The organism is Streptomyces sp. NPDC002144 (genome assembly GCF_053593695.1).
On record NZ_JBSFDB010000005.1, the window covers coordinates 57672 to 114630 of the forward strand.

The window sequence follows — 56959 nt, forward strand, 5'->3', positions numbered from 1 at the left end:
CAGTTTCCGTCAACATTTGCGGGCGATCGCCCGCGGCGCGATTCTGGTGTACGTGAAGTCCGACCGCCTGCTGTCGATCCTGCTGCTCCTGCAGACCCGCGGCCGCGTCCCCGCGCACGAACTGGCCGAGCGGCTGGAGGTGTCGGTGCGCACCATCTACCGGGACGTGGAGGCGCTGTCGGCCTCCGGGGTGCCGGTCTACGCCGAGCGCGGGCGGCACGGCGGGATCGAGCTGCTCGCCGGGTTCCGCACGGACGTCACGGGACTGACCGCCGACGAGTCGCGGGCGCTGTTCATCCTGGCCGCCCAGGGCGCGCACGCGGCGCTCGGGCTGGACGCGGCCCTCGGCTCGGCGCTGCGCAAGGTCATGGCCGCGCTCCCGGCGCCGCACCGCCCGGCCGCCGAGGTGACCTCCCGCCGCATCCTGGTCGACGCCACCCGCTGGAAGGGCGGCCCGCAGGGACCCGTCGACCTCGACGTCCTCCAGGACGCCGTCTTCGCCGACCGGCGGCTGCGGCTGCGCTACCGGCACAGCGGGGAGCGGGAGCCGCGGACGTACACCGTCGACCCCTACGGGCTCGTCTCCAAGGCGGGCGTCTGGTACCTCGTCGCCGACCGCCGTGCGAAGCCGCGGCTCTTCCGCGCCGACCGGGTGCGCTCGGCCGCGGTCCTGGAGGACCCCGTGAAGCGCCGTCCGGGCGTCGAACTCGCCGATGTCTGGCAGGCGTTGCGCCGTCAGGTGGAGGAGCGGCCGGGCGGGCTCGACGTCACGGTGCGCGTCCGGCACAGCCGGCTCGACATGTTCCTGCGCCTGAACGCCGCCCATCTCGCCGAACTCCCGGACACCGACGGCGAGGGGGAGTGGGTGACCGTACGGTTGTCGTACGGGGTCGTGCCCGAGGCGCGTCAACTGCTCCAGTTCGCCGACCACGTGGAGGTGCTCGAGCCGCCGGAGGTGCGCGCGGAGGTCGCGGCGGCGGCCGCCTCTGTCACGGAGCTGTACCAGCGAGCGGTCCGGGCCGGTCGGTGAAGTCGCAGGTCGTCGCGGTGCCTTGAGATCCCCTTGACCTGAGTCACAGGCCGGGGACAGACCGCCCCCAAGGAAGCCCAATGCGCCGTTGGTTGAGTGCCGGTCTCAAGGCACCCTCATCTTCCTTGGAGCTGTTTCTCATGAAGCGTGTGCGTCTCGTCCCCGCGGTGGCCCTGCTGGCGCTCTCGCCCCTGGTCCTGGCGGCCTGCGGCTCGAGCGACTCCTCGTCGTCCTCGGGCACCGGCAACTCCGGGCAGCGGCAGGCGTGTTCGGCGCCCTCCGGCATGCCCACGGGCAACGCCTCGGGCCGGCCGAGCGGTGCCCCCTCGGGCGCGCCGACGGGTAACGCGACGGCCCGGCCGACCGGCACTCCCACCGGGATGCCGAGCGGCGCGCCCGGCGGCGGTCAGGGTGGCGGACAGGGCGGCCCGGGTGGCGGCGGGGCGGGCGGTTGCGGGGGCGGCCAGGGCGGTCCCGGCGGCGGTGCCGCGCCGAGCGCCGCCCCGAGCGGGGGGCCGACGGCGGCGGCGACCAAGAGCTGACCCGTCACGCCGTACGACAGGGGCGGCACTCCCCGTGAACGGGGGGTGCCGCCCCAGTGCGTTGTCCGGTCCGCAGCGGCTCAATCCAGCCAGTGATGGCGCCCGATGCTGATGAGCCGCATCTGCCGGGTGGCGACCTGCTCGACGCGCTCGCGGTCCTCCTCGGTGCCCTCCATCGCCTCCAGGAACAGAGAGGCGGTGATCAGCATCTGGTCCACGTAGAGATGGGCCAGCATCAGCAGGTCGTCGTCGCTCCAGCCCGCGGACTCCGGGTCCTTGGCCAGTTCGGCCCGCACCTCCTCGGCGAACCGGGCGAGTTGGTCCCGTATCGCCTCGCGCACCGACTGAACTCCGCCATGTCGCTCGCGGGCGATGAAACGGACATGGGCGGGGTACTCGCTCACATGACCGGCGATCAACTCGATGGCGCGTTGGATCCGTTGGTCACTGTCGTCGGTGGTGGCCACCGTCGTCCTGATCATCGGGTGCAGGCTGCCGAGCGCCTCCTCGACCAGGGCCACGCCGAGATCCGCGATGGAGCGGAAGTGCCGGTAGAAGGCGGTCGGGGCGACGCCGACCGCGCGGGTGACCTCGCGCAGGCCCAGGCTGCTCAGGCTCTGCTCCTCCAGCAGGCCGAGGGCCGCGTCGAGGAGCGCCTGCCGGGTCTTCTGCTTCTGTGCCTGCCGGATGCCGAGGGTGTGACTCATGTCATCCAGTTAACAACTGTTCTCTGGATTTGGAAAGCCGTGAGACGCGCTAGACTCTAGAGTCAGTGAACAACTGTAACTACAACTGTTCACCGAAATGTAACGAGAGGCGTCCCCCGAGGCGTCTCGGAGGGGGTTCCATCCCATGCTGTTCCTCGTTGCCGCCCTGCTGCTGTTCGGCGCCGTACTGGGCACCGTGGCCCACGCGCCGTTCGCCTTCACCCTCGTCGCCGCCGCCGTCATCGCCGCCTGGCTCGGCATCTTCGCGCTCCGCGAGCGTCACGGCCGTCGCCGCCACACCACCACCAGCCACTGACCCACCACCGCCTCGACTGCCGGGAGCTGACCCGTCATGCAACTCACCGCCCGCGCCACCGACCGTCCCGATGCCGCCCCGACCCGCCGCGACGCCGACGGCATGGCCGTGGCCTCCTTCATCCTGGGCCTCGTCGGCCTGCTCGTCCTGAACGTCTTCCTCGGCCCGATCGCGATCATCCTGGCCACGGCCGCCCTCTGGCGCGGCACCACCCGCCGGGGCCGCGCCTTCCTCGGCCTGGGCCTGGGCGTCGCGGACCTCATCGTCCTGGTCGCCTTCATGCAGGCGGACAGCACGATCTCCTGGAGCTTCTGACGCGTACCGCCGTGGGCAGGCGTTCCGCAGGGCGATGGGGGTCCCCCCGCTCGAGCGGAGTCGAGAGTGGGGGAGGGTGGGCACGGCCTGCAGCGCCGGGTGCCGCGCGACCGACCCCAGCCGCAGCTCCGGGAGGCAGTACGCGGCCAAAGCCAAGCGCCGCGGCCCCGTAGAATCGTGCGCACCATGGCATACCTCGACCACGCCGCGACCACCCCGATGCTCCCGGAGGCAGTCGAGGCACTCACCGCGCACCTGAGCGTCACCGGCAACGCCTCCTCCCTGCACGCGTCCGGCCGCCGCGCGAGGCGCACCGTCGAGGAAGCCCGCGAGACGCTCGCGGACGCGCTCGGCGCCCGCCCCAGCGAGGTCGTCCTCACCTCCGGCGGCACCGAGGCCGACAACCTCGCGGTGAAGGGCCTGTACTGGTCCCGCCGCGACGCCGACCCCCGCCGCACCCGGGTCCTCGCCAGCCCCGTCGAGCACCACGCCGTCCTCGACGCCGTCCACTGGCTCGGCGAGCACGAGGGCGTCACCGTCGAGTACCTCCCGGTCGACAGCTACGGACGCGTCCACCCGGACGTCCTGCGCGAGGCCCTCGCCAAGAACCCCGACGACGTCGCCCTGGCCACCGTGATGTGGGCCAACAACGAGATCGGCACCGTCTTCCCGGTCCGTGAACTCGCCGATGTCGCCCAGGAGTTCGGCGTCCCGCTGCACGCCGACGCCGTCCAGGCCTTCGGCCAGGTCCCCGTCGACTTCGGCGCCTCGGGCCTCGCCGCGATGACCGTGTCCGGACACAAGATCGGCGGCCCCTACGGCATCGGCGCCCTGCTCCTCGGCCGCGAGTACACCCCCGTACCGGTCCTGCACGGCGGCGGCCAGGAGCGGCACGTCCGCTCCGGCACCCTGGACGTCCCCGCGATCGCCTCCTTCGCGGTCGCCGGCCGTCTCGCCGCCGAGCAGCGCGAGTGGTTCGCCACCGAGATCGGCGCCCTGCGCGACAGTCTGATCGAGGCGGTCCGTTCGGCCGTCCCGGACGCGATCCTCGGCGGCGACCCGGTCGACCGGCTCCCCGCCAACGCCCACTTCACCTTCCCCGGCTGCGAGGGCGACTCCCTGCTGCTGCTCCTGGACGCCCAGGGCATCGAGTGCTCCACCGGCTCCGCCTGCACCGCCGGCGTCGCCCAGCCGAGCCATGTCCTGCTCGCCACCGGCACCGACCCGGACCTGGCCCGCGGCACCCTCCGCTTCTCCCTCGGCCACACCTCCACGGAGGCCGACGTCGAGGCGGTCGCCAAGGCGATCGGCCCGGCGGTCGAGCGCGCTCGAGCCGCCGGGCTCACCTAGTTCGCCGGAGGGCTCTTCCCTAACTCTCCGTCACCATCAGGGACGCCATCATGCCCTCGTCCTCGTGCTGCAGCAGATGGCAGTGGAGCATGTACATGTAGGTGTCGTCGGTGAAGTCCGTGAACTCCATCGCGATCTCGATGGATCCGCCGCCGACCACCTCGTAGGTGTCGAACCAGCCGAGGTCCACGCCGGTCGGGTCCTCGCCGTTGATGGAGATCAACTGGTAGGGCACGTCGTGCAGATGGAACGAGTGCTCCAGCTGGGTGCTGTTCTTGATCGTCCAGATCTCCTTGGCGCCCAGCGTGGTGCTGATCATCGCCATGGAGGACATGCTGGTACCGGCGGACCCGTTGATCAGCATCGTCGCGCCGCTCTGGCCGAGGGTGATGGTCCGGGCGGTGAAGTCGCTGGTGTCGTACCGGGTGATCGTGTTGAGCGAACTCGGCAGGTCGTCCGGGGTGTCCGTGCCCGACGCGGTGATCGCGAGCACGTCGTACGTGCCGCTGCCGCCGCGCACCCAGCCGGTGGTGACGACGGCCTGGAGCGTGACCGCGTCCGACAGGTCCAGCACGAACTCCGCGCGGGCGCCCGCCACCAGGCGGATGCTGGTCACCTCGGTGGCCGCGGTGAGATAACCCTGGTCGGTGGCGATCTGGTTGAGCGTACCGCCGTCGCTGCGCTGGATGGTGATGATGTCCGACGGCGAGGCGTTCAGGCACCGGAACCGGGTGCGGGTCTTGGTCGCGGTGAAGGTGAGCGTGGTGTCGTCGACGTTGGTGCCGTTCAGCAGCAGCGGGAAGCTCAGCCCGCTGCTGAGGTAACCGGTGAGGTTGTACTTGATGTCACCGCTGCTGTCGGCGGCCAGGCTCTGGAAGATCAGCGGGATGTCGTCGGTGCCATAGGTGCTGGGGAGGTCGGAGGACGCGGTGGAGTCGTCCTCGACGATGATCATGCCGGCCAGGCCGTGCACCGCCTGCTTCGCCGTGGTGCCCAGGGCGTGCGGGTGGTACCAGAGCGTCTTGGCCTCGTCCTTGACCGTGAAGGTGGGGGACCAGGTGGTGCCGTCCGAGAAGGCGACCTGCGGGCCGCCGTCCATCTTGGCCGGGACATGGGCGCCGTGGAAGTGGACGGTGGTGTCCTCGCCCAGGCTGTTGGTGATGTTGAGCAGGACCGTGTCACCGCTGGTCCACTTCATGGTGGGGCCGAGGAAGGACTGGTTGTAGCCCATCGTGCTGCTGGTGACCCCGGAGACGACCTCGGCGGTGCCGGTCTTCGCCTCCAGCGTGAAGGTCGTGGTGCTGCCCGAGGTGGTGCCCTCCAGGAGGTCGGGGACGGTCAGGGTGGCGGTGTTGGTGGCGGCGCTCGCCTTGTTCCTGCCCGCCTCGGTCAGCAGGGAGAAGGCGCCACCGGCGCCCGCGACCGCCCCGAGTGCGACCCCGGCCATGCCGCCGAGGAACCTGCGCCGGTGCACTCCCTTGCCGCCGGAGGTGCGGGCGGTCTTGGTGTGCCTGGACTTGTTGCTGCTGCCCGTGGCGCTGGTGCGCCCATCGGGCTCGGTGATGTCAGCCATGGACCGGGATGGTCGACGTGAGTTCTGTGTGAGGACTGGGCCGAGATTAGGAGCCGGCCGGGTGCGCTGTGCGGCCGCCGTGAAGGGAGCGCTCGCTCAACTCCGTTGAACAGGAGCCACGTTGGCGTGCCGCAGGTCACCTCCGCCACGGGGGACGCAACGGACACACGAAGAACGGGGCTACGCACAGGGTCACGATTGCGTCACCGAGGCCGGGCCTGTCCGGCCCGTCGGACAAGCCCCATGTACCGCTCCCAGTCCCAGTACGGCCCCGGGTCCGTGTGGTCCGTCCCCGGCACCTCCACATGCCCGATGACATGGTCCCGGTCGACGGGTATGCCGTACCGCCCGCATATCCCCGCGGTCAGTCGCGCCGAGGAGGCGTACATCGCGTCCGTGAACGACGACCGCCGCTCCACGAAGCCTCGTGCTCGATGCCGACGCTGCGTTCGTTGTACTTCCGGTTGCCCGCGTGGAAGGCCACGTCCAGCTCGCGGATCATCTGGGTGACCTGCCCGTCCTCGCGGACGATGTAGTGGGCCGCGGCCTGATGACGGGGGTCCTCGAAGGCCTTGACCGCGCTCGCGTAACCGCCCTGGGTGACATGGACCACCACGCGGTCGATCGCGTAGTCGTCCGGCCGGTCCGCCCGCCGGTAGTTCGCCGGGGAGGCCGCGATCCACCGCGCGCCCCGGAAGTCCACCGCCCCAGCCACCCGCGGCTTCTCCACCCCCGGCAGCCGCCACCACAGACGGGACAGCTCCTCGCGGGCCAGCGCTGCCGTGCCCACGGCGGCCACCGCCCCGCCGACGATCAGCGCACGGCGCCCGAGCCGCCGGTCGGCGTCGACGTCCCTCGTCCCGTCCCCCATGTGATCGCCCTCTCCGTCCCCCTGTGATCGTCAACGGATACTCGTGGGCTCCGGTTCCCGACGGCCCGTACTCTTGAAGGGTTATGACTGACACCCCGCAGCGCCCCCTCCGTGTCCTCGCCGCCATGTCCGGCGGGGTGGACTCCGCCGTCGCCGCCGCCCGCGCCGCCGAGGCCGGCCATGACGTGACCGGAGTCCATCTCGCGCTCTCCGCGAACCCGCAGTCCTTCCGCACGGGGGCGCGCGGATGTTGCACCATCGAGGACTCGCGCGACGCCCGCCGCGCCGCCGACGTCATCGGCATCCCGTTCTACGTCTGGGACCTCGCCGACCGCTTCCGCGAGGACGTCGTCGAGGACTTCGTCGCCGAGTACGAGGCCGGCCGCACCCCGAACCCGTGCCTGCGCTGCAACGAGAAGATCAAGTTCGCCGCCCTGCTCGACAAGGCGCTCGCCCTCGGCTTCGACGCCGTCTGCACCGGCCACTACGCCAAGGTGATCGTCAACCCGGACGGCTCCCGCGAGCTGCACCGCGCCTCCGACATGGCCAAGGACCAGTCGTACGTCCTCGGCGTGCTGGACGAGAAGCAGCTCGCGCACGCCCTCTTCCCGCTCGGCGACACCGTCACGACCAAGGACGAGATCCGCGCCGAGGCCGAGCGCCGGGGACTCGCGGTCGCCAAGAAGCCCGACTCGCACGACATCTGCTTCATCGCCGACGGCGACACCCAGGGCTTCCTCGCCTCCCGTCTGGGCAGGGCGGAGGGCGACATCGTCGACGAGTCCGGCACCAAGGTGGGCACGCACGAGGGCGCGTACGGCTTCACCATCGGCCAGCGCAAGGGCCTGCGCATCGGCACCCCGGCACCGGACGGCAAGCCGCGCTACGTCCTCGACATCTCCCCGGTGAACAACACCGTGACGGTCGGCCCCGCCGCCTCCCTCGACGTCAGCGGCCTCACCGCGATCAAGCCCCGCTGGTGCGGCACGGCACCCTCCGGCCCCGGCACCTACACCGCCCAGCTGCGCGCCCACGGCGGCGAGACCGAGGTCCGCGCCGAACTCGTCGACGGCACCCTGGAGGTGACCTTCACCGAGCCGGTCCGCGGGGTCGCCCCCGGCCAGGCGATCGTCCTGTACGACGGCACGCGCGTGGTGGGCTCGGCGACGATCGCGACGACCACGCGCGCGTCCACGGCCGTCGCCTAACCCGCCGACGAGAAGAACTCCGCCAGCGCCGGCGCCAGCACCAGCGGATCCACCATGTGCGTCTGGCCCTCCAGCGCCCGGTACGTGCCCCTGGGCGCCGCCTCGGCCACCGCCCGGGCGGCCTCGCGCATCCAGGCGGGACTCGCGCCGCCCCCGAGGGACAGCACGGGCACCGTGATCGAGGCCAGCCGGTCCTGCGGCACCAGCCCGTCGCCCATCACGGCGTTGTCGTACGCCAGGCTCGGCGCGAGCGCCTCCATCCCGGGCCACATCGGGGACTGGCGGGCACCCTGGATCATCTCCTCGGCCAGTCCCGTCAGCCGCAGGAACAGCTCGACCGCGTCCCCGCGCCGGCCCTGCTCCAGCGCCTCGGTGAGGTGGTCGGTGTACTCGGCCCGCTCCTTCGCGCCGCCCTCGTAGACGGCGTACGGCACCTCGTACACGGCGACCTGACGCAGCGGCAGCCCGCTCGCCGCCGCCTCCAGGACCAGCGCGCCGCCCGACGAGTGGCCGTACAGCGACGCCTCGCCGCCCACCGCCTCGATCAGCGCGGCCAGGTCCTCGACCTCGCGGGCGACCGCGTACGGCCGGGTGTCACCGCTTCCGCCCCGGCCCCTGCGGTCGTAGGAGACGACGGTGAAGCGGTCCGCGAGGGGCACGGCGAACGGAGCCACCGTGGCCCCCGTCGACATCGCCCCGCTCACCAGGATCACCGCGGGGCCGTCACCGGTGCGTTGGTACGCGATGGGGGTCCCGTCGCGCGAAATGGTCTTCTTGTCCATGCCTCAGCAGACTGCCCCAAGGCGCGGAACTAATCGCTCACGACACCTCGACTTCGTAGAAGCAGAGGTGATCCTTGATCTGCGCCACGTCCGGCTTGGGGTCCGGGTACGCCCAGACGAGGTCCGCCGCGTCCGGCAGCGACCAGTAGGACGCCGTTCCCTTGAACGGGCAGTAGGTGTGCGTGTCGGAGGGCCGCAGCAGGTCGAGCCGTACGTCCTCCGGTGGGATGTAGTACCGGACCGGACAGCCCGTCTCGCGCAGCACGAGGGCCTGGTCGCTCTCCGCCAGTACCTGGTCGCCGTGCACCACGCGCACGTGCTTCTCGCCCTGCTCAATGGTGATCTTGTGTCCTTCGGTCATGGAAGGAAGAGCGCTCGCGGGCCGCCGGTTCTTCCCGCGTACGGTGGCCCCATGCGAATCTGCGTCTTCCTCTCCGCCGCCGACCTCGACGACCGCTACACGCGCCCCGCGCGCGAGTTCGCGAAACTGCTGGGGGAAGGCGGGCACACCCTGGTGTGGGGCGGTTCGGACGTCGGTCTGATGAAGGTGGTCGCCGACGGTGTGCAGGAGGCGGGCGGACGGCTGTGCGGGGTCTCCGTGGACTTCCTGTCGGCCAAGGTGCGGCCGGGCGTCGAGGAGATGGTGATCGCCAAGGACCTCGCCGAGCGGAAGAAGCTCCTGCTGGAGAAGGCCGACGCCGTGGTGATCATGGTGGGTGGTACCGGCACGCTCGACGAGGCGACGGAGATCCTGGAGCTGAAGAAGCACGGTCACACCGAGAAGCCGGTCGTGCTGCTCAACACCGCGGGCTTCTACGACGGCCTCAAGGAGCAGTTCCGGCGCATGGAGGACGAGGGCTTCCTGCCTCGTCCGCTGGCCGAGCTGGTGTTCTTCGCCGAGGAACCGGTCGGTGCGCTGGCCTACCTCGAGGCTGTGACATCAGCGGCTACCGCCGCGGGGCAGGGCATCGCGTAGCCACCGGCGGGTGCGAGCATGGCGGGCATGGCTACACATGTGATCACCGGAGCGGGTTCCGGCATCGGCGCGGCCGTCGCCCGCCGCCTCCACGCGCGCGGGGACGACCTCGTCCTGCACGCGCGCGACGCCGGCCGCGCGAAGGAGCTGGCGGCAGCGTTCCCCGGGGCGAAGACGCTGGTGGGCGACCTGGCCGACCCGGACAAGCTGTCCTGGGCCTTCTCCCACCAGTCGCTCCCGGACCGCGTGGACTGTCTGCTGCACATCGCCGGTGTGGTCGACCTCGGCCCGGTCGGCGAACTCACCCCCAAGTCCTGGCGCCATCAGCTCAACGTCAACCTGATCGCCCCCGCCGAGCTGACCCGCCACTTCCTGCCGCAGCTGCGGGCCGCGCGCGGGCACGTCCTCTTCGTCAACTCGGGCGCCGGGCTCAACGCCAGCCCCGACTGGTCCGCCTACGCCGCCTCCAAGCACGGTCTGAAGGCCCTCGCCGACTCCCTGCGGGGCGAGGAACACGCCAACGGCGTCCGCGTGACCTCCGTCTACCCCGGCCGCACGGCCGGCCCCATGCAGGCCAAGGTCCACCAGCAGGAGGGCAAGGAGTACGACGCCTCGCAGTGGATCGACCCGGAGTCGGTCGCGACGACGATCCTCATGGCCCTCGACCTGCCCCGGGACGCCGAGGTCAACGACCTGACGGTGAGGCCGGGACGGTGACCGGGTTCCAGTTCGGCGCCGCCACCGGCGTCGGTTCGATGCCCGGCGGCGACGCCCGGGAGGCCGCCAGGACCGTCACCGGCACCTTCGAGGACTTCCCCTTCCTGGCCGAGCTGCCCGCGCGCGGACCCGGCGCCGACATGATCGGCCGCACCGCCGGGATGCTGGTCGAGCTCTACGCGCGCGTGGAGCCCAGCGGCTGGCGGCTCGGGGACCGGCCGGGCCGGGACACCAAGCGCGCCCGGTCCTGGCTCGGCGAGGACCTCGACGCGCTGGAGGAGTTCACCCAGGGCTACGAGGGCCCGCTGAAGGTGCAGGCCGTCGGGCCCTGGACGCTCGCCGCCGCCCTGGAGCTGCGCAACGGGGAGTCCGCCCTCTCCGACGCCGGCGCCTGCCGCGACCTCGCCGGCTCCCTCGCCGAGGGCCTGCGGCTGCACCTGGCGGAGGTCAGGCGCCGGGTGCCCGGCGCGCAGGTCGTCCTGCAGCTCGACGAACCGTCCCTCACCGCCGTCCTGCGCGGCCAGGTCAGGACCGCCAGCGGCTACCGCACCCACCGGGCCGTGGACCGGCAGATCGCCGAGTCCGCACTCCGCGACGTCCTCGGGGTTCACAGCGACGGGCCCACCATGGTCCACTCCTGCGCACCGGACGTCCCGTTCGCCCTGCTGCGCCGGGCGGGCGTGGCGGCGGTCTCGTTCGACTTCGCCCTCCTCACCGAACGTGACGACGACACGATCGGTGAGGCGGTGGAAGGGGGTACCCGGCTCTTCGCCGGTGTCGTGCCGGGCACGGACGCGGCATTGTCAGACCCGGCAGGTAGCGTCATGGGTGTCAGGACGCTGTGGCGCAGGCTGGGGCTGCAACCGGGGCTTCTCGCGGAGGCGGTCACCATCACGCCGTCGTGCGGACTCGCGGGGGCCTCCCCGGACTACGCGCGCCGGGCTCTCGCCCACTGCGCCCGGGCGGCGAGATCCCTCGCGGACAACCCAGAGTAACGGGAGGACAACACGGTGGCCGGCGACAAGCAAGCGGAGACGACGGTGCCCGCCGAGGCGCGGGAGAAGCACGCGAAGCTCGCTGAGCAGATCGAGGAGCACCGCTTCCGGTACTACGTGAAGGACGCTCCGGTCATCAGCGACGCGGAGTTCGACAAGCTCCTGAAGACTCTGGAGGCGCTGGAGGAGGAGCACCCGGAGCTGCGGACACCGGACTCGCCGACGCAGAAGGTCTCCGGCTCGTACGAGACGGAGTTCACGGCGGTCGAGCACCGCTCACGCATGCTGTCGCTGGACAACACCTTCAACGACGACGAACTCGCTGCCTGGGCCGACCGCATCCACCGGGAGCTCGGCGAGCAGGACTACCACTTCCTGTGCGAGCTCAAGGTCGACGGCCTCGCGGTCAACCTCACCTACGAGCGCGGCCGCCTGGTGCGCGCGGCGACCCGCGGCGACGGCCGCACCGGCGAGGACATCACGCCCAACGTCCGCACGATCACGGAGATCCCGGACCGGCTGAAGGGCGACAAGGTCCCCGACGTCGTGGAGATCCGCGGCGAGGTCTACTTCCCGATGGAGAAGTTCGAGGAGCTCAACGCCCGCCTGGTCGAGGCCGGTGACAAGCCCTTCGCCAACCCGCGCAACGCGGCGGCCGGTTCGCTGCGCCAGAAGGACCCGCGGGTCACCGCCACCCGCCCCCTCCACATGGTCGTCCACGGCATCGGTGTCCTGGAGGGCTTCCAGGGCCTCACCCGGCTCTCCCAGGCCTACGACCTCCTCAAGACCTGGGGCCTGCCCACCTCCCCGCACAACCGGGTGGTCGACGACCTCGACGGCGTACGGGAGTTCATCTCCTACTACGGCGAGAACCGCCACTCCGTGGAGCACGAGATCGACGGCGTCGTCGTCAAGCTCGACGAGATCCCGCTGCAGGGCCGGCTCGGTTCGACCTCCCGCGCGCCGCGCTGGGCGATCGCGTACAAGTACGCGCCGGAGGAGGTCAACACCAAGCTCATCAACATCCGCGTCGGTGTGGGCCGTACCGGCCGGATCACGCCGTACGCGCAGGTCGAGCCGGTGACGGTGGCCGGTTCCGAGGTCGAGTTCGCGACCCTGCACAACCAGGACGTCGTCAAGGCCAAGGGCGTCCTCATCGGCGACACCGTGGTGCTGCGCAAGGCCGGTGACGTCATCCCGGAGATCCTCGGCCCGGTCGTCGACCTGCGCGACGGCAGCGAGCGGGAGTTCGTGATGCCGTCCGAGTGCCCCGAGTGCGGCACGGCGCTGAGGCCCATGAAGGAGGGCGACGTCGACCTGCGCTGCCCCAACGCCCGCACCTGCCCGGCCCAGTTGCGCGAGCGGCTGTTCTACCTCGCGGGCCGCAAGGCACTGGACATCGAGCACTTCGGGTACGTCGCCGCCGCTGCCCTCACCAAGCCGCTGGAGCCCGCGGAGCCGCCGCTGAAGGACGAGGGCGACCTGTTCGACCTCACCATCGAGCAGTTGCTGCCCATCAAGGCGTACGTCCTGGACCAGGACAGCGGCCTGCCCAAGCGGGACCCGAAGACGGGCGAGGAGAAGGTCGTCACGGTCTTCGCCAACCAGCAGGGCGAGCCGAAGAAGAACGCGGTCTCCATGCTGGAGAACATCGCCGCCGCCAAGGAGCGCCCGCTGGCCCGGGTGCTGACCGGCCTGTCGATCCGTCATGTCGGCCCGGTCGCCGCCGAGGCGCTGGCCCGTGAGTTCCGCTCGATCGAGCGCATCGAGCAGGCCACCGAGGAGGAGCTGGCGAACACCGACGGCGTCGGCGGGATCATCGCCGCCTCCCTCAAGGAGTGGTTCGCCGAGGAGTGGCACCAGGAGATCCTGCGCAAGTGGCGGGCCGCGGGCGTCCGTATGGAGGAGGAGAGCAGCGGTGAGGACGAGGGTCCGCGCCCGCTCGAGGGCATGACCGTGGTGGTCACCGGCACCCTCGAGCGCTTGACCCGCGACGGGGCGAAGGAGGCGCTGCAGAGCCGCGGAGCCAAGGTGACCGGTTCCGTCTCCAAGAAGACGTCCTTCGTCGTTGTGGGTGACAATCCTGGTTCCAAGTACGACAAGGCGATGCAGCTCAAGGTGCCCGTCCTGAACGAGGAGGGATTCGACGTCCTGCTGGAACAGGGACCGGACGCCGCCGCCGAAGTTGCGCTTCCCACAGAGGAGTAGCGGTTGAAGGCCACCCGATCGGCGCATACCAGATGCATACGGGTGGCCGGGGCGCATTCGGGCAACCGTCCACGACCGCTGCCCGCGGAAGCCTTCTGCGGCCTACTGTTGAGATGTGCGCCTGCCGTGCCCAGCTGCGGTTGGGGCATCCCCGTTGTTCCTGAAGGGCTTTTCGGGAGCGGAGGGGAAGGGTTTTCCAACGCGGCGCCGTGGATGGATGTCGGACATCGGGCCGCCTGGCGTGGGCACCGCCGGCTGTGAGAGGGACGGGAATGGAACCGACCGAGAGCGCCGCCCCGGACTCACGGCTGCGCGGGCGCCGGGGCACCGGCGCCTGGCGGCCGAGTCGTTGGGCCGGGCGGCCCCCCGGGCATCCGGGCGGGGAGGGGCGCGTCACCGGACAGTACACCGCCACACAGGTGCGTGGTGTGCCCCAGCTCACCACCGGGCACCAGCCCGCGCTCCCGGACGAGGACCAGGAACGGCACCCGTCCTGGCCCACGCTGCCCGTGGCCGTCGTCGCGGCGGCAGCCCTCGTGCTCGGCGCCGGGTTCTACCGGGCGTTCACCGGCACCCACGCCCTCTTCCCGTCCGGCACCGTCGGCTGGTCCCTGGCCGTGCTGACCGGCATCATCGTCGGCCATCTGGTGATGCTCGGCCGCTCCCGCTGGTGGGGCGGGACGGGTTCCGGCGCCGCCCTCACCCTCGCCGTCCTGCTGCTGTACGGCTGGGTGCCGGCCGGCATGGTCAGCCTCACCGTCGTCGTGCTGGTCGGCATAGCCCGGCGCAACCGCTGGCGGCAGGGCGTGCTGCACGGCGCGGTGGACATCCTCGGCATCGGCGCGGGCGCCCTGGTGCTCGCCGCCTTCGGCCGTTTCCCGTCCGTCGAGAAGCCGTGGAACCCCGCGAGCTGGACGGTCTGCACCGCCCCCGAGGTGGTGCTGGTCGCCGCCGCCTATCTCCTGGTCACCCGGACGCTGCTCTGGTACCTGCACGCCCCGCGGAACCGCGGACTGCCCACCGTCGCCCGTACCGCCCTGGTCAGACAGGGCCTGGTCGCGGTCGCGCTGCTCGGCATCGCCCCGCTGGTGTGCGTGGTGGCCGTCGCCCGGCCGGTGCTGCTGCCGCTGTTCGCCATCCCGCTGATCGCCCTCGACTCCACCCTGTGGATAGCCCGGGCCCGGGCCGAGGAACAGTTGCGCGACCCGCTGACCGGACTGCCCAACCGGCAGTGGCTGCTGGAGCGCATCTGGACCGCGCTGGACGACGCCGAGCGGATCGGCGCCCGGTCCGCGCTGATGCTGATCGACCTGGACCGCTTCCGGTCCGTCAACGACACACTCGGGCATCTCGCCGGGGACCGGCTGCTGCTGCAGATAGCCGACCGGCTGCGGCTCGCCCTGCCGCGCGGGGCGGAGGCCGCGCGGCTGGGCGGCGACGAGTTCGCCGTTTTACTGCCGGTCGCCGACTCGACCACGTCCGCGACCCGGGTGGCGCGCGGGCTGGTGTCCGCGCTCAGCTCCCCGCTCGACCTCGACGGGCTCACCCTCGTCCTGGAGGCCAGTGCGGGCGTAGCCGTCTTCCCCGACCACGCGCTGGACGCCGAGGGGCTGTTGCGCCGGGCCGATGTGGCGATGTACCAGGCGAAGCGGGACCGGACGGGCGTCGAGGTCTACGAGTCGAAACGGGACTCCAACACACCGGACCGGCTCGGGCTGCTCGGTGATCTGCGCCGGGCGCTGGACGCGCACGAGGTGCAGCTGCACTACCAGCCCAAGGTCCGCTTCGACGGACAGGTGGCCGGGCTCGAGGCGCTGGTGCGCTGGGTGCATCCCGAGCGCGGGAAGGTGCCGCCGGACGAGTTCATAGCGATCGCCGAGTCGTCGGGGCTGATGCCCCACCTCACCGAGTACGTGCTGGAGACGGCGCTCGGACAGGTGGCGGCATGGCGGGCGCAGGGCCTGCACGTGCCGGTCGCCGTCAACGTGTCCCCGCGGGACGTCCACACACCCGGGTTCGCCGGCTCGGTGGCGGCACGTCTGGCCCGGCACGGAGTTCCCGCGGGAGCGCTCCAACTGGAGATAACGGAACACGTCCTCCTGGAGGACCCGCAGCGCGCCGCCGACACCCTCGCCGCGCTCACCGGGCACGGCGTGAAGATGTCGCTGGACGACTTCGGCACCGGCTATTCGTCGCTGGTGCATCTTCGGCGGCTGCCGGTCAGCGAGCTGAAGATCGACCGCTCCTTCGTGGCCCGGCTGGCCGTCGACCCCGAGGACGCCGAGATCGTCCGCTGCACCGTCGACCTCGCCCATTCGCTGGGCCTGCTGGTCGTCGCCGAGGGCGTCGAGGACGACGAGACCTGGGAACGGCTGCGCGACCTCGGTTGTGACGCCGTACAGGGCTGGCTGGTAGCGGCCGCGATGCCGCCGGAGGAGACGACGGCGTGGCTGCGGGCCCGGGGCTCCCGGGGCTGGCAGCGGCCGCGGGCCGCTCTCCCCGCCGCCGAGTAGTCCTCCCGGCCGCCCGGCCGTACCCCGAGACGGTTCGGCGTTTCCTCAGAGCGCTGCCGTGAAGTGTCCGATCAGCAGGGCCAGTCGCTGCTCATGGGCCGGCTCCGGCAGCCGTCCGCTGCGCATCAGCGTGACCAGCCCGTGCAGTCCGGCCCAGTACGTCTCCGCCAGCAGGCCCGTGTCCTCGCCCTCGGCCGCGATCGGCTCGACCACCGTGGCCAGTTCCCGGAACGCCTCCCACAGCGGCTCCGGAGCCTCGGGGGTGGCGAACGGCAGGTCCACGGCGAGGGTGAACATCGCGTCGTAGAGAGCCGGGCGCCGCCGCCCGAACGACGTGTACGCCTCGGCCACCGCCGCCAGTGCCTCGCGCGGGTCCTTCGCCGCCGTACGTGCCGCGCGCAGCTCCACCGCCAGGTCCGCGCAGCCCTGCACCGCGACCGCCGCCATGATCGCGTCCTTGCCCTTGAAGTGGCTGTAGAGGACCGGCTGGCTGTACTCGATCTCGGCGGCCAGCCGGCGCGTCGTCACCGCGTCCCAGCCCTCCGTCTCGGCCAGTTCCCGGGCGGCCGTGACGATCAGCCGCTCGCGTTCCGCTCGTTCGCGCTCCCGGCGCGTCTGAATCGACATGCCTTGAATTCTAGCAGTGCTAGCCAATCTGTCGACGCTCTGCTAGCTTCGCTCTTGTCGCTAGCGTTGCTAGAAAAACGACGAAGGAGAGAGACATGACCGTCACCGCCTACACCCTGGCCGTCCTGCTCAACGTGTTCTGCCTGTTCCTCGGCTACCGGTTCCTGTTCCAGCCGGGCCCGGCCGCCGCCGGTTACGGCGTCCCGGCCGACCCCGCGGGCGACGCCGGGGCCTACCTCTCGATCAAGGGGCTGCGGGACGGCACGCTCGGCGTGGTCGGCCTCGCCGTGCTGGCCGGCGCCGGCGCGCACGCCGAGGCCTGGCTCATGCTGAGCGTGGCGATCATCCCGTTCGGCGACTGCCTGATAGTCCTGCGCAACGGCGGCGCCAAGGCCGTGGCGTTCGGGGTTCACTTCGCCACGGCGATCATTGTCCTGATCAGCGCCGGACTGCTCTTCGCGGTCTGACGGCATCCGAGACGAAGACGAGACCATCCGCGGATGAGACCATCCGCAGACGAGACAGGGGGAACGAGAGATGTCGCTGTTCGTACCGAAGTTCGACGAGACCGTCCTGGTCCGTGACGCCGAGGCCGAGGTCGTCGGGGGCGACCCCGTGGCCGTACGGCTGCTGGCCGACAGCAGTGCCAGCGGCGGTGCGCTGTCCACCGTGCGCGTCACCCTCGCCGAGGGCGCCGACGGCGCCCGCCCGCACACGCACCACAACTCCGCCGAGATGTTCTACCTGCTCGAGGGCACCGCCGAGGTCCTCTCCGGCGACGACGTCGTCACCGCCGAGCGCGGCGACCTGATCATCGTCCCGCCGGACCGCCCGCACGCCTTCGCCGCCGCCCCGGGCGCCCCGGCGGACCTGCTCATCGTCATCACCCCGGGCGTCGAGCGGTTCGAGTACTTCCGCCACCTGCAGCGCATCCGCCTGGGCGAGCTCACCGCGGAGAGCCTGCTGGAGGTCCAGGACCTGTACGACAACCACTTCCTGCACAGCCCGGCCTGGGCCGCCCGCCACTGAGCCGGGAAACCGTTTAACGGCGGAAGGCCCCCGCCCCCTAGGATTGGGGCTTGTCGGCACATTCCCGTCTGCCGCGCGACGCCTGGCACGCTCGCTCGCAGCGTTGCCGAATCGTCCACGTGGCTCCGCCACGAGGACGCTCCGGCGCCTTGCGATCGCACGCACCGGACGCCGCGCGGCCCGCCCTCCGGGCGGACGACGGGAATGTGCCGACAAGCCCCAGCCCCGAACCACACACACTCACCCCAGAGGAACGCTGCATGCCTGGCATCACGCGCGAGGAGGTCGCCCACCTCGCCCGGCTGGCGCGTCTGGAGCTGAAGCCCGAAGAGCTCGAACACTTCGCGGGACAGCTGGACGACATCATCGGCGCGGTGGCCCGCGTCAGTGAGGTCGCCGACCAAGACGTACCGCCGACCTCGCACCCGCTCCCGCTGACGAACGTCATGCGGGCGGACGAGGTCCGTCCGTCGCTCACCCCCGAGCAGGCGCTCTCCGGCGCCCCGGCCCAGGAGCAGCAGCGTTTCAAGGTGCCGCAGATCCTGGGGGAGGACTGACCGACATGACGGACCACATCATCAAGCTGACCGCTGCCGAGACCGCCGCGAAGATCGCCTCCGGCGAGCTCACGGCCGTCGAGGTCACCGAGGCCCACCTCGCCCGGATCGAGGCCGTCGACGAGAAGGTGCACGCCTTCCTGCACGTCGACCGCGAGGGCGCCCTGGCCCAGGCCCGGGCCGTGGACGACAAGCGCGAGCGGGGCGAGAAGCTCGGCCCGCTGGCCGGCGTCCCGCTGGCGCTGAAGGACATCTTCACCACCGAGGGCATCCCGACGACCGTCGGCTCGAAGATCCTCGAGGGATGGATCCCGCCGTACGACGCCACCCTCACCAAGCGTCTCAAGGCGGCCGACGTCGTCATCCTCGGCAAGACCAACATGGACGAGTTCGCCATGGGGTCCTCCACGGAGAACAGCGCGTACGGGCCGACCGGCAACCCCTGGGACCTCACCAGGATCCCCGGTGGCTCCGGCGGCGGCTCCTCCGCGGCCCTCGCCTCCTTCCAGGCGCCGCTCGCCATCGGTACCGACACCGGCGGCTCCATCCGCCAGCCGGCCGCCGTCACCGGCACGGTCGGCGTGAAGCCGACGTACGGCGCGGTGTCCCGCTACGGCATGGTGGCGTTCTCCAGCTCCCTCGACCAGGGCGGCCCCTGCGCCCGTACGGTCCTGGACGCGGCCCTGCTGCACGAGGTCATCGCCGGGCACGACCCGCTGGACTCCACCTCCATCGACGCCCCGGTTCCGCCGGTCGTCGAGGCCGCCCGCAACGGCAGCGTCGAGGGCATGCGCGTCGGCGTCGTCAAGCAGTTCCGCGGCGAGGGCTACCAGGCCGGTGTCATCCAGCGGTTCGACGAGTCGGTCGCGCTGCTGAAGGAGCTGGGCGCCGAGATCGTCGAGCTGGACTGCCCGTCCTTCGACCTCGCGCTCTCCGCGTACTACCTGATCGCGCCCTCCGAGTGCTCCTCCAACCTCGCCCGCTTCGACGGCCTGCGCTACGGCCTGCGGGCCGGCGACGACGGCAGCCACTCGGCCGAGGAGGTCACGTCGATCACCCGTGAGGCGGGCTTCGGCCCCGAGGTCAAGCGCCGCATCATGCTGGGCACCTACGCTCTGTCGAGCGGCTACTACGACGCCTACTACGGCTCCGCCCAGAAGGTCCGCACGCTCATCACGCGCGACTTCGAGAAGGCCTTCGAGCAGGTCGACGTGATCGTCTCCCCGACCACGCCGACCACCGCCTTCGCGATCGGCGAGCGCGCCGACGACCCGATGGCGATGTACCTGGCCGATCTGTGCACCATCCCGACCAACCTGGCCGGCAACGCGGCCATGTCGCTGCCCTGCGGGCTCGCCCCGGAGGACAACCTCCCGGTCGGTCTGCAGATCATCGCCCCGGCGCTGAAGGACGACCGTCTTTACAAGGTCGGCGCCGCCGTCGAGGCCGCCTTCGTGGAAAAGTGGGGGCACCCGCTGCTCGAGGAGGCTCCGTCGCTGTGACCAAGACAGGCAAGACGCTGACCAAGGCGCAGGACTTCAAGAAGTCCAAGTCCGGTATGTACGTGTCCATCGCCACCACCGCCTTCGGCGCGCTCGGTGTCGCCAAGCGGATCAGGAAGGCGCGGTCCGAGCAGGACACGCTGCGCCTGATCGACGCGACCGTGGCCGCCGTCGGCATCGTCACCGGCCTCGCCGTCCTCTACCGCGAGCTGAAGCGGCTGGGCGACGACGACGTCCTGCTGGGCTGAGAGGGAAGTTTCACCGTGACCACCACGACCGACCTGGTGTCGTACGAGGACGCGCTGGCGTCGTACGACCCCGTCATGGGCCTCGAGGTCCATGTCGAACTCGGCACCAGGACCAAGATGTTCTGCGGCTGTTCGACCGAGCTGGGCGCCGAGCCCAACTCGCAGACCTGCCCGACCTGCCTCGGCCTGCCCGGCTCCCTGCCGGTCGTCAACGCGACCGGCGTCGAGTCCGCGATCAAGATCGGTCTCGCGCTGAACTGCGAGATCGCCGAGTGGTGCCGCTTCGCCCGGAAGAACTACTTCTATCCGGACATGCCGAAGAACTTCCAGACCTCCCAGTACGACGAGCCGATCGCCTTCAACGGCTACCTCGACGTCCAGCTGGAGGACGGCGAGACCTTCCGTGTGGAGATCGAGCGCGCCCACATGGAGGAGGACACCGGCAAGTCCACCCACGTGGGCGGTGCGACGGGCCGTATCCACGGCGCCTCGCACTCGCTGCTGGACTACAACCGAGCCGGCATCCCGCTGATCGAGATCGTCACCAAGCCGATCGTCGGAGCGGGCGACCGTGCCCCGGAGGTGGCGAAGGCGTACGTCCGTGAGCTGCGCGAGCTCATCAAGGCGCTCGGTGTGTCGGAGGCCCGCATGGAGATGGGCCAGATGCGCTGCGACGTGAACCTCTCGCTGATGCCCAAGGGCAGCGAGAAGTTCGGCACCCGCTCCGAGACGAAGAACGTCAACTCGCTGCGATCCGTGGAGCGCGCGGCCCGCTTCGAGATCCAGCGGCACGCGGCCGTGCTGTCCTCGGGCGGCACGATCGTGCAGGAGACCCGGCACTTCCACGAGGACACGGGGTCCACGACCTCGGGCCGTGTGAAGGAGGAGGCCGAGGACTACCGGTACTTCCCGGAGCCGGACCTGGTGCCGGTCGCCCCGTCCCGTGAGTGGGTCGAGGAGATCCGGGCGGGGCTGCCGGAGCTGCCGCTGGCCCGCCGCAACCGGCTGCTCGCCGAGTGGGACATCTCCTCCACCGACATGCAGGCCATCCTCAACGCCGGTGCGCTGGACCTGATCGTCGCCACGATCGACGCCGGGGCCGACGCGGCCTCCGCCCGCAAGTGGTGGATGGGCGAACTGGCGCGCAGCGCCAACGAGTCGGGGGTCTCCCTCGACGAACTCGCCATCACCCCGGCGCAGGTGGCCCGGGTCACCGAGCTGGTCGCGAAGGGTGATCTGAACGACAAGCTGGCCCGCCAGGTCATCGAGGGCGTCCTCGCGGGCGAGGGCACCCCGGACGAGGTCGTCGACAAGCGCGGCCTGAAGGTCGTCTCCGACGAGGGCGCCCTGACCGCCGCCGTCGACGAGGCCATCGCAGGCAACCCGGGCGTCGCCGACAAGATCCGCGGCGGCAAGGTGGCCGCGGCCGGCGCCCTGGTCGGCGCCGTCATGAAGGCGACCCGCGGCCAGGCGGACGCGGCCCGCGTCAAGGAGCTGATCCTTGAGAAGCTGGGCGTCAGCGAGGGCTGAGGTTCGTGCGGTACGGCCCCGGAGGGGTGAACCTCCGGGGCCGTACGCCTACTTGCGGCGTCCCACGACCCGTACGAAGCCCAGGGTGCGGCCCTCGTCGGCCCGTACCATCTCGGCGACCCGGCGGGCCATCGTGCGGTGGAACTCCTCCGGGCTCTCCTCGGCGACCACCTCGCACCACTTGAGCCAGTCGCGCCAGCCGTCCTGAAGCCAGTCGGCCGTCTCGACCTCGACGGCACCGCTGCGGGTCCAGTGGCGGCGCCACCAGTCGGCGGAGTGCCAGCACCAGAAGTCGGGCTCCCACCAGGCCCGCAGATGCTCGGGCGGCTCGGCTCCCTCCGGTTCCTCGCGCAGGGCCGGTACGACGATCCCGATCCGCCCGCCGGGCTTCAACAGCCTGGTGAGCGTGGGCAGATAGAGATCGTCGGTGCCGAAGTACTGGTACGCGTCGATCGACACGATCGTGTCGAAACCGCCCTCCGCGAAGGGCAGGTCGTGCGCCTCGGCGTGCACGGGCAGCACCCGGTCGGCGAATCCGGCCTCGGTGACGCGCCGGGCGTTGTCGTCGGGCGCGACCCACAGGTCGGCCGCGGTGACCTGGGCGTGGAACTCCCGGGCCAGGAAGACCGACGTCATCGCCCGGCCGCAGCCCAGGTCGAGGACGCGCGCGCAGGGGCGCAGGGCGTCCAGGCCGAGGGCGGGGGCCAGCCATTCCAGCAGCCACAGGGCGTTGGGGCCCATCTGGTTGTCGACGGTCCAGCGTGCGTCGTACTGGCTGCTGAGGGGATAGCGCGGGTGGGTCACACGGTCAGTGAGACGGTCGTCCGTGGTCCTGTTGTCGGACATCGGTGAACGGGCTCCTCATGATCCTCGTAGTGAAAGGCGATGCGCAGGAGCTCGGTCGGACCTTCAAACAACGCACCCGCTTCGGTCGTCGGCGAGGAGCCGGTGACGGCTGACCAGCGGAAGCTAGCAGCTGTCCGCGCCGTCCCGCAGCCGGATTCCGCCGAGGACGCGCACCGGGCCCGCTGGACGGCGGCCACCACCGGTGTGCTGCTGGCCCTCGCCGGAGTGGCCGCCGCGGTGGTGCGGGCCCTGAACGCCGCACCGGCGCTGGTGCCGGCCGCCTACGGCCTCGGTGCCGCGGTGTGCGCGCTGGCGGGAGTGCTGGGCTCCCGGGGACGCACCCGGCGGGCGCTGTGGCTGCTGGTCGCCGGGGCGATGGTGATGGCGCTGGGGGACCAGTTCGACTGAGGTGACAGATGAGATGACAGAGTGTTCGTTACTGTCCTGTGATCTGCCTCCCACTCTTGTGAATAACCCCACGAATGGCGTAAACGATCACTTCTGCCTGCAAGAGTGGTCCTCGCATTGCTCATGCGTTCTTTGCGGGCTGTTCATGTTGTGAACGACTTCTTCCCGGTCAAAGATCCACATATCGTCCCCTGGGAGCTCGTTCGTGGCAGCCCTTGCACGTTGGTGTGTCCGGCACCGCCTGGTCGCGGTCGTGGTGTGGCTCCTCGCCTTCGGCGGGGTCACCGCCGCCGCAGCGGTCACCGGCTCCGCGTACTCGAACGACTACGAGGCCCCCGGCACCGAGTCGGGCGCCGCCACCAAGCTGCTGCAGCGGGGCTTCCCGGGACTCGGCGGGGACAGCGACACCGTCGTCTGGCACGTGACGTCGGGCAGCGTGCGCGCCGCCGACGTCGAACAGACGATGACCGGCACCCTGGACAAGATCGCGGACCTGTCCGGAGTGGCCTCCGTGAGCAGTCCGTACGACGGCCAGGGCGCGGGCCGGATCAGCGCCGACGGGCACACCGCGTACGCCACGGTCACCTTCGACCACGGCGCCGAGGACATCAAGAAGTCCGAGGCCGAGGCGGTCGTGCACACCGCGAAGGCCGCGGACGGCGACGGGCTCCAGGTCGAACTCGGCGGCAGCGCCGTCGCGCTCACCGAGCCGACCGGCGGGCACACCGCCGAGATCGTCGGCGTGGCCGTCGCCGCGGTCGTGCTGTTCCTCGCCTTCGGCTCGCTCGCCGCGTCCGTGCTGCCCATCGCGACCGCGCTGGTCGGCGTCGGCACCGCGTACTCGGGGATCGGGCTGCTCGGGCACGCCATGACGGTCGCCGACTTCGCGCCCATGCTCGGCATGCTGATCGGGCTGGGCGTCGGCATCGACTACGCGCTGTTCATCGTCACCAGACACCGGCGCGGACTCAAACGCGGGCTCTCGGTCACCGAGGCCGTCACCAACGCCGTGGCGACCACCGGACGGGCCGTGGTCTTCGCGGGTGCCACCGTTTGCATCGCGCTGCTGGGCATGCTGATCCTGCGGCTCGGCTTCCTCAACGGTGTCGCGATCGCCGCCTCCCTGACCGTCGTCCTGACGGTCGCCGCCTCCGTCACGCTGCTGCCCGCCCTGCTGTCCCTCATCGGCATGCGCGCCCTGAGCCGGCGCGAGCGGCGGCGGCTGGAGGAACACGGACCCCAGCCCGAACTGCCCACCGGGTTCGCGCACCGCTGGTCGGCGTTCGTGGAGCGCCACCCCAAGGTGCTCGGCGTCGTCGCGCTGGCCGTGATGACACTGCTCGCGCTGCCCACGCTCTCCCTCCACCTGGGCACCTCCGACCAGGGCAACGACCCTAGGACGTCCACCACCCGGCAGGCCTACGACCTTCTCGCCGACGGCTTCGGCCCCGGTGTCAACGGCCCCCTCACCCTGGTGACTCACGTCGACGGCGCCGAGGACAAGCTCACCCTCGACAACCTCGACGCCACCATCCGCACCACCGAGGGCGTCGCCTCGGTGACCCCGGTCACCTACAACAGCGGCGGCGACACCGCCTACTTCACGATCGTCCCGGCCTCGGAACCGCAGTCGCAGAAGACCAGCGACCTCGTCGACCGGCTGCGCACCGAGGTGCTGCCGCGCGCCGAGACCGGCACCACCCTCGACATCCAGGTGGGCGGTGTGACCGCGTCGTACGACGATTTCGCGGCCGTCATCGTCGGCAAGCTGCCGCTGTTCGTCGGCGTCGTCATCGGACTGGGCTGTCTGCTGCTCCTCATGGCCTTCCGGTCCATCGGCATCCCCGTGAAGGCCGCCGCGATGAACGTCGCCGCGGTCGCCGCCGCCTTCGGCGTCGTCGTGGCGATCTTCCAGTGGGGCTGGGGGAGCGAACTGCTGGGCCTCGGCCGCGCGGGCCCCATCGAGCCCTTCCTCCCCGTGATCATGGTGTCGGTCCTCTTCGGGCTCTCCATGGACTACCAGGTCTTCCTGGTCAGCCGGATGTACGAGGAGTGGCTGGAGACCGGGGACAACCGACGGGCCGTCCGCGTCGGGCTCGCCGAGACCAGCCGGGTGATCAACTCCGCGGCCGTCATCATGATCTCGGTCTTCCTGGCCTTCGTCCTCAGCGGCGACCGCGTGATCGCGATGTTCGGCATCGCCCTCGCCTCCGCCGTCGCCCTCGACGCCTTCGTCCTGCGCACACTGCTCGTCCCGGCCCTCATGCACCTGCTCGGCGGCGCCAACTGGTGGCTGCCCCGCTGGCTCGACCAGCGCCTGCCCCGCATCAGCATCGAACCGCCCGAGAGCCGCGCCGCCCATGAAAGGCTGGCCGCCGCGACGGACGCCGAGGTGGCGGACGTCCTGGCGGAGGGGGACCAGCGCGATGTACGCGATATCACTGGGTGACGGCGCCGAACTGCGGCCGCTGGAACCCTGGCACGCCGAGGAGTTCCTGGCACACCTGGAGCGCGGCCGGGAGTTCGTCGGACGGTTCATCCCGTTCGGCGCGCAGGTCGTGGACGCGGCATCCGCCCGCGAGACGCTCCAGCGCTACGCCGACCTGCGCGCCGCCGACACCGCCTCCTACCACGGGATCTGGCTGGACGGGAAACTCGTCGGCGGGGTGCTCACCCTGAACTTCGACGCCGCGACCGGCAACGCCGAGGTCGGGTGCTGGCTGGAGCCCGCCGCGACCGGGCGGGGCCTGGTCACCCGGGCGATGCGGATACTGATCGACTGGGCGGTGGAGGAGCGCGGCATCCACCGCGTCGAATGGGTCGCCGCCTCCGGCAACGTGCCCAGCATCGACGTCGCCCGGCGCCTGGGCATGACCCGCGATGGCGTACGTCGCCAGGCACACCCCTATGGTGGGGTGCGGCACGACCTCGAGGTGTGGTCGATCCTCGCCCCCGAGTGGCGTGAAGCACGCGCGCGTGCCGAACACAACGATCATTAAGACCCCTCTCAGAGAGCGTCCGTACGGTGCCAGACATGGGAACCAAGACAGTTGACGAGGCCGGCACGACCGAGGCCGCCGAAGTGAAGCGCGACGAGGAGGCGGTGGACGCCACCCAGACCGAGGCAACGACCGAGGCCACGACCGAGGAGGACCAGCCCGGGACCGACGAGGTGGCCGAGACGGCCGCCGACGAGGAGGCGGGCCCCACCGGCGTCGGCCAGGGCGCGGGGGCGGTCGTCTCCGCCGCGCTCGGCCTCGTCTCGCTGACCGGAAGCTGGATCGGCACGGTCGCCGCCGCCCGCCAGACGCTCGTGGGCCAGCTGCAGACCTCGTCCACGGCGAGCGTCGCCAAGCAGGTCAAGGCGGTCTACGGCGACGCGTGGCAGACCAGCGCCCTGTGGGGCGGCGTCTTCGCGCTGCTCGCCCTGGTCGTCGGCGTCGTCGTCCTCGCCCGTCCCGCCTTCGGCGTCCCCGGCAGGCCGCAGGCCGCGTGGATCAAGTCGGTCGCCTGGGGCGGTGTCGCCCTCGGCGTCATCGGCCTCCTCCTGGCCGTCCTCAAGTACACCGACGTCCTGCTCGGCCTGCCCTCCGCCGGCTGAATCGACGCAGGTCCCGAGGGGTCTCAGACCATCTGTAAGCACCTTACGGAGCGTCTGAGGCCCCTTCCGTTCGTCTAAGGCCCCAGGGGCCGCCGAAGATGCGGAACTCTCCCGATGTGGCCGACCCCCCTTGGAGACGAAGGTTGAGGCATCGCAGCAAGCGAAGCCGAATCCGCCTCTCCCAAGGGACACACCATGTACGAGTACGAGATCTCGCAGCTCCGTTCCGCCGAACTGATCCGTCGGGCCGACCAGGAGCGCCTGGCCCGCGAGGCCGCCAAGGGCCGCCGCGCCGCCCGCCGCGAAGCACGCCACGCCGCGGAGGACGAGTCCCATACCCCCCGCCTCCGCAGGCTCCGGTCGGCCCGCGCCGCATGAGCCCGGTAGGCCTCGAGGACGGCCCCGCGGGGGAGGGCCGCCCTCGAGGAAACGACCGCAGCACCCCGCGACCGCCCTCACCGCACCTGCCCGCGGTGGGGGCCGCGGTACGTCCGCTCCCCGTCGCTCCGGAGAAAACCGGTGCCGTCCCGTCGTACCCCCATGCGATGCTCGCCCTCGTGGAGACCAGGTCCGTAAGTCGGGTGTTCGTCGGCCGAGCCGAAGAGCTCGGGACGCTGAACGACGCGCTCGCCCGTGCCGCCGCGGGCGAACCGCAGGCGCTGCTGATCGGCGGGGAGGCCGGAGTCGGCAAGACACGGCTGGTCGAGGAGTTCGCCACCGCGGCCTGCCGCGAGGGCGCGGTCGTCGCACTCGGCGGCTGTGTGGAGATCGGTGCCGACGGCCTGCCGTTCGCCCCCTTCTCCACCGCCCTGCGCGCCCTGCGCCGCGAACTGCCCGGGGAACTCGCCGCCGCTGCCGCCGGACAGGAGGAGGAACTGGCCCGCCTGCTGCCCGAACTCGGCGAGGCCTCCGGCGGCCGGCACGACGAGGAGGGCATGGCCCGCCTCTTCGAACTCACCGCCCGCCTGCTGGAGCGCGTCGCGGCCGAGCGCACCGTCGTCGTCGCCCTGGAGGACCTGCACTGGGCCGACGCCTCCACCCGCCACCTGCTGGCCTACCTCTTCCGCACCCTGCGCACCGGCCGGCTGGTCGTCCTCGCCACCTACCGCGCCGACGACATCCACCGCCGCCACCCGCTGCGCCCCCTGCTCGCCGAACTCGACCGCCTGCGCACCGTCCGCCGCGTGGAACTCGCCCGCTTCAACCGGCAGGAGGTCGGCCGCCAGATCGCCGGCATCCTCGCCGCCGAACCGGACCCCGACCAGGTCGACGCCATCTTCGAACGCTCCGACGGCAACGCCTTCTTCGTCGAGGAACTCGCCGTCGCCGCCACCGAGGGCTGCTGCACCGGCCTCACCGACTCCCTGCGCGACCTGCTCCTGGTGCGCGTCGAGGGCCTGCCCGAGAGCGCCCAGCGGGTCGCCCGGATCGTCGCCGAGGGCGGCTCCACCGTCGAGTACCGCCTCCTGGCCGCCGTCGCCCGGCTCGCCGAGGACGACCTCATCGAGGCGCTGCGGGCCGCCGTGGGCGCCAACATCCTGCTCGCCACGCCCGCCGGAGACGGCTACCGCTTCCGCCACTCCCTGGTCCGCGAGGCCGTCAGCGACGACCTGCTGCCCGGCGAGCGCTCCCGCCTCAACCGCCGCTACGCCGAGGCCCTGGAGGCCGACCCCACCCTGGTCCCGGCCGACGAGCGTGTCATGCGTCTGGCCAGCTACTGGTACCACGCCCACGACGCCGCGAAGGCCCTGCCCGCCGTCCTCGACGCTGCCGTCGCGGCCCGCTGCCGGCACGCCTACAGCGAGCAACTGCGGCTCCTGGAACGGGCGATGGAGCTGTGGGACACCGCCCCCGAGGACGTACGGGCCGCCCTGCGCCTCGGCGACTACTGCGAGGTCTACGCCCCCTGCGGCTGCGATCCGGCCACCACCCCGCTGCACTTCCTCGACCTCATGGCCGAGGCCGCCGGCGCCGGCCGGCTGTGCGGGGAGCGGGAACGTGCCCTGAAGATCACCAAGCGTGCGCTGCATCTGCTGGAGGACGAGGACGATCCGCTGCGGGCCGCCTGGTTCTGGGTCCAGCGCTCCCGTCTCGTGCAGGCCCTGGCCCGCGGCGACGGCTGGCGGGAACTGGCCACCGCCCAGGACCTGGTCCGCGGTCTGCCGCCCTCCGAGGTCCACGCCGAGGTCCTCGCCAACGCCGCCGGCTGGGCGATGCTGCACGAACCCGGCCCCGACGCCCTCTCGGCCGCCGAACGCGCCGTGGAGTACGCGCGCATGGTCGGCGCCCGGGAGATTGAACTCAACGCCCGGCTCACCCTCGGCGGCCTCATGGTCGACGCCGGCTCGGTCGAGTCCGGCCTCGCCGAGATGTACGAGGTCAAGGACCGGGCCCTGGAGGAGGGCGTGGCCGTCGTCGCCGGCCGGGCCTACGTCAATCTGCCCTCCGCGCTCGACTCGGTCGGCCGCACCCGGGAGGCCGTGCCGCTCCTCAAGGAGGGCCTCGCCTTCACCAGGAGGTTCGGCCTGCTCGAATCGGAGGCATGGGTGTGGGCCAACCTCTCCGAGTCGACGTACTCCCTGGGCCTGTGGGACGAGGCCGCCGACGCCGCGGCGGGCGCCCTGCGGGTGGGGCACAGCGCGAAGCCCCAGGGCAGCGGCGCCATGTGCCTGGCACACCTCGCCCTGGGCCGCGGCGACCTCACCGAGGCGGCCCGCCAACTGGCCGCCGCGCGGGACTTCCTGGGCACCCACGACCCCATGCCCCAGCACACACTGCTCCTCTCCCGCATCGCCATCGGCGTCGCCGCGGGCGAGGGCCGCCTGCCGGACGCCCGCGCCGAGCTCGCCCGCGCCCTCGACGCCGGGATGCCGCCGGGCACCCAGCGCGACGGCTGGCCCCTGCTGCTCGCCGCCGCGACCGCCGAGGCCGACGCCCGCGCGCTGCCCGCCGCCGCCCAGGACCGGGCCGCCGTCCTGGACCGGATCCGCGACGCGGCCAAGAAGACCACCACCGACGCCCCCATCTGGCTCGCCCACGAGAAGTGGGTGCGGGCCGAGCTCTCCCGCGCCGAGGACGAGGACACCGCCGACACCTGGTCGGACGTGGTCACCGCCTTCGAGTGCCTGGACCGGCCCTACGACCTCGCCCGTGTCCGCCATCGCCTGGCCGGGGCCCTGCTGCGGGACGGCGGCGAGGACGAGCGCGACCGCGCCGCCGAACTGCTCCGCCTCGCCCACGCCGTCGCCGGCCACCTCGGCGCCCGCCCGCTCGCCGAGGCCGTCGCACTGCTCGCCCAGCGCGCTCGGCTCGCCCTGCACCGCGTCCCGGACCAGCGGCCCGCGGACCCGGTCGAGGCCCTCGGGCTCACCAGCCGCGAACGCGACGTCCTGCGCCTGGTCGCCGCCGGACGCACCAACCGCCAGATCGCCGAGCAGCTCTTCATCTCCCCGAAGACGGCCAGCGTCCATGTCTCGAACATCCTGGCCAAGCTCGGCGTCTCCGGAAGGGGAGAGGCCGCGGCGGTGGCGCATCGGGTGGGGCTGTCGCCGGCCGATCCGCTCACCGCCCGGACGGCGGGGTGAGACGTAGGCTGGAGACCACCGGGACAGGGAGGCGCCGTGTTCAACGCTTTCGAGGAACTGTTCGCGCCGGGCCGCAAGCACACCCGGGACGAACAGAACCGGCTGGAGCTGACCCGGGAGGACGTCGGTGACAACGATCCGGGGCGCGGTCCGATAGACCTGGCGTCCGGAAAGGTCGTGGTGCGCCCGCCCAAGCCTGGGCAGGACGAGGAAAGGCCCGAGGTGCCGGGGGAGGAGTGACCCAGGGGGGCTGAGGGTCACTAGGGGTCACTTCACCTGCAGCTCCAGAAGCCGGTCGTCTCCGCTCTTCGGGTCGCCCCTTCCGTCCGTGTTGCTCGTCGTCAGCCACAGCTTGTCGCCGCCCGCCGCCACCACCGTGCGCAGGCGGCCGTACTCGCCCTCCAGGAAGGGCTGGGGGTCGGCGGAGGCCTTCGTGCCGTCCAGAGGTATGCGCCACAGACGCTGGCCCCTCAGGCCCGCCATCCAGATGGAGCCCTGGGCGTAGGCGATACCGCTCGGGGAGGCCTCGTCGGTGTGCCACTGGGCTATCGGGTTGTGGAACCTCGCGTCGGAGGACTTGCCCTCGGCGTCCGGCCAGCCGTAGTTGTCACCGGGCTTGATCGCGTTCAGCTCGTCCCAGGTGTCCTGGCCGAACTCCGCGGCGAACAGGCGCTGTTCGGGGTCCCAGGCCAGCCCTTGCACGTTCCGGTGGCCGTACGTGTACACGGGGGAGTCCGGGAACGGGTTGCCGGGAGCCGGGTCGCCCTCGGGGGTCAGGCGGAGGATCTTGCCGCCCAGGGACTTCCTGTCCTGCGCCAGGCCGCGGTTGCCGCTCTCGCCTGTGCCCGCGTAGAGCATGCCGTCCGGGCCGAAGGCGATCCGTCCGCCGTTGTGGATGTAGCCCTTGGGGATGCCCTTGAAGATCGTGTCCGGGGCGCCCAGTTGCTCACCGGCCGGCTTCTGCGGGTCGTACAGCACCCGGACGACGCGGTTGTCCGAGGCCGAGGTGAAGTACGCGTAGATCATGTGGTCCGAGGCGTAGTCCGGGGAGAGGGCGATGCCGAGCAGGCCGCCCTCGCCGGCCGCGGAGACCCCGGAGACCTTGCCGAGGTCGGTCTTCTCTCCCGTCTTCTCGTCGACCCTGGTGATCGTGCCCTGGTCCCGGGAGGCGACGAGCAGGCCGCCGTCGCCGGGGAGCGGGGCCAGGCCCCAGGGGCTGTTCAGGCCGGTGGCGACCGTCCGCAGCACCTTCACCGAGCCCTTGGCGGGCGGCGCCTGATCGGCGGCCCGGCGGGACGGGGACGCGTTCGCCGACGTGCCCCCCGATGTCGTACCGTCTCCGCTCGCCGAGCCGCCGCCCCCGCCGGAGGAGCAGCCCGCTGTCAGCAGGAGCGCGGTGGTGGCCAGTAAGGCCGGTACAGCTCGTCGTAGCACGGTCTCGGTCCCTTCGCACGGCGGTCCCGTCGGCAGCTTCTGCAGCCCGGTCGGCAGGTTCTACCTGTGATACACCGCTCGCGCCTCACAGGTTCCCGATCACCCGGCCCCCAATCGACGACCGTGGATGAGCGGTACGACGGCTCCCGCCGGGCTCGGTTCTCGATCGCGTGAACGCTGGACCCGGCAACCGGCGACCAGGGGTGCGGCGGCATCCGTCGGGATGGGGTCCCGTACCGCCTGGCGCCGGATCGGCAACCGGCGATGAGGCGTGGACGGTTTCCGTTGGGCTCGGGCCTTCGATTGCCTGCCGCGCAACCGGCGAGGAGGGGGGCGGTGGCCTCTGCCGGGCGCGGGCGCTCGGCTGCCCGGAGCTCATCGGCGACCGCCTGCGAACGAGGTCACGGTTGCTCCCTCGCTCGGGTGCTCGGTCGCCCGGAGCTAATCGGCGACCGTCGGCGAGCGCGGTCGCGGCCGTGCCCCTGGTTCAGTCCCACGACCCCAGAGCGTCCGGCAGTTCCGCCACCTCGGTCAGGTCCTCCGGTGTGAGGCGGAGGTCGGCCGCCGCTGCGTTCTCCGCCGCCCATCGCTCCTGCTTGGTGCCCGGTACCGGGACCACGTGGCGGCCCTGGGCCAGTACCCAGGCCAGCGCGACCTGGGCCGCGGTCACGTTCTCGCCGTGCCGGGCCGCGACCCGGCGCAGACCTGCCACGATCGGCTGGTTGGCGGCCATCATCTCCGCGGTGAAGCGGGGATGCCGGGCGCGCACGTCGTCCGGTTCGAAGCCCTCGCCCGGGGTGAGGGTGCCGGTCAGGAAGCCGTTGCCGAGCGGCATCGCGGCCAGGAAGCCGACGCCGCGCGCCTCGCACCACGGCAGCAGCGACTCCAGCGCCTCCGGGGACCACACCGACAGCTCGGCCTCCACCGCGCTCACCGGGAACACCTGCTGGACCCGCCGCAGCTGCCGGATCGTCGCGTCGTGCATCCGGCCCCCCGACCGCCGCCCGCCCCGCGCCCCGACCGCGCACAGCCCGAGCGCCCTGACCTTCCCGGCCTGGACGAGCTCCGCCATCGCGCCCCACGTCTCCTCGACGGGGACCTCCGGGTCCGCGCGGTGCAACTGGTAGAGGTCGATCACATCCGTCTGCAGCCGCCGCAGCGACGCGTCACAGGCCCGCTTCACATAGCCGGGGCGGCCGTTGGCCACGATGTGCTGCTCACCCACCAGCAGCCCCACCTTCGTCGACACGAAGGCGTCCGCGCGCCGCTCCTTCAACACCCGCCCCACCAGCAGCTCGTTGGTGAACGGGCCGTACATGTCCGCCGTGTCCAGGAGCGTCGAGCCCGCGTCCAGCGCCCGGTGCACCGCCCTGAGCGACTCCTCGCCGCGCTGCCGCGAGCCGCTGTACGCCCAGCTCATCGGCATGCACCCCAGGCCGACGGCCCCCACGGCGAGGGCCCCCGCGCCCATCGTCCTGCGCTCCACCTGCTCGTGACCCTCCTTCTTACGGATCCCCCAACCTAACCTCTGCGCCTCCACCGGCCTGACATAGCCTCCTGACATGACTGCTGACGTGTGGCTTCCGCTCCCGCCGGACGAGATCGAAGGTCTCCCGGACGGGCCCGAGTACCGCTTCTGGAACGGCGAGAAGGACTTCCCCGCAGACCCCGCCGACTGCTCCTTCTACGTCGTCCCCTACATGAAGCCCGCCGAGGTCGTAGTCCGCCCGCTGCCGCAACTCGGCTCCGTCCAGGTGGTCCAGACGCTGTCCGCCGGCATCGACAGCCTGGAACCGGGCCTGAAGCACCTGCGCCCCGGCGTCCAGGTGTGCAACGCGCGCGGGGTGCACGAGGCGAGCACCGCCGAGCTGGCGCTCACGCTGATCCTCGCCTCCCTGCGCGGTGTCCCCGACTTCGTACGGGGTCAGGAACTGGGGGAGTGGCGCGCGGGTTTCCGGCCCGCGCTCGCCGACAAGAGCGTCCTCATCGTCGGATATGGCTCGATCGGATCCGCGATCGAGGACCGGCTCGTGCCCTTCGAGGTCGCGCGGGTGGTGCGCGTCGCGCGCTCCGCGCGCACCACGGAGCGCGGCCCCGTGCATCCGCTCACCGATCTGCCCCGGCTGCTGCCTGAGGCGGACGTCGTCGTCCTGATCACGCCCCTGACCGAGTCCACGCGCGGCCTGGCGGGCGCCGACTTCCTCGCCCGGATGAAGGACGGAGCGCTCCTCGTCAACGTCGCGCGTGGACCCGTCGTCGACACCAAGGCGCTCCTCGCCGAGCTTGAGAGCGGCCGCATCACCGCCGCCCTCGACGTCACCGACCCCGAGCCGCTGCCCCGCGAGCACCCGCTGTGGAAGGCGCCCGGCGTGCTCATCAGCCCCCATGTCGGGGGACCCAGCTCGGCGTTCCTGCCCCGCGCGAAGCGACTCATCGTCAACCAGCTGACACGTTTCGTGAACCGTGAACCCCTCGCCAACGTGATCCTTACGACGGGTTCGACCGGCGCGTAGCGCACGAGCGGGCGCTGTCGAGCGCGGGCGCGCAACCGGCGCATCATCCGCTTCCGGTACGCTCCGCAATCTTCCGGACGCGGTACGTGCTCGCATCGCCGCTGGTCGTCACGGAGCGTAGAGGAACTATGTCCCTGAGTGACGAGACTGGTGTATCGTCCCGAGCAGGGGCTGCGCCGCGCACCGTTCGGCGCCGGGGACGGACATTTCAGACTGTGAGGGGGGCGACGGGCGATGCACGGCCTATGGACGAGCGATCCGACGCGGCGGGGCCGCCGGCGGCGACCCTGGCGCACGGCCGCGCGCAGACGCGGTCACCACAGCAATCACGGCTGCCGGCACAACGACCATCACCGCAGGCACAGCAGCCGCAGGGGGCATGCGCACCCAGCGCACCGGGACCCGCGGGACGCGGGAGCGGCGCGGACCGGGAGGACCCGGTGACCTCGCCGCCGCCTCTCACGACCACCCTGGACGGAGCGGTGCGGGCGCAGCCCTCGCCGGGGCGGTCGCCCCGGCCGCCGATCACCGGTGTCGGCAACACCCTGGTCCGCCAACTCGTCCTGGCCCTGGTCTGCGCGGGATACGCCGTCGGTTCCGCGCTCGACTGGGGTTCGGGCGAACTCGCGCTGATCATGGGTGACTTCGGCCTGGCCGCGGCGGCCGCGACCGCCGCCGTGTCCTGCTTCCTGTACGCCCGCAACCGCCGTGTCCGCTTTCGGCCCGCCTGGCTGCTGTTCGCACTCTCCTCGACCATGACGGCCCTGGGCAACGCGGTCTGGGGGTGGTACGAGGTGGTCCTGGACCAGCAGGTGCCCAGCCCCAGCTACGCCGACCTGTTCTTCCTCTGCTTCGCGCCGCCCGCCATCGTCGGGCTGCTGGTGCTCGCCAAGCGGCCCGTGACGAAGGCCGGCTGGGTCTGCCTGGGACTGGACGCCTGGCTGATCGGCGGCTCGCTGCTGACCCTGTCCTGGAGTCTCGCGCTGGCCCAGGCGGCCAAGTTCGACGGGCCGAGCGTGGCGCAGACCGCGCTGTCGCTGGCGTACCCGCTGCTGGACATCGCCCTGGTCAGCATGGTGCTGGCGCTGCACTTCCGGCGCTCGGCGGTCAACCGCACGGCCGTCAACACCGCCATCGGCGCCCTCGCGCTGACGGTGATGTGCGACGCCCTGTTCACCTCACCGCTGCTGCGCGACCACTACCACTCGGGCCAGCTGCTCGACGCGGGCTGGTTCGCCGGCTCGCTGCTCCTCGCGTACGCGCCCTGGGCCACGCCCCGGCACACACGCCCGGAGGAGGACGACGGGCACACGCGCGTGGTGCACGAGCACCTGCCGGGCCGGCGCGGCGGCACCCACCCCCACCACGCGCCCGCGCAGGGGGACGACCACAGCCGGTACCCGGCCGCCCGGCCCATCGCCGGCTCCCTGGCCGCCCTCACGCCCTACCTCGCCGCCGCCGTCTGCACCCTGGGGATCCTCTACAACGTCCTCAACGGCCGCAGCGTCGACCGCGTCGTGCTCATCACCGGCGGCACGGTGGTGCTCGCCCTCGTGATGCGCCAGGGCATCATGCTCCTGGACAACATCACCCTCACCCAGGAACTCGCGCAGAAGGAGAACCACTTCCGCTCCCTGGTGCAGGGCTCCAGCGACGTCATCATGATCGCCGCGCCCAGCGGCGTGCTGAGGTACGTCTCCCCGGCCGCCGCCGGGGTCTACGGACGCCCCGCCGAGGAACTGGTGGGCAGCGAACTGGCCAGTCTCATCCACCCGGAGGACCTGGGCTGTGTGGTGCACGAGGTGCGCCGCTTCCTCGCCGCCAGCCCCCAGGAGGAACCCACCACCCGCATCGAGTGCCGCTTCCGCTCCGGTGACGGCGGCTGGCTCAACGTCGAGTCCACCGTCAACCGCCACCACGGCGGCCTCATCTTCAACAGCCGGGACGTGACCGAAAGGGTGCGGCTGCAGGCGCAGTTGCAGCACAACGCCGAGCACGACCCGCTCACCGACCTGCCCAACCGGGCCCTGTTCACCAAGCGGGTCCAGCAGGCCGTGTCCGGCCGCCGCGCCTCCGACCGGGGCGCCCACCTGCGCGGCACGGCCGTCCTCTTCATCGATCTCGACGGCTTCAAGGCCGTCAACGACACGATCGGGCACCAGGCCGGGGACGAACTGCTCGTCCAGGCCGCCCGCAGACTCCAGGACGCGGTCCGGCACGGCGACACCGCGTCCCGGCTCGGCGGCGACGAGTTCGCGGCCCTGATCGTCGGCGACGGTGCCCGGGACCGTACCGCGCGCGAACGTCACATCCTGGAGCTCGCCGACCGCCTCAGGATCACGCTCTCGCAGCCGTACCTCATCGACGGCAACGATGTCCGGGTGGCCGCCTCCATCGGCGTCGCCTTCGCCGAACCCGGCCTCGGGGCGGGCGAGTTGCTGCGCAACGCCGACCTCGCCATGTACCGCGCCAAGGCGGGCGGCAAGGGCCGCGTCGAGCTGTACGCGCCCCAGATGCAGCAGGACGTCGTACGCAAGGCGGAGCTGGCCACGCGCCTGCGGGCCGCGCTGCACGACGGCGAGTTCACGCTGCTGCACCAGCCCGTGGTCTGTCTGGAGGACGGCCGGATCACATCGGTCGAGGCGCAGGCGCGCTGGCGTTCCTCGCAGGGGGTGCTGTTCACCCCCGCCGAGTTCCTGCGGGTCGCCGAGGACAACGACCGGACGGCGGAGCTGGGCCGCTGGCTGCTGGAGGAGGCCGTCGAACAGGCCGCCGAGCGCACCGGGACGGGGCTCGCCGTGCCCGTCGCGGTCCGGGTCGGCGCCCGGCGCCTGCTGGACCGCTCGATGCCGGCCGGTTCGATCGAGGCCCTGCTGACCCGGCACGGGCTGCCGTCCGGATCCCTGGTGATCGAGCTGTCCGACATGGATCCGCGGGTCTCCCTGGACGAGTTGGAGCGCAGACTGGGTGCCCTGCGCCGGCACGGCGTACGGATCGCCCTGGACGGCTTCGGCAGCGGCTACGCGGCGATCACGGCACTGCGCAGACTCCCCGTCGACGTGCTGAAGCTCGACCGCGGTCTGGTCGAGGGCGTCGTCGAGTCCGCGCGGCTGCACAAGATCACCAGCGGGCTGCTCAGAATCGCCACCGACCTCGGGCTGCAGTCCGTGGCCGACGGCGTGGATCTGCCCGAACAGGTCGTCGCCCTGCGCGCGATGGGCTGCACCCATGGACAGGGCATGGCGTTCTCGGGCCCGTTGGACGAGTACCGGCTGCGCAGAGCGCTCGGATCCGGCCACTATCCGGTTCCGCACAGCCCCATTGAGCCCGCCTTCGCAGGAGGCGGGGGCGGGGTGTACACAGGAGGTGTGACCGCCGTTCTGGGAGGCGGAACCGCCCTGCGCTCACATAATGAGACTCCCGTCCCACCCACTTGACACGTGGTGCGCGTCGGGGGGAGGGTCAGTGCCATGCGCACCCGAATTCTCGTACTTGGAAAGCGCGTCGGCTGACGCTGAGCCCACCATCGCTCAGCGACCTCCACCCGGCGCGCTCCCCTCGCTTGCCTTACGGCACGAGGGGTTTTTTGTTGCACAGGCACTGTTCGTGCAGCAGCCGAACACCGTACAAACCTCGCAAAAACCCTCAGCATCGAGAAGAGACTGACGATGACCGAGCAGGCCACCGGGGCCCATCCGCAGCCGCGGCCCCGATCCGGAGGACAGCAGTCCGCCCCCGAACACGTCACGGGTGCGCAGTCCCTCATCCGCTCTCTCGAGGAGGTCGGGGCCGACACGGTATTCGGCATTCCCGGCGGTGCCATCCTTCCCGCGTACGACCCCCTGATGGACTCGACCCGGGTGCGCCACGTCCTGGTCCGGCACGAGCAGGGCGCCGGCCACGCGGCCACCGGCTACGCGCAGGCCACCGGCAGGGTCGGTGTCTGCATGGCCACCTCGGGCCCCGGCGCGACCAACCTCGTCACGCCCATCGCGGACGCCCACATGGACTCGGTGCCGCTCGTGGCGATCACCGGACAGGTGGCGTCCAAGGCGATCGGCACGGACGCCTTCCAGGAGGCGGACATCGTCGGCATCACCATGCCGATCACCAAGCACAACTTCCTGGTCACCAAGGCCGAGGACATCCCGCGCGTGATCGCGCAGGCCTTCCACATCGCCTCCACCGGCCGCCCAGGCCCGGTGCTGGTCGACATCGCCAAGGACGCCCTCCAGGCGAAGACCACCTTCTCCTGGCCGCCGGTGATGGACCTGCCCGGCTACCGCCCGGTGACCAAGCCGCACGCCAAGCAGATCCGCGAGGCCGCCAAGCTCATCACCTCAGCCAAGCGGCCCGTCCTCTACGTCGGCGGCGGTGTCATCAAGGCACACGCCACCGCCGAGCTCAAGGTTCTCGCCGAGCTCACCGGAGCGCCCGTCACCACCACCCTGATGGCGCTCGGCGCGTTCCCCGACAGCCACCCGCTGCACGTGGGAATGCCGGGCATGCACGGTGCGGTCACCGCCGTCACCGCGCTGCAGAAGGCCGACCTGATCGTCGCCCTCGGAGCCCGCTTCGACGACCGCGTCACCGGCAAGCTGGACAGCTTCGCCCCGTACGCCAAGATCGTCCACGCCGACATCGACCCGGCCGAGATCGGCAAGAACCGCGCCGCGGACGTGCCGATCGTCGGTGACGCGCGCGAGGTCATCGCCGACCTCATCCAGGCCGTCCAGAAGGAGCACAGCGAGGGTCACCAGGGCGACTACAGCGCCTGGTGGAAGGACCTGACCCGCTGGCGCGACACCTACCCGCTCGGCTACGACCTGCCCGACGACGGCTCGCTGTCCCCGCAGCAGGTCATCGAGCGGATCGGACAGCTCGCCCCCGAGGACACGATCTTCGCGGCGGGCGTCGGCCAGCACCAGATGTGGTCGGCGCACTTCATCCGGTACGACAAGCCCGCCACCTGGCTCAACTCCGGCGGCGCCGGGACGATGGGCTACGCGGTCCCGGCCGCCATGGGCGCCAAGGCCGGCGCGCCGGGGCAGACGGTCTGGGCGATCGACGGCGACGGCTGCTTCCAGATGACCAACCAGGAGCTCACCACCTGCGCCCTGAACAACATCCCGATCAAGGTCGCCATCATCAACAACGGCGCCCTCGGGATGGTCCGCCAGTGGCAGACCCTCTTCTACAACCAGCGCTACTCCAACACCGTGCTGCACTCCGGTCCGGACGACGTCAACCCGGACGCCCGCGGCACGCGCGTGCCGGACTTCGTGAAGCTGTCCGAGGCCATGGGCTGTGTGGGCCTGCGCTGCGAGTCCCCGGAGGACCTGGACAAGGTCATCGAGGAGGCGAACTCCATCAACGACCGCCCCGTCGTCGTGGACTTCATCGTCCACGAGGACGCGATGGTGTGGCCGATGGTCGCCGCCGGCACCTCCAACGACGAGATCATGGCCGCCCGGGACGTCCGCCCCGACTTCGGCGACAACGAAGACGACTGAGCGAGAGAGACGTAAAAAGACCATGTCCAAGCACACGCTCTCGGTCCTGGTGGAGAACACCCCGGGCATCCTGGCCCGGATCGCCGCCCTCTTCTCCCGCCGTGGCTTCAACATCGACTCGCTCGCGGTCGGTGTCACCGAGCACCCCGACATCTCCCGCATCACCATCGTGGTGGGCGTCGAGGACCTCCCGCTGGAGCAGGTGACCAAGCAGCTCAACAAGCTGGTCAACGTCCTGAAGATCGTCGAGCTGGAGCCCGGTTCCGCGGTTCAGCGCGAACTCGTTCTGGTGAAGGTGAAGGCCGACAACGAGACGCGCTCGCAGATCGTCGAGATCGTCCAGCTGTTCCGCGCCAAGACCGTCGACGTCTCCCCGGAGGCCGTCACGATCGAGGCCACCGGCAGCAGCGAGAAGCTCTCGGCCATGCTCAAGATGCTGGAGCCGTACGGCATCAAGGAGCTCGTCCAGTCCGGCACGATCGCGATCGGCCGCGGCGCCCGCTCGATCACGGACCGGTCGCTGCGCGCCCTCGACCGCAGCGCGTAAGGCCGTACGGGCGGTTTCGGCCGCCCGTATACCGAGACCCCGAAACTTCCCTTCCGCCCGCCGTCATACGGTGGGACGCAACACCTGCACTCAAGGAGAGAACCCAAAGTGGCCGAGCTGTTCTACGACGCCGACGCCGACCTGTCCATCATCCAGGGCCGCAAGGTCGCGGTCATCGGTTACGGCAGCCAGGGCCACGCCCACGCGCTGTCGCTGCGCGACTCGGGTGTCGACGTCCGAGTCGGTCTGCACGAGGGCTCCAAGTCCAAGGCCAAGGCCGAGGAGCAGGGCCTGCGCGTGGTGACGCCGTCGGAGGCCGCCGCCGAGGCCGACGTCATCATGATCCTGGTCCCGGACCCGATCCAGTCCCAGGTCTACGAGGAGCACATCGCCCCGAACCTCAACGACGGCGACGCCCTGTTCTTCGGCCACGGCTTCAACATCCGCTTCGGCTTCATCAAGCCCCCGGCCGGCGTCGACGTCTGCATGGTCGCCCCCAAGGGCCCGGGCCACCTGGTCCGCCGCCAGTACGAGGAGGGCCGCGGCGTTCCCTGCATCGCCGCCGTCGAGCAGGACGCGAGCGGCGACGCCTTCGCGCTGGCGCTGTCGTACGCCAAGGGCATCGGCGGCACCCGCGCCGGCGTCATCAAGACGACCTTCACCGAGGAGACCGAGACCGACCTCTTCGGTGAGCAGGCCGTTCTCTGCGGTGGTACGTCCGCGCTGGTGAAGGCCGGTTTCGAGACGCTGACCGAGGCCGGCTACCAGCCGGAGATCGCGTACTTCGAGTGCCTGCACGAGCTGAAGCTGATCGTCGACCTCATGTACGAGGGCGGCCTGGAGAAGATGCGCTGGTCGATCTCCGAGACCGCCGAGTGGGGCGACTACGTCACCGGTCCGCGGATCATCACGGACGCCACCAAGGCCGAGATGAAGAAGGTTCTCGCCGAGATCCAGGACGGTTCCTTCGCCCAGGCGTGGATGGACGAGTACCACGGCGGTCTGAAGAAGTACAACGAGTACAAGCAGCAGGACTCCGAGCACCTGCTGGAGACCACGGGCAAGCAGCTGCGCAAGCTGATGAGCTGGGTGAACGAGGAGGCGTGAGTCTCCGACGACGGGGCCGGAGCGCACTGCTCCGGCCCCGTTGTCCAATCCGTCGCATCACGGACGGGTGATCCTTCCGTGGAGGCGCAGGACGACCCCCCTCGCGCCACTACACTGCCGTACTACATACGCGTCAGGCCCACAGCGTCGTGCGTCTTCCACGCGGCTAGCCAACCTCCACCGCCTGCGGCCGTCGGGACGGCCGTCCGCATTGGACTTGTGAGGACTCACGTGAGCTCGAAACCCGTCGTACTCATCGCTGAAGAGCTGTCGCCCGCGACCGTGGACGCGCTTGGCCCGGACTTCGAGATCCGGCACTGCAACGGAGCGGACCGAGCCGAACTGCTCCCGGCCATCGCCGACGTCGACGCCATCCTGATCCGCTCGGCCACCAAGGTGGACGCCGAGGCCATCGCCGCCGCGCACAAGCTGAAGGTCGTCGCACGAGCCGGCGTCGGCCTGGACAACGTCGACGTCTCCGCCGCCACCAAGGCGGGCGTGATGGTCGTCAACGCCCCCACCTCGAACATCGTGACCGCCGCCGAGCTGGCCTGCGGTCTGCTCGTGGCCACCGCCCGCCACATCCCGCAGGCCAACGCCGCGCTGAAGAACGGCGAGTGGAAGCGCAGCAAGTACACGGGCGTGGAGCTCGCGGAGAAGACGCTGGGTGTCGTGGGTCTGGGCCGCATCGGTGCCCTCGTCGCGCAGCGCATGTCCGCCTTCGGGATGAAGGTCGTCGCCTACGACCCCTACATCCAGCCCGCCCGCGCCGCGCAGATGGGCGTGAAGGTGCTGTCGCTGGACGAGCTGCTCGAGGTCTCCGACTTCATCACCGTCCACCTCCCGAAGACCCCCGAGACCCTCGGCCTGATCGGCGACGAGGCGCTGCGCAAGGTCAAGCCGAGCGTGCGGATCGTGAACGCCGCGCGCGGTGGGATCGTCGACGAGGAGGCGCTGTACTCGGCGCTGAAGGAGGGCCGGGTCGCCGGCGCCGGCCTCGACGTGTACGCCAAGGAGCCCTGCACCGACTCCCCGCTCTTCGAGTTCGACCAGGTCGTGTGCACCCCGCACCTCGGGGCGTCGACGGACGAGGCCCAGGAGAAGGCCGGTATCGCGGTCGCCCGCTCGGTGCGCCTCGCCCTCGCCGGTGAGCTCGTGCCCGACGCGGTGAACGTCCAGGGCGGTGTCATCGCCGAGGACGTCAAGCCGGGTCTGCCGCTGGCGGAGCGCCTCGGCCGCATCTTCACCGCGCTCGCGGGCGAGGTCGCGGTCCGCCTCGACGTCGAGGTGTACGGCGAGATCACCCAGCACGACGTGAAGGTGCTGGAGCTGTCCGCCCTCAAGGGTGTCTTCGAGGACGTCGTCGACGAGACCGTCTCGTACGTCAACGCGCCGCTGTTCGCCCAGGAGCGTGGCGTCGAGGTCCGGCTGACGACCAGCTCCGAGGCGACCGACCACCGCAACGTCGTCACCGTCCGCGGCACGCTCGGCAGCGGCGAGGAGGTGTCGGTCTCCGGCACGCTGGCCGGCCCGAAGCACCTGCAGAAGATCGTCGCCGTCGGCGAGTACGACGTGGACCTGGCCCTCGCCGACCACATGGTGGTGCTGCGGTACGAGGACCGTCCCGGTGTCGTCGGCACGGTCGGCCGCATCTTCGGCGAGGCGGGCATCAACATCGCCGGCATGCAGGTCTCCCGCTCGGTCGCCGGCGGCGAGGCGCTGGCCGTGCTGACCGTGGACGACACGGTCCCGGCCGGGGTGCTGTCCGAGGTGGAAGCGGAGATCGGGGCGACGTTCGCCCGCTCCGTGAACCTGGTCTGACGCAGACAACGAGAAGGGGGTCCAGCCGGCGTCGGTCGGCTGGACCCCCTTCGCGTTCCTCACTTGTCGTCGACCCGAATCCCCCGCAGCGCCCTCGCCGCCAGTGCCGCCGCCCCCGCCAGCAGCACCGCTCCCGCGATGGCCGCGCCCTGCATGCCGTTGGTGAACGCCTCCCGCGCCGCCGTCGCCAGTCCCGGCGCCCGGTCGGCGACCGCCAGCGCCCCGCCCAGCGTCTCGCGGGCCGCGTCCGGGGTCGAGGCCGGGATGTCGTGCCGGTAGATCGCCGTACCGATGGATCCCAGCACCGCCATGCCCAGCGCGCCGCCGAACTCCCCGCCGGTCTCCATCAGGGAGGACGCCGAGCCGGCCCGTTCCACCGGGGCGCTGCTCAGCGCCAGGTCCGTGATCTGGGAGATGACCATGACGATCCCGGAGGCGAGGACGCCGCACGCGGCCAGGACCAGCCAGAGGGAGTCGGTGCCCGCGAGGGCCAGCATCCCGTAGCCGCAGGCGCCGATCGCGAAGCCGGCGGTGACGACATGGGCACGGCTGACGCCTCGCTGGACCAGGGCGGTCGCCATCGGGGCCGTCATGCCGATCGGGACCGAGGGGAGGAGCGCCCACAGGGCCGCCTCCATCGCGCTCTTGTCGAGCACCGACTGCAGGTACTGCGTGGTGAAGTACGCCGAGCCCATCATGGCGAACGAGCCGATGAGGTTGAGGACGACGGAGGGGGCGAAGCCGTGGCCCCGGAAGAGGGCCGGGTCGATCATCGGTGAGGCCGCGGTGCGCTGGCGGTGGACGAATGCCGCGGCGAAGAGCAGGCCCACGGTGACCGAGACGACGTACTGCGCGTGCCAGCCCTCGGAGGGGATCTCCTTCAGTCCGTAGATGACGGGGAGCACGGCGGCCATCGACAGCGGGACACTCAGCCAGTCGAAGCGGCCGGGGGCGGGGTCGCGCGACTCGGGCAGCAGGAACGGGCCCAGCACCAGCAGCAGCGCCATGGCCGGCAGGTTGACCAGGAAGACCGAGCCCCACCAGAAGTACTGGACCAGGACACCGCTCATCACCGAGCCGAGCGCGATGCCGGCCGTCATCACGCCGGACCACATGCCGATCGCCTTCGCGCGCTGGCCGGCGTCGGTGAACATCGTGCGGATCAGCGCCATCGTCGACGGCATCAGGGTCGCGCCGCCGACGCCGAGGACCGCGCGGGCCGCGATGAGGGTCTCGGCACTGTCGGCGTAGGCGGCGACGACGGAGGCGGTGCCGAAGGCCGCCGCGCCGATCAGGAGCAGCTTGCGGCGGCCTATGCGGTCGCCGAGCGAGCCCATCGTCATCAGCAGGCCGGCCAGTACGAAGGCGTAGATGTCGAAGATCCACAGTTGCTGCGTGCCGCTCGGCTCCAGGTCGGCGCTGATCGCGGGGATGGCGAAGTACAGGACCGAGACGTCCATCGAGACCAGCAGCAGCGGGAGCATCAGCACGCCCAGTGCGGTCCATTCGCGGCGGCCGGCGAGGGTGCCGGCCGGGGTTGTGGTGGTGCCCGTCGGGTTCGTCATGGCAGTGACTGTACGCACGTCTTAAACGCTTGTCTAGAACGCTCGTATAAATCACCCGTGTAATTCACTTGTGTAAGTCATCTGTGTAAGTCGTCCGTATAGGACGACCGTATGGATCGGCGGTAGGGTGGCGGGCATGGGACACCGTGAGGATCTGCTCGAGGGCGCCAAGCGCTGCCTGCTGGAGAAGGGGTTCCTGCGCACAACCGCGCGGGACATCGTCAAGGAGTCGGGGACCAACCTCGCCTCGATCGGCTACCACTACGGGTCGAAGGACGCGCTGCTCGCCCAGGCGTACATCGCGCTGGTGGATGAGATGTCCTTCGAGGGGGACGCCGGCATCACGGCCGCGCCCGGTTCCCTGGAGCGGTTCCGGGAGGTCTGGTCGAACATCGTCGACTCCCTGCGGCAACCCGGCTCGATGTGGCCGCTCAGCATGGAGGTCATGACCATGGGCGACCGGCTGCCCGAGGTCCGCGACCAGTTGTCGCGCGCGCAGCGGGAGGGCGGTCGGGGGCTGGTCTCGCTGATGCAGGGCGTGCCGGAGGAGGAGGTCTCGGACGAGACCGCCGACACCCTCGGCCGCTTCTACATGACCCTGATGTCGGGGCTCATCTCGCAGTGGACCTTCGACCCGAAGACCGCACCCGAGGCGGACGTGATCACCGAAGGCCTGCGTCAGGTGATCGAGGGCGTCAGCCGGACCTGACCGGCCGCAGGCCCCGCAGCCCCGGGACGAGCGCCCCCAGCACCAGTACGGCCGTCACCGTGACCGAACGGTCGCGGGCCGGTGGCACACCGCGGACGCACCGCACGTCAGGTGGGGCACCGTTCCGCCGGCCGGCCTACAGGCGCGCCCCCTTCAGCGCCATGTGCAGCAGCAGGCGGTCCTCGCCGTCGTCCAGGTCGAGGCCCGTCAGCTGTTCGACGCGGGAGAGGCGGTAGTAGAGGGTCTGGCGGTGGATGCCGAGTTCGGCGGCCGTGCGGCCCGCCTGGCCGGCGCAGTCGAGGTAGACCTCGGCGGTGCGGGCGAGTTCGTGGTGGGCGGGGGAGAGCAGGGCGTCCACGGCCGGGTCGTGGGCCGAGTCCGGCGGCAGGGACGTCAGCAGGCGGTACGGGCCGATGTGCGCCCACTCGGCGACCGGGCCCAGCCGCGGCTCCGCGAGCGCGGCCCGCGCCGCCGCGGAGGCCTCCTGCCAGGCCGCCCCCAACTCCGCGAGCCCCGCCCGGGCAACGGCGACCCCGGCCGCGGCACCGCCGGCTCTACCGCCGCCTCCGGCTGCCGTGCCTGCCGACCGCGCACCGCCGGCTTTGGCGCCGCCTCCGGCCGCAGCACCTGCCGACTTGCCGCCGCTCCCCGCTGCCGCGCCGGCCGCCTTGTCGCCGCTCCCCGCTGCCGCGCCCGCCGGTCCCGCTCCGGCCGCATCTCCGCCGGCCCGCTGTCCGGCTGCCGTACGTCCCGGCCCGCCTCCGGCCGTACCACTGGGCCCGCGCTCGGTGGTCCTGGCGCCGCCCGATTGCCGTGCCGTCCTGTCACCGGCGCCCATCGCGGGCGCCGCACCTCCCGGCCTTCCGCCTCCTCCACCGACCGCGCCGCCCCCGTCCATCAGCCGTGCCCGCTCCAGCAGCCGTGTCGCGGCCGACGTCGCCGGGGTCAGTACGTTCGGCGAGCGCAGTCTGACGAGGAGGGCCAGGGACTGGGACGCCACTCCCCACGGCACCGTGCACAGGGCCGTCGCCCCCGGCACCGTGCGTACCGACGGTGCGTCGTCCGGGTCGGCGGACGGCCAGGGGGCAATGCAGACCACCGTGTGGTGGCCGTCGGCGCGCGCACCCAGCGCGGTGCGCAGTTCCGCCACGGCCATGTCCCGCTGCCAGTCGCGCTCGGCGACCAGCACCGCCCGCAGCTCCCGGCTCAGATCCGCCCCGTGCTGCGCCTCGTCCGCGAGCAGCGCGCCGATGCGGACGGTCACGTCCATGGCGGCCGCCAGCTGTCCCTCGGTGGGGCCCGGTTCGGAGTCCAGCAGCCAGACATAGCCGAGGACCACCCCGCGATGGCGTACGGGGAGGCAGATCCGGCCCCGGTAGACCCCCGCCTCCGGCGTTGGCGGGATGCGGACCGGGCCCGTCGCCCGGGTGATGCCGAAGCCCTCGAACCAGGTGCGGACGGCGGCCGTGGAGCGCCGGGTGAGGATCGAGCGGGTGCGCACGGGGTCCAGCGCCGACGCGTCCAGCTCGCCCTCGCTGTCGTACGCGCCGAAGGCGATCAGCTCGAAGTCGCGGTTCTCCAGCGTCGCCGGCGCGCCCAGCAGCTCCGAGATCTCGTCGACCAGCTCCTGGTAGTCACCGCTCAGATAATCCGCCGTCACAGGGGCATTCTCCCGCACACGGGGCCCGCCTTCATACATCTGTCTGAGATCTGGGGCACGGATGCGTGACAGCTGTCGATGGCCCACGATCGGGGGGAACCTTAGGTTCACGGTGGTTCTATCCGCTGGTTCGTGGAGGTGCCCCGTGCTGGGTCCCGTGATTCTTGCCGCGTCGCGCAGCGACCGGATGCGACGTCTGATCTCGGCGGCCCCGGTGACCAAGCAGGTCGTCGAGCGCTTCATCCCGGGCGAGACGGTCGACGAGATCGTGCCGATCGTCCGTGATCTCACGTCCAGGGGCCTGGAGCTGACCATGGACGTCGTCGGCGAGGACATCACCCGGCCCGAGCAGGCCGCCGCCGCACGGGACGCCTATCTGACGCTCGTCGACCGGCTGAAGGAGCTGGAGCTCGGCACCCGCGCCGAGATGTCCGTGAAGCTGTCGATGTTCGGGCAGGCCCTGGAGAACGGCCACGAGCTGGCCCTGGCCAACATCCGGCCCGTCGTCGAGGCCGCCGCCGCGATCGGGACGACCGTCACGCTCGACGCCGAGGACCACACCACCCTCGACTCGATGTTCGCCATCCACGAGGAACTGCGGAGGGACTTCCCGCAGACCGGCTGCGTGATCCAGGCCTACCTCTTCCGCACCGAGGCCGACGCCCGCCGTCTCGCCGCGGCCGGCAGCCGCGTGCGGCTGGTGAAGGGGGCGTACAAGGAGCCCGCCGAGGTCGCGTACCAGCAGAAGCACGAGATCGACAAGGCGTACGTGCGGATCCTGAAGATCCTCATGGAGGGCGAGGGGTACCCGATGATCGGCTCCCACGACCCGCGCCTGATCGCCATCGCCCAGGAACTCGCCCACCGCGCCGGCCGCAAGCGGGACGAGTACGAGTTCCAGATGCTGTACGGCATCCGCGGCGACGAGCACCTGCGCCTCGCCGCCGAGGGCCACCGCATGCGCGTCTACACCGCCTACGGCACCGACTGGTACGGCTACTTCATGCGTCGCCTCGCGGAGAAGCCCGCGAACCTGCGGTTCTTCGTCCGCAGCATGGTCAGCACGGGCTGAGCCCCGCCCCGCTCGCAACACCCGCTCAACATCAAGGAGTTACGGATCCCATGGACGCTGTGACCCAGGTCCCCGCCCCCGTCAACGAGCCGGTGCACGGCTACGCCCCCGGTACGCCCGAGCGGGCCCGGCTGGAGGCCAGGCTCAAGGAGCTGGCCGAGAACCCGATCGAGCTGCCCATGACCATCGGCGGCGAGAAGCGGCTCGGCGGCGGTGAGCGCTTCGAGGTCGTGCAGCCGCACAACCACAAGGCCGTCATCGGCACCGGCGCGCACGCCACCCAGCAGGACGCGCGGGACGCCATCGACGCCGCCCTCGCCGCCGCCCCGGCCTGGCGCGCGATGTCCTTCGACGACCGCGCCGCGATCATCCTGAGGGCCGCCGAACTCCTCGCCGGTCCCTGGCGCGAGACCATCGCCGCGTCCACCATGCTCGGCCAGTCCAAGACCGCCCAGCAGGCCGAGATCGACGCCCCTTGCGAGCTGGTCGACTTCTGGCGCTTCAACGTCCACTACGCCCGGCAGATCCTCGCCGAGCAGCCCCCGGCCAACTCCCCGGGCGTCTGGAACCGGCTGGACCACCGTCCGCTGGAAGGCTTCGTCTACGCGATCACGCCCTTCAACTTCAGCGCGATCGCGGGCAACCTGCCCACCGCCCCGGCCCTGATGGGCAACGTCGTCGTCTGGAAGCCGTCCCCGACCCAGACCCACGCCGCCGTGCTGCTCATGCGGCTGCTGGAGGAGGCGGGCCTGCCGAAGGGTGTCATCAACCTCGTCACCGGCGACGGCATCGAGGTCTCCAAGGTCGCCCTCGAGCACCGCGACCTGGCCGGTATCCACTTCACCGGGTCCACGAAGACCTTCCAGTACCTGTGGAAGACGGTCGGCAACAACATCGAGAAGTACCGCTCGTACCCGCGTCTGGTCGGCGAGACCGGCGGCAAGGACTTCCTGGTCGCCCACCCGAGCGCGGACCGCGCGGTCCTCAAGACCGCCCTCACCCGCGGTGCCTTCGAGTACCAGGGCCAGAAGTGCAGCGCGACCTCCCGCGCCTACATCCCGGCCTCCATCTGGAACTCCGGGTTCAAGGAGGAGTTCGCCGCCGAGGTCGACGGGCTGACCATGGGTGACGTCACCGACCTGTCCCACTTCATCGGCGCCGTCATCGACGAGCGCGCGTTCGAGAAGAACAAGGCGGCCATCGACCGCGCGAAGTCCGACCCGGCGTGCACGATCGTCGCGGGCGGCACCTACGACGACTCGGTCGGCTGGTTCGTCCGGCCGACGGTCGTCGAGTGCGACGACCCGGAGAACGAGGTGTTCCGCACCGAGTACTTCGGCCCGTTCCTCGCCGTGCACGTCTACGAGGACGACCGGTACGAGGAGATGCTGACCCAGATGGAGTCGGTCTCCGACTACGCGCTGACCGGCTCGGTCATCTCCAACGACCGTGCGGCGGCGGCGTACACGATGGACAAGCTCCGCTACGCGGCCGGCAACTTCTACATCAACGACAAGTCGACCGGCGCCGTCGTCGGCCAGCAGCCCTTCGGCGGCGGCCGCGCCTCCGGCACCAACGACAAGGCCGGTGCCCCGCAGAACCTGCTGCGCTGGACCCTGACCCGCGCCATCAAGGAGACGCTGGTGCCGCCGACCGACTACACCTACCCGCACATGGGCTGAGCCCCGCGGAAGCCGAACGGGCCGGGTCTGTCATGGATCCGGCCCGTTCGGCACACTGGCGGCCATGGAGACCGTGATCACGGACGACGGTGCACGGCTGTGGGCGGCGAGGTCGGGTCCGGGCGCCGGCCCCTGGACCACCGACCGCTTCACGGCCGATCTGGACGCCGTGCGACGGCCGGGCACCGGCATCGTCCCCACGACCAACTGGCACGACGACTACGAACGGGGCCTCCTCGCCCGGCTCGGCGAGCACCCCGAACGGCTCGCCCGCTGGCGGGAGTCGCCCCGCGAGAACCTGGCACGGGCGGTACTCCAGTGGTCCGTCGAGTTCCAGGACTCCTGCCGCGCTCGGCGGTGGACTTGGTGGAGCGTGCCCTGCCCCGGGGGTGCCGGGTGATCCTCCGGTATGCCGGGCACCTGCCGTGGGTGGAGGACGCCGACGGCTTCCGGGACGCGTTGAAGGCGGTGCTGTGAACGCCGTGGACGGACCGGCCTTCCGCCGTGACCTGTACCGGGGGACCGCTCTCGACTACGACCGTTTCCGCGTGCCGTACCCCGGCGAACTGATCGCCGATCTCCTCCGGCGCGGTGGCGGGCGCCCGGGTGGCCGGGCCCTCGACCTCGCCTGCGGGACCGGCCAGATCGCCTTCGCCGTACGGGAGTTCTTCGCCGAGGTGTGGGCCGTGGACCAGGAACCGGACATGATCGAGGTGGTCCGGGAGAAGGCCGTCGGGGCGACGGATGTGCGGGCGCTGGTCGCGTCCGCCGAGGAACTGGCCGTCCCGGACGGGGCGTTCGACCTGGTCGCGATCGGCAACGCCTTCCACCGGCTGCCCCGGCACCGGATCGCCGAACTCGCCCACGGGTGGCTGCGACCCGGCGGCCGACTGGCGCTGCTCTGGTCGGAGAGTCCGTGGCGCGGCGCGCTGCCGTGGCAGCGGGACCTGGCCGAGGTCGTCACGCGCTGGATGGACCGGGCGGGAGGGCACGAGCGGATCCCCGCGGGCGCCGAGGAGGAGCGCCGGCGGGTCCCGGACCGGGAGGTGCTGGAGGGGGCGGGGTTCGAGGTCCTCGGCAAGTTCTCCTTCGCGGTCCCGCACACCTGGACCCCCGAGGCGCTGGCCGGCAACGTCTTCTCGACCTCGGTGCTGTCCAGGGCGGCCCTCGGCGACCGGGCGCGGGACTTCGAGGCGGACCTGCGGCAGGCGCTGAGCCGGCACGCGGGCCTGACCGAGACGATCGACTTCGCGTACGAACTCGGGAGCAGGGCCGCCGGTTAGTCCGACGGCAGGACGAGCACCAGGGCGCCCTCGGTGCGGCCCGCCTCGGCGAGCCTGTGGGCCTTGGCCGCCTCCGTCAGGGGCAGTGCCGCCCCGACGTGGACGCGGACGCGGGTGTCCGCGAGGAGGGCGGCGACCCTGGCGAGCCGCTCGCCCGAGGGCTGGGCCTCGACGAGCGCGAACCGCATCCCCCGCGCCTCGACGTCCTCCGGGGCCAGGCCCAGGTCGCCGGGGACCGCGGAGATCAGCAGCCCGCCCGGGCGGAGAGTGCCGAGGGTGCGGGGGCCGTAGTTGCCGCCGATCAGGTCCAGCGCCACGTCGATGTCGCGCACGGCCTCGGTGAAGTCGGCGGTCGCGGGGTCGACCAGTACGTCGGCGCCCAGGTCGCGCAGGAAGGGGTGCTGGTCGGCGCGGGCGGTGCCGATGACGTACGCGCCCTCCGCCTTGGCCAGTTGCACCGCGGTGTGGCCCACGCCGCCGGCCGCCGCGTGGATCAGCACCCAGGTGCCCGGCCCGACCCGGGCGATGTCGAGCAGGGCGTGCCAGGCGGTGAGGGCGGCCGTCGGGGCGGCGGCCGCGTGGAGGTGGTCCAGCGTGGCCGGCTTGGGGGCGAGATGGGCGGCGGGCGCGGTGACATGGCCGGCGTAGGCGCCGGCGTCGATCCTGCCGAAGACCGCCTCGCCGGGGCGGAAGCGGGTCACGCCCTCGCCGGTCGCCTCCACCACGCCGGAGACGTCGTGGCCCAGGGTGAACGGAGGGTCGCCGTGCACGGGGGCCGTTCCGGAGCGTGCCAGCAGGTCGACGGCGTTGACGCCCGCGGCCCGGACCCGTACCAGCACCTCGCCCGGGCCGGGTTCGGGCCGCGGCCGCTCCTCGGCCTCCAGCACCTCGGGCCCCCCGAAACGGCGCTGGGTGATCACCTGCGTGCGGGACTGCTGCGGTGCCATCGGGTCTCCTCCAGGGCCGTCGCTCCCCTCCATCCTTGCGCCGACGGACCGGGACGGACACCCCGGGTGACATCGCAGGTCAGCGGGGTGGGACCCGATCCGCCGTCTCAGATAGTAGGAAGTCCGAGTAATTGTGGAGACAGACCGGGTCTCCTCACTTAACTTTGTAGAAGCCGAACGTCTCGCTCGACCAAGCGAATGGCGGTCGTGAGCGCGCCCCGTGCAGGCAACCCCTGCGGCTGCGCTCCCCGCCCACCCGGCGTCTCGTAACCCCTTTTCCGCACTCCCTGATGTCGAAGGAGTCGATTCCTCATGGCCGAGACGACCGCACGCCGCCGAGTCCGTCACACCTCCCGTACGAGCGAGTCCGACCGCAAGAACGCCGCAGCCGCCCTCCAGCGAGCCCTGGACCGCAGGGACAACGGCGGTTCAACCGGTCACTGAACGGCAATACCCCTGATACCGGGAGCCGCACCCGCATGAGGTGCGGCGCGGGCTCACGCCCCGCGCCGCACCTCGAAGTGATCGATGCGCTCACCGCTCTGCGCCAGCGCCGACACCCTGAGCACCGGTCGCGCGCCGCCCTCCGCCTCCACGGACAGCAGCGAGAAGCCCCGGTAGCGCACCCGGGACCACTCCACGGTCTCGGGCTGCTCCGCGTGGGACTTCGTCCACCGGAACGAAGGCACCGAGTCGTGCCGCGTCACATGGCCCTCGTAGCTCTCCTTCACCCCGGACGGGAAGCCGTACAGATCCCGGCCGCCGCCGCCCGCCGTGACGTACACGGTCCCGTCCTTCGTCGGGTCCGTCGACGCACCGATCGGGACCGCCCTGCCCACCCCGCCGTCGCGGACGGCGTCCGTCCGCTCGTACACATGGTTGTGACCGTTGATCACCAGGTCCACCTGGTGCTTGGCGAACAGCGGCAGCCACTCGGCGCGCACCCCGCCGTCGGAGGCGTGCGCGGACGTCGAGTAGGCGCAGTGGTGGAAGAAGACGACGACGAAGTCCACGTCCTTCGCCGAGCGCAGCGCACTCAGCCTGTCGTCCAGCCACCTCGTCTGCTTCCCGCCCGTATAGCCGAAGTTGGCGGGGATCTCGTACGACACGTCGTTCGCGTCCAGCGCCACGAAGCCGACATTGCCGTAGGTGAACGCGTACACCCCCGGCGCCGTCCGCGCGTCGAAGCCGTTGTCGGGGAGGGACCAGCGGGCGAGCTGGCCGCCGTAGCCGTCCGGGGAGTACCAGGCCTCCATGTCGTGGTTGCCGGTCGTCACCATCCAGGGGACCGATCGGGCGACCGGCTCGTTCTGCTTGAGGAACAGGTCCCAGTAGGCGGGGTCGTAGCCGTCCGACTTCTCTCCCCGGCCGTTGGTGTCGGCGTAGCAGATGTCTCCGGCGTGGAGGTGGAAGGCGGGCTTGCGGCCCAGTAGGACGTGGTCGTTGGCGGCCGCGGCCTGGCTGACGCCCTGGTCGCCGAAGGCCGTGAAGACGAACCTCTCGGGGCCGGCGGGGGCCGTGCGGAAGCTCGCGATGGTCCTGCGGTGGGCCGGGGCGGCCGGGTCGAAGCCCTCGTGGCCGACGCCGTAGTAGTAGGTCGTCCCGGGGCGCAGACCGTCCAGGGCCGCGTGCAGGTAGTACTGCTGCAGCGCCGGGCGCACGCCTGTGACGCCGGGGGTGTGCAGACCGCGGACCTCGGCCGTGATCCGCCGGCTCAGGTCGTCGGGCCTGAGGCCGATGCGCACGAACGGCCTTCGCACCGCGAGGGGCACCTGCCAGGACACCCGCATCTGTGTCTTCGGGTCGGCGCCGAAGGCGAGGTGGCGGCCGAAGGGGGAGACGACGGAGCCGTGCACCGCGGAGGCGGAGGGCGACGGGGTCGTCGTACCCCGCGCACCCGTGCCGCCGCCACCGCAGCCCGCGAGCAGTCCGCCCGCGGCCACCGCGCCGGCCGTCACCAGTGTGCGGCGGGGCATCAGCCTCGTCCGCAGGTACTCGTGCTGCTCGGCCATGCTCATCCGGCGCGCGAGCCGCGGCGGGATGCCGACATCGGGTGTGTCCATGAGAACGACCCTTCCCGGCGAATCCCAACGGCCGCCATAGGTAAGGGTGAACGTGCGGTGACGCGTTGACGCTCCGACCCGCCCCGATGTCCGCATGACGGACAGCCCATGTCATCCCATGGGACGAGGAGTAGGGTGCCGACATGTCTCGCAGCATCAATCTCGCAGTGATCCCCGGTGACGGCATCGGCCAGGAGGTCGTGGCGGAAGGTCTGAAGGTCCTCTCCGCCGTCCTTCCGCAGGATGTGAAGCTGGAGACCCAGGACTACGACTTCGGCGCCCGGCGCTACCACGCCACCGGTGAGACCCTCACCGACGCCGACCTCGACTCGCTCAAGAAGCACGACGCGATCCTGCTGGGCGCCATCGGCGACCCCTCGGTCCCGTCCGGCGTGCTGGAGCGCGGCTTCCTGCTCAAGCTCCGCTTCGCCTTCGACCACCACGTCAACCTGCGGCCGTCGAAGCTGCTCCCGGGCGTCGACACGCCGCTGAAGGGCGAGCCCGCGATCGACTTCGTGGTCGTCCGCGAGGGCACCGAGGGCCCCTACACCGGCAACGGCGGCACCATCCGCAAGGGCACCGAGCACGAGATCGCCACCGAGGTCTCCGTGAACACGGCCTTCGGTGTGGAGCGGGTCGTCCGGGACGCCTTCGCCCGCGCCCAGGCCCGTCCGCGCAAGAAGCTCACGCTGGTCCACAAGAACAACGTGCTGACCTTCGCCGGACACCTGTGGACGAACACCTTCAACAAGGTGGCCCAGGAGTTCCCCGAGGTCACCACCGACTACATCCACGTCGACGCGGCGACGATCTACCTCGTCACCGACCCGGCCCGCTTCGACGTGATCGTCACCGACAACCTCTTTGGCGACATCATCACCGACCTCGCCGCGGCCGTCTCCGGCGGCATCGGCGTGGCCGCCTCCGGCAACATCAACCCGTCCGGAGAGTTCCCGTCGATGTTCGAGCCGGTCCACGGCTCCGCGCCCGACATCGCCGGCCAGGGCAAGGCCGACCCCACCGCCACGGTCCTGTCCGTCGCGCTGCTGCTGCGTCACCTCGGCTACGAGGCCGAGGCCGCCCGCATCGACGAGGCGGTCTCCGCCGACCTCGCCGAGCGCACCGGCAAGCCCGCCCGCTCCACGTCGGAGATCGGCGACGCGCTGGCCGTACGAGTAGCCGGCTGACCCCGCCGCCACTCGAAAACCTTCGAAGCCGCCGGGTCACACCGCACCCGGCGGCTTTTCCCATGCCCCCGCCGGATGCCACCATCATCCCCTGGGCCGCATTTCACGCCGTTTCGTCCACGGACCCCCGCTTGAGATAATCGAACGCGGAGCCGCGGAATGAGGGAATGCTCGGACGTCCTAGCACTGGCCACTGACAGTCACGGGCGTGAGCGCGGCCCGTCACTACACAACCGGTGAAGGACAACCACTCATGACGACGCCCACGATCGAGCTCAAGCCCTCCGCCAGCCCGCTCTCCGCCGCCGAGCGCGAGGCGATCCTGGCGAACCCCGGGTTCGGCCGCCACTTCACCGACCACATGGTGACGATCAAGTGGACCGAGGGCCGCGGCTGGCACGACGGCCAGCTCGTCCCGTACGCCCCGATCTCCCTCGACCCGGCCACCATGGTCCTGCACTACGCGCAGGAGATCTTCGAGGGCCTCAAGGCCTACCGCCAGCCCGACGGCTCGGTCGCCACCTTCCGTCCGGAGAAGAACGCCGAGCGCTTCCAGCGCTCCGCACACCGCCTCGGCATGCCCGAGCTGCCCGTCGAGACCTTCATCGAGGCGTGTGACGCGCTGGTCCAGCAGGACAAGGCGTGGGTGCCCGCGCACGGCGGCGAGGAGTCCCTCTACCTGCGCCCGTTCATGATCGCGACCGAGGTCGGCCTGGGTGTGAAGCCCGCCAACGAGTACCTCTTCCTGGTCATCGCCTCTCCCGCCGGCGCGTACTTCCCGGGTGGCGTGAAGCCGGTCTCCATCTGGCTCTCCGAGGACCGCGTCCGCGCCGTCCCCGGCGGCATGGGCGACGCCAAGACCGGCGGCAACTACGCGGCCTCCCTGCTCGCCCAGGCCGAGGCCGCTGCCAAGGGCTGCGACCAGGTCTGCTACCTCGACGCGGTCGAGCACAAGTGGGTCGAGGAACTGGGCGGCATGAACCTGTACTTCGTGTACGGGGACAGGATCGTCACCCCCTCGCTGACCGGCTCCATCCTGGAGGGCGTCACCCGCGACTCCCTGCTCACCGTCGCCCGCGACCTCGGCTACGCGTCCGAGGAGGGCCGCGTCTCCATCGACCAGTGGCAGACGGACGCCGAGAACGGCACCCTCACCGAGGTCTTCGCCTGCGGTACGGCGGCCGTCATCACCCCCGTCGGCACGGTCAAGCGCGCGAGCACCGAGTGGCAGCAGGCGGGCGGCGAGCCCGGCGAGGTCACCCTGAAGCTGCGCGAGGCGCTGCTCGACATCCAGCGGGGCACGTCCGAGGACAAGCACGGCTGGATGCACCGGCTCGGCTAGCCGGACCGCCGGTCGCACACCGGCTCTCGGTCAGGGGCGCAGTGCCTTCCCCGTGCGGGCGTTCGCGGTTCCGCGCGGCACGGGGAAGGTGACCCCCGGTTTGAGTGACGCTCAATGTGATGCCTCCCTCGATGCTCACCAAGCGTTCCTATAGAGAGGTTCTTCATTTAGAGTGCCGTTCAAAGGAGGACGGCACCATGAGACTCACCCCCACGGAACGCGACCGGCTGCTGCTCTTCGGGGCCGCCGAGCTGGCCCGGGCCAGAAGGGCACGCGGCCTCAGGCTCAACGTGCCGGAGGCGACCGCGCTCATCGCGGACACCGTGTGCGAGGCTGCCCGGGACGGCAAACGGCTCGCGGAGGCGATCGAGGCGGCGCGCCGTGTGCTCGGCCCCGACGACGTCCTGCCCGGCGTCGCCGACGTCGTCACGGAGGTACATGTCGAGGCCGTCTTCGACGACGGTTCACGACTGGCCGTG

At 71.3% G+C, this 56959-nt stretch carries 51 protein-coding genes and 1 pseudogene (1 of these 52 running past the window's edge); 39 read left to right on the plus strand and 13 right to left on the minus strand.

Annotated features, from left to right (window positions below; translation table 11 throughout):
- Window positions 1-52 precede the first annotated feature (52 nt).
- Window positions 53-1030, plus strand: a complete 978-nt coding sequence (locus ACWCQ1_RS09305; protein WP_358595459.1) for a helix-turn-helix transcriptional regulator — start codon at window positions 53-55, stop codon at window positions 1028-1030.
- A 140-nt stretch (window positions 1031-1170) separates the two neighbouring features.
- The gene (locus ACWCQ1_RS09310) at window positions 1171-1572 is read left to right on the plus strand and encodes a hypothetical protein (protein ID WP_358595462.1); all 402 of its coding nucleotides are present in this window, start codon (window positions 1171-1173) and stop codon (window positions 1570-1572) included.
- Window positions 1573-1652: 80 nt separating this feature from the next.
- On the opposite strand, the gene ACWCQ1_RS09315 is transcribed toward ACWCQ1_RS09310, so the two are convergent.
- On the minus strand, window positions 1653-2279 hold the full coding sequence (locus ACWCQ1_RS09315) for a TetR family transcriptional regulator (RefSeq protein WP_358595465.1): 627 nt from the start codon (window positions 2277-2279) through the stop codon (window positions 1653-1655).
- Window positions 2280-2424: 145 nt separating this feature from the next.
- Here ACWCQ1_RS09315 and ACWCQ1_RS09320 point away from each other — a divergent pair, with 145 nt between their 5' ends.
- The 3 genes from ACWCQ1_RS09320 to ACWCQ1_RS09330 all read left to right on the plus strand — a co-directional run bounded on the left by ACWCQ1_RS09320 (window position 2425) and on the right by ACWCQ1_RS09330 (window position 4260).
- Complete coding sequence (locus ACWCQ1_RS09320) at window positions 2425-2595, plus strand: hypothetical protein (protein WP_165954994.1); 171 nt, start codon at window positions 2425-2427, stop codon at window positions 2593-2595.
- A 36-nt stretch (window positions 2596-2631) separates the two neighbouring features.
- Window positions 2632-2910 (plus strand): DUF4190 domain-containing protein, encoded by a 279-nt coding sequence (locus ACWCQ1_RS09325; protein ID WP_356769633.1) that lies wholly within the window; start codon window positions 2632-2634, stop codon window positions 2908-2910.
- Window positions 2911-3096: 186 nt separating this feature from the next.
- A complete protein-coding gene (locus tag ACWCQ1_RS09330) occupies window positions 3097-4260 on the plus strand; it encodes a cysteine desulfurase family protein (RefSeq protein ID WP_451026175.1) in 1164 nt (387 codons plus the stop codon).
- Between the two features lie 19 nt (window positions 4261-4279).
- Here ACWCQ1_RS09330 and ACWCQ1_RS09335 read toward each other — a convergent pair whose 3' ends face one another.
- Entirely contained in the window at window positions 4280-5833 is a 1554-nt protein-coding gene (locus ACWCQ1_RS09335; protein ID WP_451026176.1) for a multicopper oxidase family protein, read from the minus strand.
- A gap of 203 nt (window positions 5834-6036) precedes the next feature.
- A pseudogene (locus ACWCQ1_RS09340) lies at window positions 6037-6704 on the minus strand (N-acetylmuramoyl-L-alanine amidase).
- Window positions 6705-6787: 83 nt separating this feature from the next.
- Here ACWCQ1_RS09340 and mnmA point away from each other — a divergent pair.
- A complete protein-coding gene (gene mnmA / locus ACWCQ1_RS09345; RefSeq protein ID WP_133046684.1) occupies window positions 6788-7912 on the plus strand; it encodes a tRNA 2-thiouridine(34) synthase MnmA in 1125 nt (374 codons plus the stop codon).
- Here the strand turns inward: mnmA and ACWCQ1_RS09350 are convergent.
- Together ACWCQ1_RS09350 and ACWCQ1_RS09355 are read right to left on the minus strand one after the other, a co-directional pair.
- Window positions 7909-8694 carry an alpha/beta fold hydrolase gene (locus ACWCQ1_RS09350; protein ID WP_133046685.1) on the minus strand — a complete coding sequence of 262 codons (786 nt, stop codon included), beginning with the start codon at window positions 8692-8694 and terminating at the stop codon, window positions 7909-7911. The two genes, mnmA and ACWCQ1_RS09350, sit on opposite strands and share 4 nt — an antisense overlap.
- A 37-nt stretch (window positions 8695-8731) precedes the next feature.
- Complete coding sequence (locus ACWCQ1_RS09355; RefSeq protein WP_133046686.1) at window positions 8732-9055, minus strand: DUF427 domain-containing protein; 324 nt, start codon at window positions 9053-9055, stop codon at window positions 8732-8734.
- Window positions 9056-9106: 51 nt separating this feature from the next.
- On the opposite strand from ACWCQ1_RS09355, the gene ACWCQ1_RS09360 reads away from it, so the two are divergent.
- The 5 genes from ACWCQ1_RS09360 (at window position 9107) to ACWCQ1_RS09380 (ending at window position 16103) form a co-directional block, all read left to right on the plus strand.
- Complete coding sequence (locus ACWCQ1_RS09360) at window positions 9107-9670, plus strand: LOG family protein (protein ID WP_358595479.1); 564 nt, start codon at window positions 9107-9109, stop codon at window positions 9668-9670.
- 18 nt (window positions 9671-9688) lie between these two features.
- Window positions 9689-10387 (plus strand): SDR family oxidoreductase, encoded by a 699-nt coding sequence (locus ACWCQ1_RS09365; protein ID WP_451026177.1) that lies wholly within the window; start codon window positions 9689-9691, stop codon window positions 10385-10387.
- Entirely contained in the window at window positions 10384-11382 is a 999-nt protein-coding gene (locus tag ACWCQ1_RS09370) for a methionine synthase (protein WP_451026178.1), read from the plus strand. The genes ACWCQ1_RS09365 and ACWCQ1_RS09370 overlap by 4 nt, the downstream gene beginning before the upstream one ends.
- A gap of 15 nt (window positions 11383-11397) precedes the next feature.
- Window positions 11398-13590: an NAD-dependent DNA ligase LigA gene (gene ligA, locus ACWCQ1_RS09375; RefSeq protein ID WP_451026179.1), complete on the plus strand. Its 2193-nt coding sequence runs from the start codon at window positions 11398-11400 to the stop codon at window positions 13588-13590.
- A gap of 272 nt (window positions 13591-13862) precedes the next feature.
- Entirely contained in the window at window positions 13863-16103 is a 2241-nt protein-coding gene (locus tag ACWCQ1_RS09380) for a putative bifunctional diguanylate cyclase/phosphodiesterase (protein WP_358595491.1), read from the plus strand.
- 45 nt (window positions 16104-16148) lie between these two features.
- On the opposite strand, the gene ACWCQ1_RS09385 is transcribed toward ACWCQ1_RS09380, so the two are convergent.
- A complete protein-coding gene (locus ACWCQ1_RS09385; protein ID WP_451026180.1) occupies window positions 16149-16730 on the minus strand; it encodes a TetR/AcrR family transcriptional regulator in 582 nt (193 codons plus the stop codon).
- A gap of 95 nt (window positions 16731-16825) precedes the next feature.
- On the opposite strand from ACWCQ1_RS09385, the gene ACWCQ1_RS09390 reads away from it, so the two are divergent.
- The 6 genes from ACWCQ1_RS09390 (at window position 16826) to gatB (ending at window position 21596) form a co-directional block, all read left to right on the plus strand.
- A complete protein-coding gene (locus ACWCQ1_RS09390; protein ID WP_133046693.1) occupies window positions 16826-17197 on the plus strand; it encodes a DUF4267 domain-containing protein in 372 nt (123 codons plus the stop codon).
- 70 nt (window positions 17198-17267) lie between these two features.
- The gene (locus tag ACWCQ1_RS09395) at window positions 17268-17759 is read left to right on the plus strand and encodes a cupin domain-containing protein (protein WP_451026181.1); all 492 of its coding nucleotides are present in this window, start codon (window positions 17268-17270) and stop codon (window positions 17757-17759) included.
- A 260-nt stretch (window positions 17760-18019) separates the two neighbouring features.
- Entirely contained in the window at window positions 18020-18316 is a 297-nt protein-coding gene (gene gatC / locus ACWCQ1_RS09400; protein WP_007384860.1) for an Asp-tRNA(Asn)/Glu-tRNA(Gln) amidotransferase subunit GatC, read from the plus strand.
- A 5-nt stretch (window positions 18317-18321) separates the two neighbouring features.
- A complete protein-coding gene (gatA, locus tag ACWCQ1_RS09405; protein ID WP_451026182.1) occupies window positions 18322-19818 on the plus strand; it encodes an Asp-tRNA(Asn)/Glu-tRNA(Gln) amidotransferase subunit GatA in 1497 nt (498 codons plus the stop codon).
- Window positions 19815-20066 (plus strand): hypothetical protein, encoded by a 252-nt coding sequence (locus ACWCQ1_RS09410; protein ID WP_358595498.1) that lies wholly within the window; start codon window positions 19815-19817, stop codon window positions 20064-20066. Before gatA ends, ACWCQ1_RS09410 begins: the two co-directional genes overlap by 4 nt.
- 15 nt (window positions 20067-20081) lie before the next feature.
- The gene (gene gatB / locus ACWCQ1_RS09415; protein WP_451026183.1) at window positions 20082-21596 is read left to right on the plus strand and encodes an Asp-tRNA(Asn)/Glu-tRNA(Gln) amidotransferase subunit GatB; all 1515 of its coding nucleotides are present in this window, start codon (window positions 20082-20084) and stop codon (window positions 21594-21596) included.
- A 48-nt stretch (window positions 21597-21644) separates the two neighbouring features.
- Here the strand turns inward: gatB and ACWCQ1_RS09420 are convergent, their stop codons facing one another.
- On the minus strand, window positions 21645-22442 hold the full coding sequence (locus ACWCQ1_RS09420; RefSeq protein WP_451026184.1) for an SAM-dependent methyltransferase: 798 nt from the start codon (window positions 22440-22442) through the stop codon (window positions 21645-21647).
- Between the two features lie 102 nt (window positions 22443-22544).
- Here ACWCQ1_RS09420 and ACWCQ1_RS09425 point away from each other — a divergent pair, with 102 nt between their 5' ends.
- From ACWCQ1_RS09425 to ACWCQ1_RS09455, 7 genes are all read left to right on the plus strand, one after another.
- The gene (locus ACWCQ1_RS09425) at window positions 22545-22850 is read left to right on the plus strand and encodes a hypothetical protein (RefSeq protein ID WP_133046698.1); all 306 of its coding nucleotides are present in this window, start codon (window positions 22545-22547) and stop codon (window positions 22848-22850) included.
- 205 nt (window positions 22851-23055) lie between these two features.
- Window positions 23056-25299, plus strand: coding sequence for an MMPL family transporter (locus ACWCQ1_RS09430; RefSeq protein ID WP_451026185.1), 2244 nt, complete (start codon window positions 23056-23058; stop codon window positions 25297-25299).
- The gene (locus ACWCQ1_RS09435) at window positions 25277-25849 is read left to right on the plus strand and encodes a GNAT family N-acetyltransferase (protein WP_358595507.1); all 573 of its coding nucleotides are present in this window, start codon (window positions 25277-25279) and stop codon (window positions 25847-25849) included. Before ACWCQ1_RS09430 ends, ACWCQ1_RS09435 begins: the two co-directional genes overlap by 23 nt.
- A 35-nt stretch (window positions 25850-25884) precedes the next feature.
- A complete protein-coding gene (locus ACWCQ1_RS09440) occupies window positions 25885-26451 on the plus strand; it encodes a hypothetical protein (RefSeq protein ID WP_451026186.1) in 567 nt (188 codons plus the stop codon).
- A 195-nt stretch (window positions 26452-26646) separates the two neighbouring features.
- Window positions 26647-26829 (plus strand): hypothetical protein, encoded by a 183-nt coding sequence (locus ACWCQ1_RS09445; RefSeq protein WP_133046702.1) that lies wholly within the window; start codon window positions 26647-26649, stop codon window positions 26827-26829.
- Between the two features lie 167 nt (window positions 26830-26996).
- Entirely contained in the window at window positions 26997-30035 is a 3039-nt protein-coding gene (locus ACWCQ1_RS09450) for a helix-turn-helix transcriptional regulator (RefSeq protein WP_133046703.1), read from the plus strand.
- A 36-nt stretch (window positions 30036-30071) separates the two neighbouring features.
- Window positions 30072-30275, plus strand: a complete 204-nt coding sequence (locus ACWCQ1_RS09455; RefSeq protein ID WP_451026187.1) for a DUF6191 domain-containing protein — start codon at window positions 30072-30074, stop codon at window positions 30273-30275.
- Between the two features lie 27 nt (window positions 30276-30302).
- Here the strand turns inward: ACWCQ1_RS09455 and ACWCQ1_RS09460 are convergent, their stop codons facing one another.
- Complete coding sequence (locus ACWCQ1_RS09460) at window positions 30303-31469, minus strand: PQQ-dependent sugar dehydrogenase (RefSeq protein WP_451026188.1); 1167 nt, start codon at window positions 31467-31469, stop codon at window positions 30303-30305.
- A gap of 487 nt (window positions 31470-31956) precedes the next feature.
- Window positions 31957-32955 carry an aldo/keto reductase gene (locus ACWCQ1_RS09465; protein ID WP_451026189.1) on the minus strand — a complete coding sequence of 333 codons (999 nt, stop codon included), beginning with the start codon at window positions 32953-32955 and terminating at the stop codon, window positions 31957-31959.
- Window positions 32956-33031: 76 nt separating this feature from the next.
- On the opposite strand from ACWCQ1_RS09465, the gene ACWCQ1_RS09470 reads away from it, so the two are divergent.
- From ACWCQ1_RS09470 to serA, 6 genes are all read left to right on the plus strand, one after another.
- A complete protein-coding gene (locus ACWCQ1_RS09470) occupies window positions 33032-33982 on the plus strand; it encodes a 2-hydroxyacid dehydrogenase (RefSeq protein ID WP_133046707.1) in 951 nt (316 codons plus the stop codon).
- A gap of 440 nt (window positions 33983-34422) precedes the next feature.
- Window positions 34423-37419 carry a putative bifunctional diguanylate cyclase/phosphodiesterase gene (locus ACWCQ1_RS09475; protein ID WP_358595522.1) on the plus strand — a complete coding sequence of 999 codons (2997 nt, stop codon included), beginning with the start codon at window positions 34423-34425 and terminating at the stop codon, window positions 37417-37419.
- Between the two features lie 231 nt (window positions 37420-37650).
- Complete coding sequence (locus tag ACWCQ1_RS09480; RefSeq protein WP_358595524.1) at window positions 37651-39495, plus strand: acetolactate synthase large subunit; 1845 nt, start codon at window positions 37651-37653, stop codon at window positions 39493-39495.
- A gap of 22 nt (window positions 39496-39517) precedes the next feature.
- Window positions 39518-40042 (plus strand): acetolactate synthase small subunit, encoded by a 525-nt coding sequence (gene ilvN / locus ACWCQ1_RS09485; RefSeq protein ID WP_133046710.1) that lies wholly within the window; start codon window positions 39518-39520, stop codon window positions 40040-40042.
- Window positions 40043-40150: 108 nt separating this feature from the next.
- Complete coding sequence (gene ilvC / locus ACWCQ1_RS09490) at window positions 40151-41149, plus strand: ketol-acid reductoisomerase (protein WP_133046711.1); 999 nt, start codon at window positions 40151-40153, stop codon at window positions 41147-41149.
- A 231-nt stretch (window positions 41150-41380) separates the two neighbouring features.
- Window positions 41381-42970, plus strand: coding sequence for a phosphoglycerate dehydrogenase (serA, locus tag ACWCQ1_RS09495; protein ID WP_133046712.1), 1590 nt, complete (start codon window positions 41381-41383; stop codon window positions 42968-42970).
- Between the two features lie 59 nt (window positions 42971-43029).
- Here serA and ACWCQ1_RS09500 read toward each other — a convergent pair whose 3' ends face one another.
- A complete protein-coding gene (locus ACWCQ1_RS09500; RefSeq protein WP_451026190.1) occupies window positions 43030-44535 on the minus strand; it encodes an MFS transporter in 1506 nt (501 codons plus the stop codon).
- Between the two features lie 136 nt (window positions 44536-44671).
- On the opposite strand from ACWCQ1_RS09500, the gene ACWCQ1_RS09505 reads away from it, so the two are divergent.
- A complete protein-coding gene (locus ACWCQ1_RS09505) occupies window positions 44672-45244 on the plus strand; it encodes a TetR/AcrR family transcriptional regulator (protein ID WP_133046714.1) in 573 nt (190 codons plus the stop codon).
- A gap of 136 nt (window positions 45245-45380) precedes the next feature.
- Here the strand turns inward: ACWCQ1_RS09505 and ACWCQ1_RS09510 are convergent, their stop codons facing one another.
- On the minus strand, window positions 45381-46943 hold the full coding sequence (locus ACWCQ1_RS09510) for a PucR family transcriptional regulator (RefSeq protein ID WP_451026191.1): 1563 nt from the start codon (window positions 46941-46943) through the stop codon (window positions 45381-45383).
- A 106-nt stretch (window positions 46944-47049) separates the two neighbouring features.
- Here ACWCQ1_RS09510 and ACWCQ1_RS09515 point away from each other — a divergent pair, with 106 nt between their 5' ends.
- The 4 genes from ACWCQ1_RS09515 to ACWCQ1_RS09530 all read left to right on the plus strand — a co-directional run bounded on the left by ACWCQ1_RS09515 (window position 47050) and on the right by ACWCQ1_RS09530 (window position 50941).
- The gene (locus ACWCQ1_RS09515; protein ID WP_358595535.1) at window positions 47050-47976 is read left to right on the plus strand and encodes a proline dehydrogenase family protein; all 927 of its coding nucleotides are present in this window, start codon (window positions 47050-47052) and stop codon (window positions 47974-47976) included.
- A 50-nt stretch (window positions 47977-48026) separates the two neighbouring features.
- Complete coding sequence (gene pruA, locus ACWCQ1_RS09520; RefSeq protein WP_358595538.1) at window positions 48027-49658, plus strand: L-glutamate gamma-semialdehyde dehydrogenase; 1632 nt, start codon at window positions 48027-48029, stop codon at window positions 49656-49658.
- A gap of 64 nt (window positions 49659-49722) precedes the next feature.
- The gene (locus ACWCQ1_RS09525; RefSeq protein WP_451026192.1) at window positions 49723-50058 is read left to right on the plus strand and encodes a hypothetical protein; all 336 of its coding nucleotides are present in this window, start codon (window positions 49723-49725) and stop codon (window positions 50056-50058) included.
- 73 nt (window positions 50059-50131) lie between these two features.
- On the plus strand, window positions 50132-50941 hold the full coding sequence (locus ACWCQ1_RS09530) for a class I SAM-dependent methyltransferase (RefSeq protein WP_165954996.1): 810 nt from the start codon (window positions 50132-50134) through the stop codon (window positions 50939-50941).
- On the opposite strand, the gene ACWCQ1_RS09535 is transcribed toward ACWCQ1_RS09530, so the two are convergent.
- Window positions 50938-51888 carry a quinone oxidoreductase family protein gene (locus tag ACWCQ1_RS09535; protein ID WP_358595544.1) on the minus strand — a complete coding sequence of 317 codons (951 nt, stop codon included), beginning with the start codon at window positions 51886-51888 and terminating at the stop codon, window positions 50938-50940. The genes ACWCQ1_RS09530 and ACWCQ1_RS09535 overlap by 4 nt on opposite strands.
- 312 nt (window positions 51889-52200) lie before the next feature.
- On the opposite strand from ACWCQ1_RS09535, the gene ACWCQ1_RS09540 reads away from it, so the two are divergent.
- Window positions 52201-52332 (plus strand): hypothetical protein, encoded by a 132-nt coding sequence (locus tag ACWCQ1_RS09540; RefSeq protein ID WP_020121043.1) that lies wholly within the window; start codon window positions 52201-52203, stop codon window positions 52330-52332.
- 53 nt (window positions 52333-52385) lie between these two features.
- Here the strand turns inward: ACWCQ1_RS09540 and ACWCQ1_RS09545 are convergent, their stop codons facing one another.
- On the minus strand, window positions 52386-53951 hold the full coding sequence (locus tag ACWCQ1_RS09545) for a purple acid phosphatase family protein (RefSeq protein ID WP_358595548.1): 1566 nt from the start codon (window positions 53949-53951) through the stop codon (window positions 52386-52388).
- Window positions 53952-54094: 143 nt separating this feature from the next.
- Here ACWCQ1_RS09545 and ACWCQ1_RS09550 point away from each other — a divergent pair, with 143 nt between their 5' ends.
- The 3 genes from ACWCQ1_RS09550 to ureA form a co-directional block, all read left to right on the plus strand.
- A complete protein-coding gene (locus ACWCQ1_RS09550) occupies window positions 54095-55138 on the plus strand; it encodes a 3-isopropylmalate dehydrogenase (RefSeq protein WP_133046721.1) in 1044 nt (347 codons plus the stop codon).
- Window positions 55139-55391: 253 nt separating this feature from the next.
- Window positions 55392-56480 (plus strand): branched-chain amino acid aminotransferase, encoded by a 1089-nt coding sequence (locus ACWCQ1_RS09555; RefSeq protein WP_133046722.1) that lies wholly within the window; start codon window positions 55392-55394, stop codon window positions 56478-56480.
- A 197-nt stretch (window positions 56481-56677) separates the two neighbouring features.
- Window positions 56678-56959: the start of an urease subunit gamma gene (ureA, locus tag ACWCQ1_RS09560; RefSeq protein ID WP_451026193.1), read on the plus strand. The gene runs 468 nt beyond the window's last position; 282 of the gene's 750 nt are visible here — the first part of the coding sequence; it begins with the start codon at window positions 56678-56680; its stop codon lies beyond the right edge, outside the window.

Coding starts and splice junctions, on each gene's coding strand:
- ACWCQ1_RS09350 (WP_133046685.1), bottom strand. CDS start 8,694: ATGGACAAGAAGACCATTTCGCGCGACGGGACCCCCATCGCGTACCAA.
- ACWCQ1_RS09440 (WP_451026186.1), top strand. CDS start 25,885: ATGGGAACCAAGACAGTTGACGAGGCCGGCACGACCGAGGCCGCCGAA.
- ACWCQ1_RS09380 (WP_358595491.1), top strand. CDS start 13,863: ATGGAACCGACCGAGAGCGCCGCCCCGGACTCACGGCTGCGCGGGCGC.
- ACWCQ1_RS09360 (WP_358595479.1), top strand. CDS start 9,107: ATGCGAATCTGCGTCTTCCTCTCCGCCGCCGACCTCGACGACCGCTAC.
- ACWCQ1_RS09500 (WP_451026190.1), bottom strand. CDS start 44,535: ATGACGAACCCGACGGGCACCACCACAACCCCGGCCGGCACCCTCGCC.
- ACWCQ1_RS09435 (WP_358595507.1), top strand. CDS start 25,277: ATGTACGCGATATCACTGGGTGACGGCGCCGAACTGCGGCCGCTGGAA.
- pruA (WP_358595538.1), top strand. CDS start 48,027: ATGGACGCTGTGACCCAGGTCCCCGCCCCCGTCAACGAGCCGGTGCAC.
- gatA (WP_451026182.1), top strand. CDS start 18,322: ATGACGGACCACATCATCAAGCTGACCGCTGCCGAGACCGCCGCGAAG.
- ACWCQ1_RS09325 (WP_356769633.1), top strand. CDS start 2,632: ATGCAACTCACCGCCCGCGCCACCGACCGTCCCGATGCCGCCCCGACC.
- ACWCQ1_RS09545 (WP_358595548.1), bottom strand. CDS start 53,951: ATGGACACACCCGATGTCGGCATCCCGCCGCGGCTCGCGCGCCGGATG.
- ACWCQ1_RS09395 (WP_451026181.1), top strand. CDS start 17,268: ATGTCGCTGTTCGTACCGAAGTTCGACGAGACCGTCCTGGTCCGTGAC.
- ACWCQ1_RS09390 (WP_133046693.1), top strand. CDS start 16,826: ATGACCGTCACCGCCTACACCCTGGCCGTCCTGCTCAACGTGTTCTGC.
- ACWCQ1_RS09450 (WP_133046703.1), top strand. CDS start 26,997: ATGCTCGCCCTCGTGGAGACCAGGTCCGTAAGTCGGGTGTTCGTCGGC.
- ACWCQ1_RS09550 (WP_133046721.1), top strand. CDS start 54,095: ATGTCTCGCAGCATCAATCTCGCAGTGATCCCCGGTGACGGCATCGGC.
- ACWCQ1_RS09480 (WP_358595524.1), top strand. CDS start 37,651: ATGACCGAGCAGGCCACCGGGGCCCATCCGCAGCCGCGGCCCCGATCC.
- gatC (WP_007384860.1), top strand. CDS start 18,020: ATGCCTGGCATCACGCGCGAGGAGGTCGCCCACCTCGCCCGGCTGGCG.
- ACWCQ1_RS09335 (WP_451026176.1), bottom strand. CDS start 5,833: ATGGCTGACATCACCGAGCCCGATGGGCGCACCAGCGCCACGGGCAGC.
- ACWCQ1_RS09365 (WP_451026177.1), top strand. CDS start 9,689: ATGGCGGGCATGGCTACACATGTGATCACCGGAGCGGGTTCCGGCATC.
- mnmA (WP_133046684.1), top strand. CDS start 6,788: ATGACTGACACCCCGCAGCGCCCCCTCCGTGTCCTCGCCGCCATGTCC.
- ACWCQ1_RS09445 (WP_133046702.1), top strand. CDS start 26,647: ATGTACGAGTACGAGATCTCGCAGCTCCGTTCCGCCGAACTGATCCGT.
- ACWCQ1_RS09420 (WP_451026184.1), bottom strand. CDS start 22,442: ATGTCCGACAACAGGACCACGGACGACCGTCTCACTGACCGTGTGACC.
- ACWCQ1_RS09555 (WP_133046722.1), top strand. CDS start 55,392: ATGACGACGCCCACGATCGAGCTCAAGCCCTCCGCCAGCCCGCTCTCC.
- ACWCQ1_RS09320 (WP_165954994.1), top strand. CDS start 2,425: ATGCTGTTCCTCGTTGCCGCCCTGCTGCTGTTCGGCGCCGTACTGGGC.
- ilvN (WP_133046710.1), top strand. CDS start 39,518: ATGTCCAAGCACACGCTCTCGGTCCTGGTGGAGAACACCCCGGGCATC.
- ACWCQ1_RS09505 (WP_133046714.1), top strand. CDS start 44,672: ATGGGACACCGTGAGGATCTGCTCGAGGGCGCCAAGCGCTGCCTGCTG.
- ACWCQ1_RS09385 (WP_451026180.1), bottom strand. CDS start 16,730: ATGTCGATTCAGACGCGCCGGGAGCGCGAACGAGCGGAACGCGAGCGG.
- ACWCQ1_RS09540 (WP_020121043.1), top strand. CDS start 52,201: ATGGCCGAGACGACCGCACGCCGCCGAGTCCGTCACACCTCCCGTACG.
- ACWCQ1_RS09470 (WP_133046707.1), top strand. CDS start 33,032: ATGACTGCTGACGTGTGGCTTCCGCTCCCGCCGGACGAGATCGAAGGT.
- ACWCQ1_RS09355 (WP_133046686.1), bottom strand. CDS start 9,055: ATGACCGAAGGACACAAGATCACCATTGAGCAGGGCGAGAAGCACGTG.
- ACWCQ1_RS09525 (WP_451026192.1), top strand. CDS start 49,723: ATGGAGACCGTGATCACGGACGACGGTGCACGGCTGTGGGCGGCGAGG.
- ACWCQ1_RS09315 (WP_358595465.1), bottom strand. CDS start 2,279: ATGAGTCACACCCTCGGCATCCGGCAGGCACAGAAGCAGAAGACCCGG.
- ACWCQ1_RS09330 (WP_451026175.1), top strand. CDS start 3,097: ATGGCATACCTCGACCACGCCGCGACCACCCCGATGCTCCCGGAGGCA.
- ACWCQ1_RS09535 (WP_358595544.1), bottom strand. CDS start 51,888: ATGGCACCGCAGCAGTCCCGCACGCAGGTGATCACCCAGCGCCGTTTC.
- ACWCQ1_RS09510 (WP_451026191.1), bottom strand. CDS start 46,943: ATGTATGAAGGCGGGCCCCGTGTGCGGGAGAATGCCCCTGTGACGGCG.
- ACWCQ1_RS09310 (WP_358595462.1), top strand. CDS start 1,171: ATGAAGCGTGTGCGTCTCGTCCCCGCGGTGGCCCTGCTGGCGCTCTCG.